At 52.5% G+C, this 57671-nt stretch carries 52 protein-coding genes and 1 pseudogene (2 of these 53 running past the window's edge); 17 read left to right on the top strand and 36 right to left on the bottom strand.

From position 1 onward, the window contains the following. A protein-coding gene (locus HV261_RS14385; protein WP_202038614.1) for a LysR family transcriptional regulator crosses the window boundary here: on the bottom strand, positions 1–795 show its 5' portion. It extends 120 nt beyond the left edge of the window; the window shows 795 of its 915 coding nt (coding positions 1–795); it begins with the start codon at positions 793–795; its stop codon lies off the left edge, out of view. Between the two features lie 348 nt (positions 796–1143). Here HV261_RS14385 and HV261_RS14390 point away from each other — a divergent pair, with 348 nt between their 5' ends. From HV261_RS14390 to pptA, 5 genes are all read left to right on the top strand, one after another. After that, positions 1144–2109, top strand: a complete 966-nt coding sequence (locus HV261_RS14390; RefSeq protein WP_137381837.1) for a hydroxyacid dehydrogenase — start codon at positions 1144–1146, stop codon at positions 2107–2109. Positions 2110–2134: 25 nt separating this feature from the next. Further along, positions 2135–2833: an RraA family protein gene (locus tag HV261_RS14395; RefSeq protein WP_202038615.1), complete on the top strand. Its 699-nt coding sequence runs from the start codon at positions 2135–2137 to the stop codon at positions 2831–2833. A gap of 54 nt (positions 2834–2887) precedes the next feature. Next, positions 2888–4309 (top strand): SLC13 family permease, encoded by a 1422-nt coding sequence (locus HV261_RS14400; RefSeq protein WP_137381839.1) that lies wholly within the window; start codon positions 2888–2890, stop codon positions 4307–4309. A gap of 109 nt (positions 4310–4418) precedes the next feature. After that, the gene (gene mdh, locus HV261_RS14405; RefSeq protein ID WP_202038616.1) at positions 4419–5360 is read left to right on the top strand and encodes a malate dehydrogenase; all 942 of its coding nucleotides are present in this window, start codon (positions 4419–4421) and stop codon (positions 5358–5360) included. A 169-nt stretch (positions 5361–5529) separates the two neighbouring features. Beyond that, positions 5530–5757 carry a tautomerase PptA gene (pptA, locus tag HV261_RS14410; protein ID WP_137381841.1) on the top strand — a complete coding sequence of 76 codons (228 nt, stop codon included), beginning with the start codon at positions 5530–5532 and terminating at the stop codon, positions 5755–5757. A 38-nt stretch (positions 5758–5795) separates the two neighbouring features. Here pptA and HV261_RS14415 read toward each other — a convergent pair whose 3' ends face one another. Both HV261_RS14415 and HV261_RS14420 read right to left on the bottom strand, forming a co-directional pair. Then, positions 5796–7772, bottom strand: coding sequence for an alkyl/aryl-sulfatase (locus HV261_RS14415; protein ID WP_202038617.1), 1977 nt, complete (start codon positions 7770–7772; stop codon positions 5796–5798). A 216-nt stretch (positions 7773–7988) separates the two neighbouring features. Beyond that, positions 7989–8561 (bottom strand): flavin reductase family protein, encoded by a 573-nt coding sequence (locus tag HV261_RS14420; RefSeq protein WP_202038618.1) that lies wholly within the window; start codon positions 8559–8561, stop codon positions 7989–7991. A gap of 158 nt (positions 8562–8719) precedes the next feature. Between HV261_RS14420 and nhoA the strand changes: the two genes are divergently transcribed. Beyond that, on the top strand, positions 8720–9565 hold the full coding sequence (gene nhoA / locus HV261_RS14425) for an N-hydroxyarylamine O-acetyltransferase (protein ID WP_202038619.1): 846 nt from the start codon (positions 8720–8722) through the stop codon (positions 9563–9565). 58 nt (positions 9566–9623) lie between these two features. On the opposite strand, the gene HV261_RS14430 is transcribed toward nhoA, so the two are convergent. The 7 genes from HV261_RS14430 to HV261_RS14460 all read right to left on the bottom strand — a co-directional run bounded on the left by HV261_RS14430 (position 9624) and on the right by HV261_RS14460 (position 19494). Then, positions 9624–10517 (bottom strand): PhzF family isomerase, encoded by an 894-nt coding sequence (locus HV261_RS14430; RefSeq protein ID WP_202038620.1) that lies wholly within the window; start codon positions 10515–10517, stop codon positions 9624–9626. 96 nt (positions 10518–10613) lie between these two features. Beyond that, positions 10614–11294, bottom strand: a complete 681-nt coding sequence (gene narI / locus HV261_RS14435) for a respiratory nitrate reductase subunit gamma (protein ID WP_137381846.1) — start codon at positions 11292–11294, stop codon at positions 10614–10616. Continuing rightward, the gene (narW, locus tag HV261_RS14440; RefSeq protein ID WP_202038621.1) at positions 11291–11986 is read right to left on the bottom strand and encodes a nitrate reductase molybdenum cofactor assembly chaperone; all 696 of its coding nucleotides are present in this window, start codon (positions 11984–11986) and stop codon (positions 11291–11293) included. The genes narI and narW overlap by 4 nt, the downstream gene beginning before the upstream one ends. After that, positions 11986–13530: a nitrate reductase subunit beta gene (gene narH, locus HV261_RS14445; protein WP_202038622.1), complete on the bottom strand. Its 1545-nt coding sequence runs from the start codon at positions 13528–13530 to the stop codon at positions 11986–11988. Before narH ends, narW begins: the two co-directional genes overlap by 1 nt. Next, positions 13527–17267, bottom strand: a complete 3741-nt coding sequence (locus HV261_RS14450) for a nitrate reductase subunit alpha (RefSeq protein WP_202038623.1) — start codon at positions 17265–17267, stop codon at positions 13527–13529. The genes narH and HV261_RS14450 overlap by 4 nt, the downstream gene beginning before the upstream one ends. A gap of 55 nt (positions 17268–17322) precedes the next feature. Beyond that, on the bottom strand, positions 17323–18708 hold the full coding sequence (locus HV261_RS14455; protein WP_202038624.1) for a NarK family nitrate/nitrite MFS transporter: 1386 nt from the start codon (positions 18706–18708) through the stop codon (positions 17323–17325). Between the two features lie 207 nt (positions 18709–18915). Beyond that, positions 18916–19494 carry a TetR family transcriptional regulator gene (locus tag HV261_RS14460; RefSeq protein ID WP_137381850.1) on the bottom strand — a complete coding sequence of 193 codons (579 nt, stop codon included), beginning with the start codon at positions 19492–19494 and terminating at the stop codon, positions 18916–18918. Positions 19495–19611: 117 nt separating this feature from the next. Here HV261_RS14460 and HV261_RS14465 point away from each other — a divergent pair, with 117 nt between their 5' ends. Continuing rightward, complete coding sequence (locus HV261_RS14465; protein WP_202038625.1) at positions 19612–21099, top strand: MFS transporter; 1488 nt, start codon at positions 19612–19614, stop codon at positions 21097–21099. Here the strand turns inward: HV261_RS14465 and HV261_RS14470 are convergent, their stop codons facing one another. From HV261_RS14470 to yddG, 3 genes are all read right to left on the bottom strand, one after another. Next, complete coding sequence (locus HV261_RS14470) at positions 21100–21540, bottom strand: GFA family protein (protein WP_005126795.1); 441 nt, start codon at positions 21538–21540, stop codon at positions 21100–21102. An 83-nt stretch (positions 21541–21623) separates the two neighbouring features. Continuing rightward, on the bottom strand, positions 21624–22712 hold the full coding sequence (locus HV261_RS14475) for a porin OmpC (RefSeq protein WP_202038626.1): 1089 nt from the start codon (positions 22710–22712) through the stop codon (positions 21624–21626). Positions 22713–23170: 458 nt separating this feature from the next. Further along, a complete protein-coding gene (gene yddG, locus HV261_RS14480) occupies positions 23171–24052 on the bottom strand; it encodes an aromatic amino acid efflux DMT transporter YddG (protein ID WP_202038627.1) in 882 nt (293 codons plus the stop codon). A 286-nt stretch (positions 24053–24338) separates the two neighbouring features. Between yddG and fdnG the strand changes: the two genes are divergently transcribed. The 4 genes from fdnG (at position 24339) to HV261_RS14500 (ending at position 29663) form a co-directional block, all read left to right on the top strand. Next, positions 24339–27386 carry a formate dehydrogenase-N subunit alpha gene (gene fdnG / locus HV261_RS14485; protein ID WP_202038628.1) on the top strand — a complete coding sequence of 1016 codons (3048 nt, stop codon included), beginning with the start codon at positions 24339–24341 and terminating at the stop codon, positions 27384–27386. A gap of 12 nt (positions 27387–27398) precedes the next feature. Further along, positions 27399–28283, top strand: a complete 885-nt coding sequence (gene fdnH / locus HV261_RS14490; RefSeq protein ID WP_003833024.1) for a formate dehydrogenase N subunit beta — start codon at positions 27399–27401, stop codon at positions 28281–28283. Further along, entirely contained in the window at positions 28276–28932 is a 657-nt protein-coding gene (fdnI, locus tag HV261_RS14495; RefSeq protein ID WP_202038629.1) for a formate dehydrogenase-N subunit gamma, read from the top strand. The genes fdnH and fdnI overlap by 8 nt, the downstream gene beginning before the upstream one ends. A gap of 128 nt (positions 28933–29060) precedes the next feature. Beyond that, entirely contained in the window at positions 29061–29663 is a 603-nt protein-coding gene (locus tag HV261_RS14500; RefSeq protein WP_202038630.1) for an inorganic diphosphatase, read from the top strand. Positions 29664–29707: 44 nt separating this feature from the next. On the opposite strand, the gene HV261_RS14505 is transcribed toward HV261_RS14500, so the two are convergent. The 5 genes from HV261_RS14505 to sra all read right to left on the bottom strand — a co-directional run bounded on the left by HV261_RS14505 (position 29708) and on the right by sra (position 34536). Then, a complete protein-coding gene (locus HV261_RS14505; protein WP_048211649.1) occupies positions 29708–29992 on the bottom strand; it encodes a HigA family addiction module antitoxin in 285 nt (94 codons plus the stop codon). Next, entirely contained in the window at positions 29992–30270 is a 279-nt protein-coding gene (locus HV261_RS14510; protein WP_202039701.1) for a type II toxin-antitoxin system RelE/ParE family toxin, read from the bottom strand. Before HV261_RS14510 ends, HV261_RS14505 begins: the two co-directional genes overlap by 1 nt. Positions 30271–30491: 221 nt before the next feature. Continuing rightward, complete coding sequence (locus tag HV261_RS14515; RefSeq protein ID WP_202038631.1) at positions 30492–32207, bottom strand: ABC-F family ATP-binding cassette domain-containing protein; 1716 nt, start codon at positions 32205–32207, stop codon at positions 30492–30494. Between the two features lie 311 nt (positions 32208–32518). After that, a complete protein-coding gene (gene maeA / locus HV261_RS14520) occupies positions 32519–34216 on the bottom strand; it encodes a malate dehydrogenase (RefSeq protein WP_137383051.1) in 1698 nt (565 codons plus the stop codon). Between the two features lie 179 nt (positions 34217–34395). Continuing rightward, on the bottom strand, positions 34396–34536 hold the full coding sequence (gene sra, locus HV261_RS14525; protein WP_005126806.1) for a stationary-phase-induced ribosome-associated protein: 141 nt from the start codon (positions 34534–34536) through the stop codon (positions 34396–34398). 228 nt (positions 34537–34764) lie between these two features. On the opposite strand from sra, the gene HV261_RS14530 reads away from it, so the two are divergent. Next, positions 34765–35196, top strand: a complete 432-nt coding sequence (locus tag HV261_RS14530; RefSeq protein ID WP_202038632.1) for an OsmC family protein — start codon at positions 34765–34767, stop codon at positions 35194–35196. A gap of 84 nt (positions 35197–35280) precedes the next feature. On the opposite strand, the gene HV261_RS14535 is transcribed toward HV261_RS14530, so the two are convergent. The 6 genes from HV261_RS14535 to HV261_RS14560 are packed head-to-tail and all read right to left on the bottom strand — an operon-like array spanning position 35281 to position 40990. Next, positions 35281–36051 carry a 3-hydroxybutyrate dehydrogenase gene (locus HV261_RS14535; protein WP_202038633.1) on the bottom strand — a complete coding sequence of 257 codons (771 nt, stop codon included), beginning with the start codon at positions 36049–36051 and terminating at the stop codon, positions 35281–35283. An 11-nt stretch (positions 36052–36062) separates the two neighbouring features. After that, a complete protein-coding gene (locus tag HV261_RS14540; protein WP_199951110.1) occupies positions 36063–37457 on the bottom strand; it encodes a GntP family permease in 1395 nt (464 codons plus the stop codon). A gap of 37 nt (positions 37458–37494) precedes the next feature. Further along, positions 37495–38418: a 3-hydroxyacyl-CoA dehydrogenase family protein gene (locus tag HV261_RS14545; protein ID WP_202038634.1), complete on the bottom strand. Its 924-nt coding sequence runs from the start codon at positions 38416–38418 to the stop codon at positions 37495–37497. After that, positions 38408–39613: an acetyl-CoA C-acetyltransferase gene (locus HV261_RS14550; RefSeq protein ID WP_202038635.1), complete on the bottom strand. Its 1206-nt coding sequence runs from the start codon at positions 39611–39613 to the stop codon at positions 38408–38410. The genes HV261_RS14545 and HV261_RS14550 overlap by 11 nt, the downstream gene beginning before the upstream one ends. A gap of 10 nt (positions 39614–39623) precedes the next feature. Beyond that, entirely contained in the window at positions 39624–40280 is a 657-nt protein-coding gene (locus HV261_RS14555; protein WP_137383055.1) for a CoA transferase subunit B, read from the bottom strand. Positions 40281–40282: 2 nt separating this feature from the next. After that, entirely contained in the window at positions 40283–40990 is a 708-nt protein-coding gene (locus HV261_RS14560; protein ID WP_048211658.1) for a CoA transferase subunit A, read from the bottom strand. Between the two features lie 142 nt (positions 40991–41132). Here HV261_RS14560 and HV261_RS14565 point away from each other — a divergent pair, with 142 nt between their 5' ends. After that, positions 41133–42023 (top strand): LysR family transcriptional regulator, encoded by an 891-nt coding sequence (locus tag HV261_RS14565; protein ID WP_061067901.1) that lies wholly within the window; start codon positions 41133–41135, stop codon positions 42021–42023. Positions 42024–42033: 10 nt separating this feature from the next. Here HV261_RS14565 and HV261_RS14570 read toward each other — a convergent pair whose 3' ends face one another. The 7 genes and pseudogenes from HV261_RS14570 to HV261_RS14600 form a co-directional block, all read right to left on the bottom strand. Continuing rightward, on the bottom strand, positions 42034–42975 hold the full coding sequence (locus tag HV261_RS14570) for an ABC transporter ATP-binding protein (protein WP_202038636.1): 942 nt from the start codon (positions 42973–42975) through the stop codon (positions 42034–42036). Beyond that, positions 42968–43954: an ABC transporter ATP-binding protein gene (locus tag HV261_RS14575; protein ID WP_202038637.1), complete on the bottom strand. Its 987-nt coding sequence runs from the start codon at positions 43952–43954 to the stop codon at positions 42968–42970. Before HV261_RS14575 ends, HV261_RS14570 begins: the two co-directional genes overlap by 8 nt. Further along, positions 43951–44847 (bottom strand): D,D-dipeptide ABC transporter permease, encoded by an 897-nt coding sequence (ddpC, locus tag HV261_RS14580; RefSeq protein WP_202038638.1) that lies wholly within the window; start codon positions 44845–44847, stop codon positions 43951–43953. Before ddpC ends, HV261_RS14575 begins: the two co-directional genes overlap by 4 nt. Further along, positions 44844–45865: pseudogene (locus HV261_RS14585) on the bottom strand (ABC transporter permease). The gene ddpC and the pseudogene HV261_RS14585 overlap by 4 nt, the downstream one beginning before the upstream one ends. 44 nt (positions 45866–45909) lie before the next feature. Then, positions 45910–47472, bottom strand: coding sequence for an ABC transporter substrate-binding protein (locus HV261_RS14590; protein ID WP_202038639.1), 1563 nt, complete (start codon positions 47470–47472; stop codon positions 45910–45912). Positions 47473–47487: 15 nt separating this feature from the next. Next, positions 47488–48075 (bottom strand): D-alanyl-D-alanine dipeptidase, encoded by a 588-nt coding sequence (ddpX, locus tag HV261_RS14595; RefSeq protein ID WP_202038640.1) that lies wholly within the window; start codon positions 48073–48075, stop codon positions 47488–47490. Between the two features lie 14 nt (positions 48076–48089). Beyond that, the gene (locus HV261_RS14600) at positions 48090–48956 is read right to left on the bottom strand and encodes a MurR/RpiR family transcriptional regulator (RefSeq protein WP_202038641.1); all 867 of its coding nucleotides are present in this window, start codon (positions 48954–48956) and stop codon (positions 48090–48092) included. A 399-nt stretch (positions 48957–49355) separates the two neighbouring features. On the opposite strand from HV261_RS14600, the gene hdeB reads away from it, so the two are divergent. From hdeB to HV261_RS27720, 4 genes are all read left to right on the top strand, one after another. Then, positions 49356–49685 carry an acid-activated periplasmic chaperone HdeB gene (gene hdeB / locus HV261_RS14605; protein WP_202038642.1) on the top strand — a complete coding sequence of 110 codons (330 nt, stop codon included), beginning with the start codon at positions 49356–49358 and terminating at the stop codon, positions 49683–49685. A 155-nt stretch (positions 49686–49840) separates the two neighbouring features. Beyond that, positions 49841–51784 (top strand): methyl-accepting chemotaxis protein, encoded by a 1944-nt coding sequence (locus HV261_RS14610; RefSeq protein WP_202038643.1) that lies wholly within the window; start codon positions 49841–49843, stop codon positions 51782–51784. A gap of 82 nt (positions 51785–51866) precedes the next feature. Then, positions 51867–52094: a hypothetical protein gene (locus HV261_RS27715; protein ID WP_326929150.1), complete on the top strand. Its 228-nt coding sequence runs from the start codon at positions 51867–51869 to the stop codon at positions 52092–52094. After that, complete coding sequence (locus HV261_RS27720) at positions 52078–52386, top strand: hypothetical protein (RefSeq protein ID WP_326929151.1); 309 nt, start codon at positions 52078–52080, stop codon at positions 52384–52386. Before HV261_RS27715 ends, HV261_RS27720 begins: the two co-directional genes overlap by 17 nt. Here HV261_RS27720 and HV261_RS14620 read toward each other — a convergent pair. The 5 genes from HV261_RS14620 to HV261_RS14640 form a co-directional block, all read right to left on the bottom strand. After that, a complete protein-coding gene (locus HV261_RS14620) occupies positions 52383–53750 on the bottom strand; it encodes a glycoside hydrolase family 10-like protein (protein WP_202038644.1) in 1368 nt (455 codons plus the stop codon). The two genes, HV261_RS27720 and HV261_RS14620, sit on opposite strands and share 4 nt — an antisense overlap. A 12-nt stretch (positions 53751–53762) precedes the next feature. Next, positions 53763–54047: a VF530 family protein gene (locus tag HV261_RS14625; RefSeq protein ID WP_202038645.1), complete on the bottom strand. Its 285-nt coding sequence runs from the start codon at positions 54045–54047 to the stop codon at positions 53763–53765. 129 nt (positions 54048–54176) lie between these two features. Next, entirely contained in the window at positions 54177–55502 is a 1326-nt protein-coding gene (locus HV261_RS14630) for an HlyD family type I secretion periplasmic adaptor subunit (protein ID WP_202038646.1), read from the bottom strand. A gap of 2 nt (positions 55503–55504) precedes the next feature. Next, a complete protein-coding gene (locus HV261_RS14635; RefSeq protein WP_202038647.1) occupies positions 55505–57244 on the bottom strand; it encodes a type I secretion system permease/ATPase in 1740 nt (579 codons plus the stop codon). Positions 57245–57254: 10 nt separating this feature from the next. Continuing rightward, a protein-coding gene (locus tag HV261_RS14640) for a peroxidase family protein (RefSeq protein ID WP_202038648.1) crosses the window boundary here: on the bottom strand, positions 57255–57671 show its 3' end. 4908 nt of this gene lie beyond the right edge of the window; the window shows 417 of its 5325 coding nt (coding positions 4909–5325); its start codon lies off the right edge, out of view; its stop codon occupies positions 57255–57257.

The following is a 57671-nucleotide window of genomic DNA, read 5'->3' on the forward strand; positions in this document are numbered from 1 at the left end:
CGGGATTTCCTTCAATTGTTTATATACCACACCGCCCTTGGTCAAATTACGCCGGGGTATGAAGCCCAGTAATTCTTTATTTGCCGCAAGGATTTTGGGCATAAGATGAAACGATGATGTTTCTATCTGGGCTCGAGGTGGCGGAAGCCCTCGGCTAATAAAAAACTGATCGATCCAGCGTCGGGAGGCCGTATTTTTCCCCGATAACAACCATTTGTATTCGACAAGATCTTGAGGCGTAATTGACTTCAACTCTTTTGTGAAAATAGGATGCTCGCAGCTGCCGACTAAAACCACAGCATCCTCCATTATCGGGTAGATAATGGCGTTTTCATAGCTGATCGTTTTAGTAACAATAATGATATCTAACTGATAATTCTGCAGGTTATCCCAAAGATAATTATTCACTCCGGGAACAATTTCGAGCATAGCGAGGGGGTTTTCTGTCAGAAAAGCCTGACACAGTTTAGGTATGAGATATTCAGCGACAGTCGGTACACAGCCTATACGTATTTTCCCTGACACCCCGCGAACATAGTTTTCGAGGTCCTGTTCCGTTTGCTCCATAAAAAAACAGAGCTTTCTGGCCCGTTCACGCATTAACTCGCCCGCGGCGGTAAGCGTTATACCGTGCCCGCTGCGGGTCAATAATTGTGTACCCACTTCCTCTTCCAGACGCTGGATGCATTTTGACAACGCAGGTTGCGAGCGCCCAAGGCGTTCTGAGGCTTGAGCGAGGCTACCCACTTCTGCAATAACATAAAAAAACGTCAAATCGCGAATATTGAGATTCATGACTCTACAGCACCTTTTCCCATCCGCCCGGTATTATCGTCACAGCATGGTAGAGAATGACGCGCCATTATTTTTTGACCTGACAGCAAAAAGATGACGTTTTCTCTTGCATAAAAAGTAAGAAAATACGGCGAAATGTGTGAACCATGCCGCCTGTCAGTTCCGAATTATTACGCAATGACATCCTGATGAATTAATGCAACCAACTGTATTTTATGATGTTTATAAGCGCATTTTGTTTTTACGCTATTTAACGAAAAGTTATTGCCGCTATCAATATTATTGCCTGTTGCGTCGCCTTGTCCTGGGGTAAAAATCTCCCATCCCGACTATGGCAAGGAGAAGAGGATGCGTTTTACCGTATTAATGACGGCACCAAAACTGGCGCCGAAGGGTGTTAAAAAACTAATAGATGCTGACTGTAAAATAATCTATGTAAATGATTCAACAGATCCGCAGGCGATCCTGTCGATTTTATCCACTGAGCCTGTTGATGCTGTCATTTCACGCACGATGACGCTAACGGGCGAAGCTATCCGTGCTTGTCCAACGCTGAAAGTCATCACCAAACATGGCGTAGGCGTAAGTAACATTGATGTCGATGCGGCGACGGAACGTAATATTCCCGTCCTCGTGACGCCGGGAACAAACTCACAATCGGTTGCCGAACTGGCATTAGGGCTTATGCTGGCGGCCGCCAGGCGCATTGCATCCTATGACCGGGATTTACGCACAGGGAACTGGAGTCGCGCCGGAAACGGCCAACAATTAAGTGGACGCACTTTGGGATTGGTGGGTTTTGGCCAAATAGGACAAACGCTGGCGCAATTCTGTATAGCGCTGGGCATGAAGGTCGTCGCTTACGATCCCATGCTCAAGGCCAGCCCAATCGAACAGGTCACACTTGTCAACGATTTACCGGCGTTGCTTCGCCAAAGCCAGGTGCTCAGCCTGCATTGTCCGCTGGTTCCCGCTACCCGAAATCTGATTAACGAAGAGGCGCTTTCACTACTGCCTGATGGTGCAATTCTGGTTAATACCGCCAGAGGGCCGCTGATTGATGAAAATGCGCTGGTAGCTGCTTTGCAGAGTGGAAAACTTGCAGGCGCAGGTCTGGACACTTTCGTTAATGAACCACTGCCCCTCAGCGATGCTATTGCCTCACAACCCACCGTTGTTATGACCCCGCATGTTGGCGGGTCCACGCCTGATGCGTTAGACGCGATGGCTGCGCATGCCGCTGACAACGTGATTAATTTCCTTAACGGAAAACCGTTATCCCCGAGTCTGTGTGTTAACCACCTGATTAAATAATATTTACGACGTACTGGAGAATAAAATGTCTATTGGATTCAGAGTCTTTACTCAACGTGAACTGCCTACAACTGATGTTATCGAAGGTTTCAAAACCATACCAGCAGCAAATATTGCCGACTGTATGGGGCGCCTGAGCGCGATGAATTGCCGCATCCGACGCATGACGGCACCTGCGGAACAAAATATGGTTGGTGTCGCGCTGACGGTAAAAGCGCGTCCTGGCGACAACCTGATGATGCACAAAGCGCTGAACATGATTAAACCTGGCGACATTCTGATCGTCTCCAATGAAGGGGATAGCAGCCAGTCGCTGATGGGCGAGATCATGGTCGCCTATGCCAAATCTCAAGGCATTGCGGGCATCGTGCTGGACGGACCAATGCGTGATCTTGATACCATCTATGCAATGGGGGTTCCAGTTTATGCGACAGGTCATACCCCAGGCGGCCCATTCAAAGAAGGTCCAGGCGAAGTCAATGTTCCTGTCGCTTGCGGCAATATTCACGTTACGCCGGGCGATATTATCGTCGGAGACAGTGATGGCGTCATTGTGATCCCTAAACATGATGCGGCAAAATTGCTGGAAGAAGCTCGCAAGTTTTCTGCCAACGACCATGCAAAACTGGTTGCGGCGCAGACCGGAAAAGCCGATCGCAGTTGGGTGGATAAAGCGCTCGCGGCGAAAGGCTGCGAAACGATTGACGCTGTTTATCCGGGTTAACTCTACAGATGCCAGCCACGTTTGTGGCTGGCTTGCTCAAATAGGCTAATAATAATGGCAGAAAATATAAAAACGTTGTCGTTTAAGAAACGGTGGGGAATTCCGTTAGCGATCCTGGCGATGGCGATTACCTATACCTTTCCCATGGCAGGACTCTCCATGGAGGGGAAGCATGCGCTGGTATTGTTTGCGGGTGTTTTTATCCTGTTCTTATCCGAACCCATCCCCATTGTTGTTTCAAGCTTACTGATTGTTCCTGCTGCTGTATTATTAAAAGTATGCAGCTTAAAAATGGCACTGTCGGGATTTTCTTCATCTTCCTCTTATCTTCTGGTTGGCGCATTTATTATGGCTGTGGCGCTAACCAAAACACGCTTAGCTGAACGGATTACTTTTTTAATTCTTAAAGTTACCGGCAGTAGCGTGCGTAATTTAACACTGGGGGTGACCATTGCGAATATTGTGCTGGCATTCTTTATTCCGTCGTCAACCCCAAGGGTCGCGATCCTGCTACCCATTTGTCTGAATTTAATTGCCTTATTTAAAGAAGAAGGGCGAACAAAATTTGCAGTAAATTTACTGCTCACCATGTCGTTTACTAATTCCACGATCAGCGGCGGTATTTTGACAGCCAATTTACCGAACCCCATTACCGTTGAATTTATTCATAATGCCGGTGGGCCAATGATCTCCTATCTGGATTTTTTGATAGTCGGATTCCCGCCAGCATTACTGATGACGTTTATTACCTGGATCTACCTGCAGTTTGCTTATCCGCCTGAGCAATCGCATATCCCCGGTGGAGAGCAGTTGATTAAAGACAGTCTGGACGGGATGGGAAAAATGTCTGCGGCTGAGTGGAAAACGTTATGGATTTTCCTCGGCGTGGTCTTCCTGTGGGTCACCGGCGATTGGATAGGTGTCGATTCTACCACGGCCTGTATGCTGGGGGCTTGTCTGCTCTTCTTCCCTAAAATTGGCGTGATTAATTGGTCGGAAGCCAATAAAGGCGTGTCGTGGCAAGTGCTGTTCATTTGCGGCGGCGGTGTCAGTATGGGGGCTATTTTGATGAAAACCGGTGCGGCAGAGTGGATATCGATGCTGATCTTTAACCATCTGGGTTTATCCACGCTGAGTACCATCGCCTTGTTGATTGTCGTGCTTATCGTCGTGCAATACATGCATATTTTCTTTGTGGGCACTACGGCGATGGCGGCAGCAATGTTGCCTGTACTGATTGGTATTGCCCATGCGGCAGGTCTGCCACCGGCAATGCTGGCGTTACCGGGTGGGATGATTATTGGCGCTTATCCATTATTGATGTTTTATAACACCATTCCGGGTGTGTTGGTCTTTGGTACCGGGAAGGTTGCTATCAATGATTATCCGCGAGTCGGTATTGTTCTGTGTGCGATTGCTTGTCTGATTTATGCATTATGCGCATTGTATTATTGGCCAATGCTTGGCGTTTTTTAATTTTCAGGAATAATTACTTATTTGTTGTTAGCGATTATTTTACCGTGGTGTTTATCTGAAGTATCGCGTGGTTGATTATATCTGTCGATAACCTTGTAAAGGATATTATATGAAAGTTACGCTTCTTGGCGCGGCCGGAGGAATAGGGCAGGCGTTGTCGTTACTCCTTAAATTACACATGCCAGAGGGGTCTGAACTCGCCCTCTACGATATATCAACAGCAACCCCAGGGATTGCTGTTGATTTAAGCCATATTCCAACCGATGTGCATATTCACGGATATTGTGGCACGCAGATTCAACATGCGTTAGAAGGTGCAACAATTGTTATTGTCTGTGCCGGTATTGCCCGTAAACCGGGAATGGATCGTTCTGACCTCTTCAGTATTAATGCCAATATTATTCATCAGCTTATTGGTGATGTCGCAAAAATATGCCCGGATGCCTGTATTGGTATTATTACTAACCCGATTAATACCACAGTGGCGATTGCCGCTAATGTCCTGCAAAAGGCTGGCGTCTACGATAAAAGCAAGCTCTTTGGCATCACCACATTGGATGTTATTCGCGCAAATACGTTTGTTGCACAAATCAAAGGCTGCAGCGTGCGGGACGTTGAGGTTCCGGTCATCGGCGGACATTCGGGCGTCACGATCCTGCCGTTGTTCTCGCAGCTTACGGAGATAAAATTATCCGATGACGAGATCCGTGCGCTGACAGACCAGGTCCAAAATGCCGGGACTCGGGTTGTCGAAGCTAAAGCGGGAGCCGGGTCGGCCACATTATCAATGGGGCAGGCAGCCGCACGTTTTTGTTTGTCGTTACTCCGTGCACTGAGTGGGGAACAAGGCATTGTGGAATGCGCATATGTAGAAAGCGGCAGCCAATACGCCCGTTTTTTTGCCCAGCCCGTTGAATTGGGCGTCAACGGTGTATCTCGCGTTATTGCGCTTACTGACCTGAGCCGCATTGAGCAGGATGCACTCGAGGCAATGCAAAGCGAACTGCGTAAAGATATTGCGTTTGGTGAGCGGTTTGTTTGTAAGAATTAACGCGGGTAGTTTTGAAAAAGCCGATCGTCGAAATCGGCTTTCAACGTTTACCAGCCCGGTAACGTTGTGCATCTGAGCATCATGGTAGACCAAAGACGTCTGGAGGAATTTTGCTAACTGGCGCATATTAGGTGATAGTTTTTTTGCCCAAAACAATAAGGAACCTGCAATGCCGCACATCGATATTAAATGTTTTCCTCGCGCCCTTACCAACGAACAAAAAACCGCGCTGGCGGCGGATATTACAGATGTCATTATTCGTCATTTGCAAAGCAAAGACAGCTCGGTCAGCGTGGCGCTGAATGAGATTGAACCTGACGCGTGGCAAGCGGTATGGGATGCGGAAATCGTGCCGCAGATGGACACGTTGATTAAAAAACCCGGTTACAGCATGTGAAAAAAAACGGGCGAGTTATTCGCCCGTTTTTGATGCCGTTATGGTGTGACAATATTGAACCAGAATTCAAATTTGTCCATGTAACCGAGCATGGCGTCGAGCCTGGCGCCGTCACCGGTAATTTTCACATCACCGCTGTCTTGCGCCTGTTTTAGCGTCACTTCCTTGAGGATGATTTTGTTCAGCGTATCGCGATTGAGCGCGATAGTGGCATCCGCATCTTTCGCTTCGGAATTAGCGGTATGGTTCAGAACACCGTTTTCCAGCTCCAGTTTGTATTTACCACCATCGCTACCAAGGTCGATATTGAATACTGATTTCGCATCGCCCGCTTTCTGCCCGTTAATATGTACCGCCAGGTAGTCGAAGAACATTTCTGGCGTCATGGCGCGAACGGTATCCGGACTGGCCGTATTCGGCGTTGGGCCTTTCACCACGCCGTTGCGCAGTTCTTGTGCGCCCGTCAGGTAGAAGTTACGCCACGGTCCAGACTCTGCCTGATAGCCTAATTGTTCCAGCGCATCGGCTTCGAGGTTTCGCGCGGCCTGGTTGTTCGGATCGGCAAATACGACTTTGCTCACCACCTGTGCAACCCAGCGATAGTTACCCTGGTCGTAGTCAGCTTTCGCTTTTTGCAGAATGGCATCCGCACCGCCCATATAGTCGACGAATTTCTTCGCTGCTTCTTCTGGCGGCAGTTCATCCAGCGTTGCCGGGTTGCCGTCAAACCAGCCGAGGTACAGCACGTAGGTGGCTTTCACATCGTGGCTTACGGAGCCATAGTACCCGCGGTTCGCCCAAGTGTGTGCCAGTGAATCCGGCAACTTAAAGTTCGCCGCGATTTCATCACGGGTCAGACCTTCATTGGCCATACGCAGCGTCTGGTCGTTAATATAACGGTACAGATCGCGCTGGCTTTTCAGTAGGCTTACCACCTTGTCATTGCCCCAGGTCGGCCAATGGTGCTGTGCCATCAGAATTTCCGCCTTATCACCCCAGCGTACAATCGCTTCGTTGATATATTTGGACCATGGCAACGGTTCGCGGATTTTTGCACCGCGCAGAGAGTAGGTGTTGTGCAGGGTATGGGTGACATCTTCAGCCGATTCGATGAGTTTTTTCTCTTCGATGTACCACAACATTTCTGAAGGCGCTTCGGAGCCCGGGGCCAGCATGAAGTCATAGGTCAGGCCATCGATAACCTCTTTTTGCCCATCTTTCTCGATGATATTCGTTGGCGCAATCAGCGTAACCGTTCCTGCGGAAGTGGTGGTTCCCAGCCCGGCGCCGACCTGACCTTTAGCATCAGGTTTTAGCAGGTTACCGTACATGTAGCTGGCGCGGCGGCTCATGACGTTACCGGCCATGATGTTTTCAGCAACCGCTGCTTCCATAAAGCCGGCAGGCGCATAGACCTTCACTTTGCCTGCTTTAACATCGGCTTCATCAATAACGCCGCGCACACCACCGTAATGGTCGACGTGGCTGTGGGTATAAATCACCGCGACAACCGGTTTTTTGCCACGGTTTTTAAAGTAGAGATCCATCCCGACTTTGGCCGTTTCTGCCGAGACCAGCGGGTCAACCACGGTGATGCCTTCTTTACCTTCGATGATGGTCATATTCGACAAATCGAGGTTACGGATCTGATAGACACCCTCCGTGACTTCAAACAACCCGCTGATATTGATCAACTGAGACTGGCGCCACAAGCTCGGGTTTACCGTATCCGGCGCCTTATCGCCTTCCTTAATAAACGCGTACTGTTGCGGATTCCAGATAACGTTGCCTTGTTCACCTTTGATCACGTCCTGAGGAATCGGGGCGATAAAGCCTTTGTGCGCGTCGGTAAAGTCGGTGTTATCGGAGAAGGGCAGTTGATTGTAGAGTGCATTGTTGGCTTGTTGCGTGGCCGCCGTCGCCTCTTTCGGAGCTTCAGCAGACATGACGGGAACAGTAAAAGACGTTAATAACCCAGTAAGTATAAAGCTTTGTGCGATTCTATTAAGTTGCATCGTAAAACCTCTCTGACACTTCGTAAGTCCAGTTCTGGGGAGATGCTGCTTTAACGGATTGCGTTTTGAATCAATATTTGACGTAGTGCACGATTAAATATAATTCACATGTATGATTCAGCAAGGTAAGAGAAACGATTTATCTGACTGGTTTTTCGGAAGTTTTGAGAAGGCTGATGGGGATGACAGGCGGATCTGCCATCCGTTTGTCTGTGATTATCTACCGGCAGTAACCTGTTTCCCGCTGGTGACAAATGTTCCGGCACCAAGGTGATGCAGTGTATTGAGTTTGCCATCATCAAACTGCCAACGACCTTCAACGAAGACTCGCTCATCAGCGGCAGCCGAGACCACTTCGCCAAACAGGGTGTCATATTTGTCCTGAGCCGCTGTGGCAGGAAGCAGGCGGCATTCCATCCAGGCGAGACACTTGGCTTCTATTAGCGGTAGTCCCAATACCGGGCCGTTGACCACCGGAATGCCGTAGCAGTTGAACTTATCTTCTATTCGACCGGAAACACTCCCCACGGCATAGGTCCAGTTCATCGCGGCAACCCCTGGAATAACAATACCAAATTGACCGCTACGCTCGATCAGTTCGCGCGACCAGGCAGTCTTGTCGACAACAATGGCTACCCGCGGCGGATCAAATTCCACGGGCATTGACCACGCGGCCGCCATCACATTACGCCGTTCTGTATTCTCGTCACGACTGGTTATCAAAATGGTGGGGCCGTGATTAAGCAGTCGGCTGGCGTGTTGTAATTCAACCGGACGAAAATGACTCATAGCGACTCCTCGGCAGAATAAAAATGACATCACAATAAACATAGATAGTAACGGGATTAGCGATTTTGTCGCCTCACCGGGGTGAACAGCGCACAAAAGCGACAGCGTAAAATTAAAAATGCGTTATAAGTACAACATTCAACAAACAGGAATCCCGTATGACGCCTTTTTTACACGCTTATTTTGCCCGTATTGGCTGGTCTGATGTGCCCAACGTCGACATTGAAACGTTGAGAGCGCTGCACTTACTGCATAACGGTGCCATACCCTTTGAAAATCTTGATGTGCTGCTGCCGCGTGAAATGCAGCTTGACGATGTGTCCCTTGAAGAGAAGTTGGTCACGGCCCGCCGCGGGGGCTATTGTTTTGAACAAAATGGTGTATTTGAACGGGCGCTACGCGACATCGGCTTTACCGTACGCAGTTTGCTGGGACGCGTGGTATTGGCGAATCCGTCAAGTCTGCCGCCGCGGACACATCGCCTGTTACTGGTTGAATTACAGGGTGAACAGTGGATCGCTGACGTTGGCTTTGGCGGACAAACGCTGACGGCGCCCATTCGTCTGCAGGCTAACATTGAGCAGAAGACGCCACACGGCGAATATCGCCTGATTCAGGAGGGGGAAGACTGGATATTGCAGTTCCGCCATCATGATCACTGGCAGTCAATGTACCGATTCGATCTGGTGGTGCAACATCACAGCGATTATCTGATGGGGAACTTCTGGTCTGCACACTGGCCGCAGTCGCATTTCCGCCACCATCTGCTGATGTGTCGCCATTTACCCGACGGCGGCAAGCTGACGTTGACCAATTTCCACTTTACTCATTATCAGGATGGTCATGCGGTAGAGCAGATTAATCTGCCTGACGTCGCCAGCCTGTATACGCTGTTGCAGGAGCGCTTCGGCCTGGGCGTTGACGATGTCAAACACGGCTTTAGCGAGGAGGAACTGGCGACGGTCATGGCGGCGTTTGATACGCATCCGGAGGCGGGGAAATAGGGGCATCAGAATTAATGCCGGATGCGGCGTAATCGCCTTATCCGGTCTATATGAAGATTTAAAAATCGATCGCCCATTCGGCGTGAAACAGGATCACTGCCGAGCCGGAAATCGTCACTTTTTCTGGCTGGTTATCACGGATAGTCACCGTCACATCAACAATGCCGTCGCGTCCCAGCGCACGCCCCTGGTGCCCCTGAACATGCAACGTTTCGCCATCATGAGCCATCAGGTTATGGTGTACCAGCCAGGCGCCCATTGGACCATTCGCGTTGCCGGTGACCGGATCTTCCACAATTCCGATAGCCGGTGAAAACATGCGGCCATCGGTTGCGTTTTCGCCCGGACGGAGTTGAAACGGGAAGAAGCCGTTACAGCCAATCTCTTTGCTAATTGCCGTCAGCGCAGGCAGGTCAGGGGAAAGGGCGTCAATATTCACCTCGGGCTTCAGTGGGATCATCACTTTTGAATGCCCGGTAGATGCCACCTGAATCGGCAACCCAGGCAGCATATCGTCTTCAGTTAGGTGCAGCGCGTTAATAATCGCACGGCGAATTGCCCCATCTAGCGGCGCCTCAAAAACAGGTTTCCCTTGCTCCAGGCTGATGCGGTAGTCAGCGCCGTGCGTACGTACGTCAACCCGGTGGCGACCGGCGAGTGACGTTTGCCAGACGGTTGTATCACCCAGCCCCAGCACGTTGGCGCGAACATAATGCGCGGCGACGGTAGCATGCCCACAGATGGGCACTTCGACCGTTGGCGTGAAGTAGCGAATACGCACATCGCTGTCGTCACTGGTCAGTAGAAAAGCCGTTTCCGAATGGCGCAGCTCACGTGCAATCAGCTGCATCTGGGCGTCACTCAACCCATCCGCATGCAGCACAACTCCCGCTGAATTGCCGCGAAAGGGTTCTGAGGTAAAGGCATCAACGTGGTAAACCTGTGGTTTCATTGGCGTTCTCCTGGAATGGAGAAGCATCATAACGTACAAAAAGTGGGATAGCGATGCTGCCCGGCAAGCGCACGCGCTACCGGACAGCAGAGAAAATTATCGGCGAGAACGTACTATCTGGTAACGGCGAGTGAAATACTCAACCGGCGCGCTCCAGACGTGAACCAGACGGGTGAACGGGAACAGCAGGAAAATCGTCATCCCCAGCACCAGGTGTACCCGGAAGATCAACGCCACGCCATCCAGATGTGCAGACGCACCGCCCTGGAAGGTGACGACCGACTGCGCCCAGCCCACCAGTTTCAGCATTTCACTGCCGTCCGGATGTTGTGCCGAAAACGGGATAGTGGTCAGGCCGAGGATACACTGAATCAACAGGATACACAGGATCAGGATATCTGCGGTTGAGGATGTTGCGCGAATACGCGAGTTCGTCAGACGGCGCACCAGCAGACCCGCGCCGCCTACCAGCGTCAATACGCCACACAGACCGCCGGCAATCATCGCCATCTGTTGTTTCACCGCAATTGGCAGGAACCAGGCATACATCCAGTGTGGGGTTAACATGCCAAACAGGTGTCCAAAGAAGATCCCCAAAATGCCGATATGGAACAAGTTTGACCATAGCACCATACCGCGTTTATCCAGCATCTGACTGGAGGAGGCGCGCCAGGTGTACTGTCCGTAGTCGTAGCGTAACCAACTCCCGAGGATAAATACCGTGCCGCACAGATACGGGTAGATGTCGTAAAAAAAGACGTTCAGATACTGTATCATTTCGGGCCTCCCGCGCTGATGTCGACATATTGTGGTGCCACGTCCTGGCTAAAGCGTCGTTGATAGTTTTGTAACGGTGAACTGTCACAGGCAGTCGCATTATCCTCAATAAACTTCACCTGTTCCTCTTCCCAGACGGCATCCAGCGCCTGACGGGTATCATCGCGGGTTTCAGCGCCAACCTGTTTTGTGACACTGTCACTTGATAGCGGACTTCCGGCAAGCAACAGCAGGGCGTCAAACAGTTGATACCAGGGGGTATCGCGCTGCTTTAACCGCCCGCCGAGCAGCGCCAGTATCGGGGCAACGTTCTGCAATCCCTCTTTGGCTTCTGCTTCAGGCAGCACGCTTAAATATTCCAGATACAGCGGCAGGTGATCCGGCAGTTCGCGACAGTCGAGCTGTAGCCCGACTTTTTCGTACTGGGCCAGCAAGTCGACCATCGCCTGACCGCGGTCGCGGGATTCGGCATGCACATGCTCGAACAACAGCAGTGAAGTGGCGCGTCCACGGTCAAATACTTCACACCATTCAGCTTGCTTATCCAGTAACGGGGCATTGAGCAGCTCGTGGGTAAAGTCGCTTAGCATGGGCGCATCGCTGGCGACCAGCGCGAAGGCGTCATCTTTGCACTCCCAGAGCAGCGCGTCCGGGTATTCCATCAGCAGACCGATAACCTTGAGGATTTGCATTATTGACCCTCCGCTTTATCGCGTACTTCGGTGATATCGATAGCGTCAATGCGGCTACTGTTAAACAGATTGAACTTGGTGTCCGATCCGTGACAGCCGTCGCCGAAGGTGAAGCCGCAACCGTTTTTCTCCGGGAAAGCGTCACGCGCCATTTCACGATGGCTGGTTGGGATCACGAAGCGGTCTTCGTAGTTGGCAATGGCCAAATAGCGGTACATCTCCTCAACCTGTTCAACGGTTAAGCCCACTTCCTCAACTGCACGGGTATCGGTTACACCTTCCACGGTTTGTGAGCGCATGTAGTGACGCATCGCCATCATGCGTTTCAGGGCGCGCAGTACGGGGCCGGTATCACCTGCACTGAGCATGTTGGCGAGGTACTGGACCGGGATTCGCAGTGACTCAACCGCGGGCAGAATGTTGCCATTGTGCGGCAGACCACCGGCATCAGCGTAAGACTGAATCGGTGACAACGGCGGCACGTACCAGACCATCGGCAGAGTGCGGTATTCCGGGTGCAGCGGCAGTGCCAGCTTCCAGTCCATCGCCATTTTGTAAACCGGTGAACGCTGAGCCGCCTCAATCACGTTGTGCGGAATACCCTGTTTCAGCGCTTCTTCAATGACGGCCGGATCGTGCGGGTTAAGGAACACATCGCACTGACGCTCATAAAGATCGGTTTCATGTTCGGTGCTGGCCGCTTCCTCAATGCGATCGGCGTCGTACAGCAGCACGCCAAGATAGCGGATACGTCCGACGCAGGTTTCGGAACACACGGTAGGTTGGCCGGATTCAATACGTGGATAGCAGAAGATGCATTTTTCTGACTTGCCGCTCTTCCAGTTGAAGTAGATTTTTTTATACGGACAACCGCTGATGCACAAACGCCAGCCGCGGCACTTATCCTGGTCGATCAGCACGATGCCATCTTCTTCACGCTTATAGATAGCACCACTCGGGCAGGTGGCGACACAGCTTGGGTTCAGGCAGTGTTCGCACAGGCGTGGCAAATACATCATGAAGGTGTTTTCAAACTGACCGTACATCTCCTTTTGCATCTTCTCGAAGTTACGGTCACGGGCACGTTTTGAGAATTCACCACCCAGCAATTCTTCCCAGTTGGGGCCCCAGATAATTTTGTCCATCCGTTTACCATCAATCAGCGAGCGCGGGCGGGCAGTGGGCTGATTTTTGCCTTCCGACGCACTGTGCAGATGCTGGTAATCGTAGGTAAACGGTTCGTAGTAATCATCGATTTGTGGAATGACCGGGTTGGCGAAAATTTTGGTGATGACCCCCATCTTGCCGCCCAGACGCGGTCTGATTTTACCGTTAACATCGCGCACCCAGCCGCCTTGCCACTCTTCCTGGTCCTCCCAGTTTTTCGGGTAACCAATGCCGGGTTTGGTTTCGACGTTGTTAAACCACGCATATTCCATCCCTTCACGCCCGGTCCAGACGTTTTTACAGGTGACGGAGCAGGTGTGGCAGCCGATGCACTTATCCAAATTCAGAACCATGCCTACCTGTGAGCGTATTTTCATTTTTTCGCCTCCTGTACCTGATCGCGACCTTCATCATCCAGCCAGTTAATATTTTTCATTTTCCTAATCATGATGAACTCATCGCGGTTAGAGCCGACCGTTCCGTAATAGTTGAAGCTGTATGCCAACTGCGCATAGCCGCCAATCATGTGGGTCGGTTTCGGACACACACGGGTGACGGAGTTATGAATACCACCGCGCATTCCGGTGACTTCGGAACCGGGTATATTCATGATTCGTTCCTGTGCGTGGTACATCATGGTCATGCCTGGCGGTACACGCTGGCTGACCACCGCGCGTGCGGTCAGTGCCCCGTTTGCATTGAAAGCTTCGATCCAGTCGTTGTCTTCAATACCCAACTCCTTAGCATCAGTTTCACTGATCCAGACAATCGGCCCGCCACGCGACAGCGTCAGCATCAGCAGGTTTTCACTGTAGGTAGAGTGGATGCCCCATTTCTGGTGCGGCGTCAGGAAGTTGAGTGCTTTCTCCGGGAAGCCGTTTGGCGGTATCTCACGCATTTCGCTGACGCTACGGGTATCAATGGGTGGACGATACGCCACCAGACTTTCGCCGAAGGCGCGCATCCACGCGTGATCTTGATACAGTTGCTGACGACCCGACAGGGTGCGCCATGGGATCAGTTCGTGCACGTTGGTATAACCGGCGTTATAGGAGACGTGCTCGCTTTCAAGACCCGACCAGGTCGGGCTGGAGATGATTTTGCGCGGCTGCGCCTGAATGTCGCGAAAACGAATCTTTTCGTCTTCTTTGTTCAACGCCAGATGTGTATGGTCCCGCCCGGTCATTGCCCCCAGCGCTTGCCAGGCTTTCACCGCCACCTGGCCGTTGGTTTCCGGCGCCAGCGCGAGGATCACTTCCGAGGCATCCAGCGCGGTGTCGATCAGCGGGCGGCCTTTCGCCGGACCTTCGCGCTTGGTGTAATTCAACTTGCCGAGGAAATCGACCTCCGCCTGGGTATTCCACGAGATGCCTTTCCCACCGTTGCCGAGCTTGTCCATCAATGGCCCGAGCGAGGTGAAGCGTTCGTAAGTGGCGGGATAATCACGCTCCACAACGGCGATATTGGGCGCGGTCTTACCCGGAATAAGGTCGCATTCGCCTTTACGCCAGTCCAGGATATCAAACGGCTGCGCCAGTTCTGCCGGGGAATCATGCTGCAGCGGTTGCAGTACCACATCGGTTTCTTGCCCCAGATGGCCGACGCAGACCTCCGAGAACACTTTGGCGATGCCTTTATAAATTTCCCAGTCGCTTTTTGACTCCCAGGCAGGATCGACTGCAGCCGACAGCGGGTGAATAAACGGATGCATATCCGAGGTATTCATATCGTCTTTTTCATACCAGGTGGCGGTAGGTAGCACGATATCGGAGAACAGACAGGTGCTGGACATGCGGAAGTCGAGCGTCACCAACAGGTCGAGCTTGCCTTCAATCGCCGCCGACTGCCATTCCACTTCTTCCGGTTTAATGCCATCGGTTTCGCCAAGCGCTTCACCCTGAATCCCGCTTTCAGTACCCAGCAGATATTTGAGCATGTATTCATGCCCTTTACCGGAAGAGCCCAACAGATTAGAACGCCAGACGAAGAGGTTGCGTGGATGGTTTTTACCGCTGTCAGGTTGTTCGCAGGCAAAGCGGATATCTCCGGACTTCAGCGCCTGCGCGGTGTATTCAGCAGGGGATAATCCCGCTTGTTGTGCCTTTGCTTTCACCGTGAGTGGGTTAAGGTTGAGCTGCGGGGCAGACGGTAACCAGCCCATCCGCTCGGCGCGGACGTTGAAGTCGATCAGATGCCCGGTGAACTTCGAGGCATCGGCCAACGGAGAGAGCAGCTCCTGCGCGGTGACTTTCTCATAACGCCACTGGCTGGAGTGGTTGTAGAAAAACGAGGTGCTGTTCATCTGGCGCGGTGGACGGTTCCAGTCCAGCGCAAAGGCCAGTGGCAGCCAGCCGGTTTGCGGACGCAGTTTCTCCTGACCCACATAGTGGGCCCAGCCGCCGCCGCTTTGTCCGACACAGCCGCAGAACACCAGAATGTTGATCATCCCTCGGTAGTTCATGTCCATGTGGTACCAGTGGTTCACACCAGCACCAAGGATGATCATCGAGCGACCGTGGGTTTTGTGTGCGGTATCGGCAAACTCACGGGCGATTTGTTCGATATGACGGCTCGGAACACCCGTAATTTGTTCGCCCCAGGCCGGCGTGTAGGCTTTAACTTCGGTGTAATCTTGTGCGCTGTGGATATCATCCAGTCCACGGTCCAGACCATAATTTGCCAGTACCAGGTCATAGACGCTGACCACCGGACAAACGCTGCCATCCGCGAGGGTGAGACGTTTTACCGGCAATTGTCGAATCAGCACCGGTTCCTGCTTCACGCTGCGAAAATGTGGGTTTTCATTGCCGCCAAAGTAAGGGAAGGCGACACCGGCCACGTCATCGTGCTGTCCGAGCAATGACAACGACAGTTCGGTTTCCGCGCCAGCCGCCAGCGGCTCCAGGTTCCATTTCCCTTTTTCACCCCAACGAAAGCCAATCGAACCGTTCGGCACGACCAGTTCACCGTTGCTGTTAAACGCTACGGTTTTCCACTCCGGGTTGTTGGTTTCACCCAGACCATCAACCAGGTCTGAAGCGCGCATCATTCGACCAGGGACAAAACTACCATCTTCGCGGCCATCCAGCAGGACCAGCATGGGCATATCGGTGTAGCGGCGGCAGTAATTGAGGAAGTAATCGCTGGGGTTGTCGAGGTGGAATTCTTTGAGGATCACGTGCCCCATGGCCATGGCCAGTGCGCTGTCGGTCCCTTGTTTCGGCGCCAGCCACTGGTCGCATAACTTGGCGACCTCTGAGTAGTCCGGCGTAATGGCAATTGTTTTGGTGCCTTTGTAACGCACTTCCGTAAAGAAGTGGGCGTCTGGCGTACGGGTTTGTGGGACGTTTGAGCCCCAGGCAATGATATAGCTGGAGTTATACCAGTCGGCTGACTCCGGAACGTCGGTCTGCTCACCCCAGGTCATGGGTGACGCCGGCGGTAAATCGCAGTACCAGTCATAGAAGCTCAGGCAGGTTCCACCTAGCAGCGAGAGGTAACGCGTACCCGCCGCGTAGGAAACCATCGACATGGCGGGAATGGGTGAGAATCCGGCCACCCGGTCCGGACCATAGGTTTTTACCGTCCAGACGTTGGCGGCGGCAATCAGTTGGTTTAGCTCTTTCCAGTTGGAACGAATAAACCCGCCGCGCCCGCGCACCTGTTTGTAGCTCTGGCATTTTTGCGGGTCGTTCATGATCGATTCCCAGGCCAGCACCGGGTCGGGCTGGCGGGACAGGGCGTCGCGCCACAGTTCGATCAACCGTTTACGTACCAGCGGGTATTTCAGGCGGTTAGCGCTGTAGAGATACCAGGAATAGCTGGCACCGCGCGGGCAGCCGCGTGGCTCATGGTTGGGCAGATCGGGACGGGTTCGCGGGTAGTCAGTTTGTTGTGTTTCCCAGGTCACAAGTCCGTTTTTAACGTAGATTTTCCAGCTGCATGAGCCGGTACAGTTCACGCCGTGGGTAGACCGCACAATTTTGTCGAACTGCCAGCGTTGACGATAGCTGTCTTCCCAGTCCCGGTTGGTGTGCATCACTTGCCCATGCCCCTCGGCAAACGTCTCGCCCTTTTGTTTAAAGTAGCGAAAGCGATCCAACAGTTTACTCATGACATTTCTCCTGCTCCTAATGGACGCTGCCTACGATCTGCAGGCCAAATAGTTGTTATTTTTTTTGCGATTTGCGGCCATAGACCAACCAGGTCACCAGCACGCAGACGATGTAAAACACTAAAAAGATTTTCATTGCCCCTACCGGCGAACCGGTCAGCGCCAGAGAAGAACCAAAGGCTTTTGGAATGAAGAAGCCACCCACGGCGCCGATGGCGGAGATAAAACCCAGTGCCGCTGCGGTATCGGTCACCGCTTCACGCTGGGCTTGTTCTTCCGTTCCACCCTGTAGCTTCACGCGGTAGATGGTGATTTTGCGAAAGATCACCGCAATCATCTGGAAGGTTGAACCGCTGCCCAGCCCCGCGGTCAGGAACAAGCCCATGAACACCAGATAGAAGGCAACAAAATTTCCTTCTCCTGAGCCGGGGAGGGTAAGAAACAGCAGCGCACTAAACAGCGCCATAAAGATGAAGTTGATTAATGTGACCCGTACTCCGCCGAACTTGTCAGAGATAACGCCGCCCGCCGAGCGTGCCAGGGCGCCGATAAACGGCCCAAAGAACGCCAGTTGCAGAATATTAACGTCGGGGAACTGGGTTTTCGCTAGCATGGCAAAACCGGCTGAAAAGCCGATAAACGAACCGAAAGTGGCAAGGTACAACAGGCTTAGCAGCCACAGATGAAAGCGTTTGAGGACCGGTAGCTGAGAGGCGATTGAGGCCTTCGAACTGGCGATGTCATTCATTCCCACGCCCGCAGCCAGCGTTGAGAGCAGCAGCAGCGGAACCCAAATCCATGCGGCGTTTGCCAGTGACAATAAAGAACCGTCAGGCTGCGGTACGCCTTGTACCCCTAAAAAGGTAAATAGGGGCAGGAAAATGACTAACGGCGCGATTAACTGCATCACGCTGACGCCAAGGTTACCGAGACCGCCATTCACGCCCAGCGCACTGCCTTGCTTCGCTTTCGGGAAGAAGAAACTGATATTACCCATACTGGAGGCAAAATTGGCACCGGCAAAACCACACATCAGCGCAATGATGATAAATACACCGAAAGGGGTAGCGGTATTTTGCACAGCGAAACCGAGCCATACACATGGAATAACCAGGATTATCGTACTAAAAACGGTCCAACGGCGGCCGCCAAATATAGGTACCATAAAGGAGTAGGGGACGCGTAATATTGCGCCAGACAGAGAGGGTAATGCCGTTAATAAAAAGAGTTGATCGGTGGTGAAATTAAAACCAATTTTATTTAAATTTACCGCAACCGCACTAAATAACATCCAGACGCAGAACGCGAGTAGCAAGCAACTCACTGATATCCAGAGGTTTCTTCGCGCAATGTGTTTGCCTTTATTTTCCCAAAAAGCGGGATTTTCTGGTTTCCAGTCAGTCAAAAGATAACGATTATTCTTCTCATTTGGTGATGACATATTTTCCTCACATGCGCACGTCGTTCAATAAATAAACGCCTGGGGTTCCGCACTGGTGCTAATTAGAAATTATTGAAAAGTTTTAGGAATATTGACTGAAAGGATAGATAAAAAAGCGCAATAACGCGGCGTGTCAGAGGAATAACACGTTGCTTAAGTGTTACTAATTGTAAATTGAAAAGATGTATTGTTAATTCATGTATAACATCAAATAAATAACTCTAGCGTTATCATGCGATCCAGGTGGCGATCGAAAGCCGGATCGGCCATTTCTGCAAAGCCCAGCATATACATCCCATCCAGTCCGCAAACCAGCGCAATTAAACGCCAGGCGACGTCGGCGGCATCAGGCGCTGAAGAGAACTCGCCGGCTTTCTGCCCGTGGGTAATGATCGCGGCGGTTTCTTCATGCCACATACGCATTGTGAGCAGGTAAGCGCTTTTGATTTCCGGGTCCTTATCGGCGAGGATCTGCGCTTCGCGCCACAGCTTGATATACGGCTCGAACCCACCGTCTTCACTTCCCAACATGGCATGAAGTCGTTCACGGTAAGTTGCGTTTTCACTGACCAGTTCGGCATCAAGAAGGGTGCGGATCAGGCGGACAAAGGCCTGGGATTTGAGCTCACCGGCAGAGGTAAAATGATGATGCAGTTGCCCGGTCGCTACCTGAGCCTCTGCGGCAATACGTCTAACGGTCATGGCGGAAAATCCTTCTTCAAGCGCCACGCGCATTGCCGCCTGCAGGATCAATTCCCGACGTTCATCCCGATTCATATAGCTCATACTACCTCCCTATATTCACATTATTGGCAGTTTAACAAAAAGTTGGACATACGTTCAATTTTCCGTAGGATCGCTAAAGCTGGACATGTGTCCAGTTTCAGTTTTGTAGGGAATTTTATGTTTCGTCAGTGGTTAACGTTAGTGATTATTGTGCTGGTCTACATCCCTGTTGCGATTGATGCAACGGTGCTGCACGTTGCCGCGCCCACGCTGAGTATGACGCTGGGTGCCAGTGGTAACGAGCTGCTGTGGATCATTGATATCTATTCTCTGGTGATGGCCGGTATGGTGTTACCGATGGGGGCGTTGGGCGATCGCATCGGCTTTAAACGTTTGCTGATGCTGGGTGGTGGGCTATTTGGTCTGGCTTCGCTGGCTGCCGCGTTTGCGCACAGTGCCGGCTGGCTAATCGCAACCCGGGCCGTGTTGGCCATTGGTGCAGCGATGATCGTTCCGGCGACGCTGGCAGGTATTCGTGCCACCTTTGCCGAACAACGTCATCGCAATATGGCGCTTGGCGTCTGGGCTGCTGTCGGTTCCGGCGGCGCGGCATTTGGTCCCTTAGTCGGTGGTATGTTGCTGGAGCATTTCTACTGGGGCTCTGTGTTCTTAATCAATGTGCCCATTGTACTGGTGGTGATGACCTTGACCGCACGTTACGTGCCACGCCAGACCGGACGTCGGGATCAGTCGTTAAATTTTGGCCATGCGATTATGTTGATCGTGGCGATTTTACTGCTGGTTTACAGTGCTAAAACGGCGCTAAAAGGGCATATAGCGACCGGGGTTATCGTATTGACGCTGTTAACCGGAGCAGTACTGTTGTGGAAATTTGTGCGTATTCAGCTCGCGGCCTCACGTCCGATGATTGATATGCGATTGTTCACCCATCGCATTATCTTAAGCGGCGTGGTCATGGCGATGACTGCGATGATCACCCTGGTGGGGTTTGAGCTGCTGATGGCCCAGGAATTACAGTTTGTTCACGGTTTAACGCCGTATCAGGCGGGGCTGTTTATGCTACCGGTCATGCTGGCGAGTGGCTTCAGCGGCCCAATTGCCGGTATGTTGGTTTCACGGCTGGGATTGCGCTGCGTGGCAACGGCAGGTATGGCGTTGAGTGCAGTCAGTTTCTACGGTCTGGCAATGACGGATTTCAGCACTCAGCAAATCCAGGCCTGGATATTAATGGCGTTACTGGGGTTCAGTGCCGCCAGCGCGCTACTGGCCTCAACGGCAGCCATTATGGCGGCAGCCCCGGCTGAAAAAGCCGCTGCTGCGGGGGCTATCGAAACCATGGCCTATGAACTGGGGGCCGGTCTTGGGATCGCGATTTTTGGTCTCTTGCTAAGCCGTAGTTTTTCCGCGTCGATTCTACCGCCTGGCGGCCTCAATGCGCAGGAGCTGGAACGTGCTTCATCGTCAATGGGCGAGGCGGTGCAATTAGCTCATTCGCTTTCGCCGTCTCTTAGCGACGCGTTGCTTGCAGCTGCCAGAGAAGCATTTACCTGGTCGCACAGCGTGGCATTGAGCAGCGCTGGCAGCATGCTTATCGTATTAGCGGTAGGGATGTGGTTCAGCCTGGCAAAAGTGAACCGTCAATAACTAGTGAGCTAAATGACAGGGGTAATCCATCGCTTCGACTTCTTTTCCACTCAGGCGAGCGTATTGCCCCGTCAACCGCCAGAAAGCAGGCTGTGTTTCGGTATAGATTTCAGCCGCCAGAATCAGACGGCGGCGATCCACCTCATTCAGCTCCAGCAATGTCCACGGAATAAAGTAGCGATCGCTATCGGTCAGCGTAAACCACAAGGGGCATCCACAGCCGGAACAGAAGAAACGTTCTCCGCGCGTTGATGAGGGAAAGTGCGAAGGTTCTGCTGAATCAGGGGACAGTAGTGGATGACCGCTGGCTTCCAGATACATGGCGACACCACCGGACCATTTCTGGCACAGCGTGCAGTGGCAGGCATAGACATCAAGCATTTCGACGTTTACGGTAAAATGACTCTGTCCGCAAAGACAACGACCAGTGAACGTCTGCACGGCATACTCCTTATGACCGAGTCTACATCAAGAGAAAAAGCCAGCCCTGGATGGACTGGCTTTGTATTCAACTTACAACAAAATTAGAACTGGTAGTTCAGACCAACTGCCACGATGTTGTCAGTGCTAACACGGGCGTCAGAAGTGAATTTGTTGTCGTCCAGCAGGTTGATTTTGTAATCAACGAAGGTAGACATGTTTTTGTTGAAGTAGTAGGTCGCACCCAGATCTACGTATTCAACCAGATCCTGGTCGCCGTAAACACCCAGATCTTTACCTTTGGATTTCAGGTAAGCGATGGACGGACGCAGACCGAAGTCGAACTGGTACTGAGCAACAACTTCAAAGTTCTGCGCTTTGTTTGCGATACCGTTAACTTTACCGAAGGTGGTCATGTTGCGGGTTTCAGAGTAGGTGGTTGCCAGGTAGATGTTGTTCGCATCATATTTCAGGCCAGCAGCCCATACTTCTGCGTTTTTACCGGAAGCGTAGAATTCGTTGTTACCATTACGCATCTGGTCATCAGTACGGTCAGATTTCGCATAGGTTGCACCGATGCCGAAGCCTTCGTATTCATAAGTAGAAGACAGACCGAAACCGTCGCCGTTCGCTTCATGTAATTCATCTTCGTTGGTACGGTCGTTTTTGCCCTGATACTGAGCAGCAAAGTTCAGACCTTCAACCAGACCGAAGAAGTCAGTGTTACGGTAAGTTGCAACGCCGGTAGCACGCTGAGTCATGAAGACGTCAGTCTGGGTCCAGGTATCACCGCCGAATTCTGGCAGGACGTCAGTCCATGCGCCGATGTCGTAAGCTACGCCGTAGTTACGACCGTAGTCGAAAGAACCGTATTCAGCGAATTTCAGGCCAGCGAATGCCAGACGGGTTTTGTCTGCTTCGGAACCTTGATCTTCAGAACGGTTGCCTTTGAATTCATATTCCCACTGGCCGAAACCAACCAGCTGGTCGTTGATCTGAGTTTCGCCTTTGAAGCCCAGACGCGCGTAAGTTTTGTCACCATCGCTGCTGGTATCGTCAGAGAAGTAATGCTGAGCGTGAACTTTACCGTACAGATCCAGTTTGTTACCGTCTTTGTTATAAATCTCAGCTGCGTTTACCGCACCCGCTGCCAACAGGGTAGTCACTGCCACTGCAACTAATTTAAGTTTCATTCTAAATAATCCTTATAATTTTTTCTTGGTGTGTTTCCTAAACCATTGCTAAACGAGGCCGTTCATCAATGACGAACTATTTTTAAATGACGATGTGGTATTAGTTCAATAATAAGTTTCATAATATTGCGGAATATTTGAATTTGTGTGATCCAGATCTACATAATACAGCTGATTATATTAATATTAATATGTGATCTTTTGTTGGGATATATTTTCAACGGGGACTATTGTGCTGATTATGGTTTACTAATCGTTAGTAACCTATGTAAAATATATACAACCGGAGGGTTATAGGTAAACATACAATATTTTCGGGCGTTGATTAATTACCAGTCATTTAACATTTAATTAAACAAATAAAAACATAAAACACAAGCGGAATGTACAATTATTATCCGTTAACTGACCAGAGTGTAACCGGGTTCTATCTCTATGCCATAAACCCGGCCTGATTTCTATGCCCGACGTGTTGCCAGCCAGCACAGTAGCGAGCCAGCACAGACCATCAGTGCGCCTTGCCAGAACGAGAACGACAGCGGGGCGCTGAGCAATACGGCAGCCAGTGCAGAGGAAAGCACTGGAGTGAAATAAGACCCTACCGCCATGACAGTGACATTACCGTGTAAAATTCCGATATTCCAGGCCGCATAGGCAAATCCTAGCGTTAATGCAGCCGTGAACATCTTAATGGTCACCGGCGTGCTAAAAACCATTTCTGGTTGTGGCGTCATAAAATAGTAGACCCACAAACTTGTCGCCGTCAGTAAAACAAAAACGGTGATACCGTTAAACCCTTTCGCAAATTTATTAGTGACAGTGCAATACGTTGCCCAGATAAAAGCACCCAAAAATGCGAGGAAATAACTCAGCGGACTACTGGCAATGTTGCTGATAATTTCACCTGGATTTAGACCATTATCACCACCTAAAACCCAGCAGACTCCGGTCAATGCGAGAATTAATCCTGGAATTATCATCCAGTTTGTTTTTTGACCATTAAATAATATAGCAAACAAAATCGTCAGACTTGGCCAGAGATAATTGACCATTCCTACTTCTATTGCCTGGTGTCGGGTAGCGGCATAACCTAATGCCAGAGCCAGGCACATTTCATAGCTGACAAAAAGCACGCTACCGGCGATTAAATAACGAACAGGTATTTTTCTAATATTGGGGAATCCGACGGTAAATATCAGCAACAGGCCGCTTAGCGAGAAGATCATCGCTGCGCCCCCCGCTGGCCCGAGCCCTTCGCTTACCCCACGAATCAACCCCACCATTGTGCTCCACAGCACGATGGCGATGAGCCCGATTAACGTTGCTTTTTGTTTTGTCATGCTGTTTGTCTGTCCGTCGTCCTGGCAAAAATGAAGCTGAAATTTATAGCACTTTTACCTCAGTGCGGGCTAACTAATTAGCTTTTAGCTAACTCCTTGTGGGTACGCAGGTTACACAAACTGCACTATTTAGTAGCGGAACCGTTTCGTTATTGATTTGACGCAAAAAAAATATGGATATAGCTGTTAGTTTCGTCGCGAAGTTGTACATGTCATCTTTCAGACTGCCGCGCTGGCGCAAGGTGAAAGATGTCTTGTACGAACCCCTGTAAAAAAGAGGAAAGCAATGGACGTCAGCCGCAGACAATTCTTTAAAATCTGCGCGGGCGGTATGGCGGGGACAACAGTGGCCGCACTGGGTTTTGCACCCAAAATGGCACTGGCTCAGGCGCGAAACTACAAACTGTTACGCGCAAAAGAGATCCGAAACACCTGCACATACTGTTCCGTAGGTTGCGGGCTATTAATGTATAGCCTGGGTGATGGAGCAAAAAACGCCAAAGAGTCGATTTATCATATCGAAGGGGATCCGGATCATCCGGTGAGCCGTGGGGCACTTTGTCCTAAGGGCGCAGGATTACTGGATTACGTGCACAGCGAAAGCCGTTTGCGTTACCCGGAATATCGCGCTCCCGGCTCCGACAAATGGCAACGCATCAGTTGGGATGAAGCGTTCTCCCGCATCGCAAAACTGATGAAAGCAGACCGTGACGCCAACTTTATTGAGAAGAATGAGCAGGGCGTTACGGTCAACCGCTGGCTTTCAACCGGGATGCTGTGTGCATCTGCGGCGAGTAATGAAACCGGCATGCTGACGCAAAAATTCGTGCGCTCACTCGGCATGCTGGCGGTAGACAACCAGGCACGCGTCTGACACGGACCAACGGTAGCAAGTCTTGCTCCAACATTTGGTCGCGGTGCGATGACCAACCACTGGGTTGATATCAAAAACGCTAACGTCGTGATGGTGATGGGCGGTAACGCCGCTGAAGCACATCCAGTCGGATTCCGCTGGGCGATGGAAGCTAAAAACAACAATGATGCTACGCTGATTGTTGTCGATCCCCGTTTTACACGTACAGCGTCGGTTGCGGATATCTATGCGCCGATTCGTTCCGGTACGGACATTACGTTCCTTTCCGGTGTGCTGCTGTACCTGATTGAAAACAACAAAATTAACGCTGAATACGTTAAGCACTACACCAACGCCAGCCTGCTGGTGCGGGATGATTTTGCTTTTGAAGACGGTCTGTTCAGCGGCTACGACGCAGAAAAACGTCAGTACGATAAGTCGTCCTGGAACTACCAGTTCGATGAAAATGGCTACGCAAAACGCGATGAAACCTTAAGTCATCCCCGTTGTGTCTGGAACCTGCTCAAACAGCACGTTTCCCGCTATACGCCGGATGTGGTGGAAAACATCTGCGGTACGCCGAAAGCCGACTTCCTGAAAGTGTGTGAAGTGCTGGCCTCCACCAGTGCGGCCGACCGTACCACCACCTTCCTGTACGCGCTGGGCTGGACGCAGCATACCGTTGGGGCGCAGAACATTCGCACCATGGCGATGATCCAGTTGCTGCTCGGTAACATGGGGATGGCCGGTGGCGGCGTAAACGCATTACGCGGTCACTCCAACATTCAGGGCTTAACCGACTTGGGTCTGTTATCGACCAGCCTGCCCGGTTATCTGACGCTGCCGTCAGAAAAGCAGACTGATCTGCAAACCTATCTGGCCGCCAATACCCCCAAAGCGACGCTGGCCTCCCAGGTTAACTATTGGGGCAACTATCCGAAGTTCTTCGTCAGCTTGATGAAATCTTTCTACGGCGATGCGGCACAGAAAGAAAACGACTGGGGCTTTGAATGGCTGCCGAAGTGGGATCAGTCCTACGACGTCATCAAATATTTCAACATGATGGATAGCGGGAAAGTCACCGGCTACATCTGTCAGGGCTTTAACCCGGTGGCGTCCTTCCCGGACAAAAACAAAGTAGTACAGAGCCTCAGCAAACTGAAGTATCTGGTGGTTATCGATCCGCTGGTCACAGAAACGTCCACATTCTGGCAAAACCACGGCGAATCCAACGATGTCGATCCGGCGTCGATTCAGACTGAAGTTTTCCGTCTGCCATCCACCTGCTTTGCAGAAGAAGACGGCTCGATTGCTAACTCTGGCCGTTGGCTGCAGTGGCACTGGAAAGGTCAGGATGCACCAGGTGAAGCGCGTAATGACGGCGAAATTCTGGCGGGTATTTACCATCGTCTGCGCGAAATGTATCGCACCGAGGGCGGTAAAGCAGTAGAGCCTGTGCTGAAAATGAGCTGGAACTATAAGCAACCGGACGAACCGCATTCCGAGGAAGTGGCCAAAGAGAACAACGGCTATGCGCTGGAAGATCTCTATGATGCCAATGGCGTGCTGGTGGCGAAAAAAGGTCAGTTGCTCAACAGCTTTGCGCTCCTGCGTGATGACGGTACAACGTCATCCTCCTGCTGGATTTATACCGGTAGCTGGACCGAGCAGGGCAACCAGATGGCCAACCGCGATAACGCCGACCCATCAGGTCTTGGTAATACGCTGGGTTGGGCATGGGCATGGCCACTGAACCGCCGTGTACTGTACAACCGCGCTTCGGCAGATCCACAGGGTAAACCGTGGGATCCGAAACGAATGTTGATCCAGTGGAACGGGACTAAGTGGACCGGTAATGATATCCCTGACTTCAACAACGCTGCGCCGGGCAGTGGCACCAATCCGTTTATCATGCAGCCGGAAGGGCTGGGGCGTCTGTTTGCCATCGATAAGCTGGCGGAAGGGCCGTTCCCGGAACACTACGAGCCGATGGAAACGCCGCTGGGTACTAACCCGCTGCACCCGAACGTGATCTCCAACCCGGCAGCGCGTCTGTACGAGGCGGATGCATTGCGCATGGGGACGAAGCAGGACTTCCCATACGTCGGGACCACCTATCGTCTGACCGAACATTTCCACACCTGGACCAAACACGCATTGTTGAATGCGATTGCCCAGCCAGAGCAGTTTGTGGAAATCAGCGAAACGTTGGCGTCAGCAAAAGGTATCGGCAACGGCGACTACGTGAAAGTCAGCAGCAAACGCGGATTTATTCGTGCGGTTGCGGTGGTCACCCGTCGCCTGCAAACCCTGAACGTCAACGGTCAGAAGGTCGAAACCGTAGGGATCCCGATCCACTGGGGCTTTGAAGGAGTCGCGCGTAAAGGCTTTATCGCCAACACCCTGACGCCGAACGTCGGTGATGCAAACTCGCAAACGCCGGAATACAAAGCGTTTTTAGTTAACATCGAGAAGGCGTAAGGGGGCGAATATATGTCTATGGAAACGCAGGACATCATCAAAAGGTCCGCAACAAACTCCATCACGCCGCCACCTCAGGCCCGTGATTACAAAGCCGAAGTCGCGAAACTGATCGACGTTTCCACCTGTATAGGCTGTAAAGCCTGTCAGGTGGCCTGCTCAGAGTGGAACGATATCCGCGATGAAGTGGGTCATTGCGTCGGGGTGTATGACAACCCGGCCGATCTCAGCGCCAAGTCCTGGACGGTCATGCGGTTTACCGAAACCGAACAGAACGGCAAGCTGGAATGGCTGATTCGTAAAGACGGCTGTATGCACTGTGAAGATCCGGGCTGCCTGAAGGCATGCCCGTCTGCCGGGGCCATCATCCAGTACGCGAACGGGATTGTTGATTTCCAGTCAGAGCATTGCATTGGTTGCGGGTACTGTATTGCCGGGTGTCCATTTAATATTCCGCGCCTCAATAAAGAGGATAACCGCGTGTATAAATGTACGCTGTGTGTGGATCGCGTCAGCGTTGGGCAAGAACCTGCCTGCGTGAAAACGTGTCCGACCGGGGCGATACATTTCGGCACCAAGCAGGAAATGTTGGAAATGGGCGAACAGCGTGTGGCGAAACTAAAAGCACGCGGTTTCGAACATGCCGGACTCTACAACCCAGAGGGGGTGGGGGGGACGCACGTCATGTACGTTCTGCATCATGCCAACCAGCCGGAGCTGTACCACGGTTTGCCGAAAGATCCGCAGATAGATACCTCTATCAATCTGTGGAAAGGGGCACTGAAACCGTTGGCCGCCGCCGGATTTATCGCCACCTTCGCCGGACTGATTTACCACTACATTGGCATCGGCCCGAATAAGGAAGTGGACGACGACGAGGAGGATCATCATGAGTAAGTCGAAAATGATTGTGCGCACGAAATTTATCGATCGCGCCTGTCACTGGACGGTGGTGATCTGCTTCTTCCTGGTGGCGCTGTCGGGGATTTCATTTTTCTTCCCGACTCTGCAATGGCTGACGCAAACTTTCGGTACGCCGCAGATGGGACGTATTCTGCACCCCTTCTTTGGTCTGCTGATTTTCGTTGCGCTGATGTTCATGTTTGTGCGCTTTGTCCACCACAACATCCCGGATAAGAAAGACCTCCCGTGGCTGAAAAACATTGTGGAAGTGCTGAAGGGCAATGAACACAAAGTGGCGGATGTGGGCAAATACAACGCCGGACAGAAAATGATGTTCTGGTCGATCATGAGCATGATTTTTGTGCTGCTGGTCACGGGCGTTATTATCTGGCGTCCATACTTTGCGCAGTATTTCCCGATGCAGGTAGTGCGTTACAGCCTGCTGATCCACGCTGCGGCGGGCATTATTCTGATGCACGCTATCCTCATCCATATGTATATGGCATTTTGGGTGAAAGGATCAATTAAAGGCATGGTTGAAGGGAAAGTGAGCCGTCGCTGGGCGAAGAAACACCACCCACGCTGGTATCGCGATGTTGAAAAGCTGGAAGCAAAGAAAGAGAGTGAAGAAGGGGTTAAGTAAACCTGACGCTTTCTGACAACAATGGCGCTGCGGATGTAGCGCCATTTTTTTGCCAAAAAAACGTCATGTTTCTGTCATCTGGCATACGTAAGGTGTTGTCTTTCCAATAAGAGAAGAGTTAAAAGACAATGCATCTGGTGAAAAAATTACTCGCAGTCAGCGTATTTCTCTGTGCGTCCGCACAGGCGCAGAATATCCTCGAATTTCCGCAGCCGGAGAATAACCCGGAAGAGTTTTATGCCGTGACCGAAATCCCGGCAGGCGGGATCATCAAATATGAAACCGATGCGAAAACCGGTTTTATCGTGGCCGATCGCTTCCAGTCGATGCCGGTTGCCTATCCGGCAAACTACGGCTCATTGACCCAGTCCCTGGCAGGCGACGGTGACCCGCTGGATGTGATTTTCTATACCCGGGCGCCGCTGGCCCCGGGAACGCTGATCAAGTTGCGTGCGATTGGCGTGCTGAAGATGATCGACGGCGGGGAAAAGGACGACAAGATTGTGGCGGTACCGGCCAGCAAAATTGACCCCACCTATGATGACATCAAAGAGTTGAGCGATTTGCCAAAGATCGAAGTGCAACGACTGGAGTCGTTTTTCCGCGTGTACAAAGAATTGCCGGAAGGGCGTAAGAAAGTAGAGTTAAATGGCTTTAACGATGCGGCCACCGCGAAACAAGAGATCAAGCAGGCATGGGATGCCTGGAAGGCGAAATCACCGCAGAAATAATAAAAGTGCCGGATGGCGCAAGCTTATCCGGCCTACAATACCCGTTACTGTGCTGCCAGCTTACGCAGGCGTGAAATATCCACGTTTTTTTTGGCCTCTGCCAGGCTCCAGGCATTTTGCAGGTTTAACCACATTTCGGGGGAACTGCCAATCACCACGGAGAGTTTAATTGCCATCTCAGGCGTCAGGGCCGCTTTCCCGGTTAATAGCCGGCTTGCCGTTGAAGGTGCAATCTCCATCGCTCTGGCAAACTCGCGCAGGCTGACAGTGAGTTCGTCCAGCGCTTCCTGAATGATATCCCCAGGACGGGGATGATTTGCCATCTTCATCAATGATAGTCCTCGTAGTCCAGTATGTACGCGTCGCCATTGACGAATTCAAACGTAATACGCCAGTTACCTGAAACAGAAATTGCCCATCTGCCGTCACGCTCGCCCGCCAGAGGATGTAGCTGATAACCGGGCATATTGATATCTGTAACCTTGCTTGCCGCATCAATAACGGCAAGTCTGTGTCGTAATCGTCGGACATGTTTCGCCATAACGCCTGATGTTCGTCCATGAAGAAACAAATCGCGCAATCCCTTGTGCCTGAAGTTCATGATCATCCGTAACATCCTTGTTCCTTCAAGAGGAACACTACCATTAATGTTCCTTTAAGCGCAACACCAGGATTGCGATATTTAAAATTGTGCGGCGAATGCACAAAAAGGAAAAGGGAGAAGGGGCATATCTGGAAAGCACCACGCAAGAATCGCCGGATGGCAGGCCTACACGCGCATTTTGCCTGATGTAGGCCGGACAGGCTTGCGCCATCCGGCAATAGAGATTACTCCAGTTGTGAGTTCAGACGCTCAATCTCCTTACGCCATTGCGCCTGCAACAGCGGCTTTTGATGTTTCGGCTTGCGGGCGAGATCGTCGGCCAGACGTTGCTCCAGCTCGAGAAGCTGTTCCAGTAATTCATCGCTGTCACCGCGTATTTCGGCTCTCGCTTCGACCACCGTTTTGGGAACGCTCATCTCCTCAGACGTTTCCCGAATACGATCGTTGATCGCGTCCAGATCGTGCCATTCGCTAAGTTCGCCATTATCGATAAACCAGAACCGATTACAGCTTTGGCTGATAAGCTGACGGTCATGGCTGACCAGCAGCACGCCGCCGCTGAAACTTTGTAGCGTCTGCGCCAGCGCTTCTTTACCTTCCATGTCCAGATGGTTGGTGGGTTCATCGAGCATTAGCAGGCTATAACGCGCCAGCGTAAGCCCGACAAACAGTAGCCGCGAGCGCTCTCCACCGCTTAAGGTATTGACCCGCTGCTGATGGCGGACCCACGGGAAGCCCGCGCTAATCAGCGCCATCTTGCGAACATCAGGCTGCGGAGCAAACGGTTCGAGGGCATCAAACAACGTGTCGTCATCGGCGAGCTGGTGTAGCGTCTGATCGTAATACCCCAGTGTGACGCGAGGGTGCAGCACCAGTGAACGCGATGCCATTTGCGACTGATACTGCTGCCAGATAAGCCGTAGCAGCGATGATTTCCCGCAGCCGTTACGCCCAACAATTGCCACCCGGTCACCACTTTTTATCCTGATCCCGGCGATGGAAAATAACGTCGCTGCGTCAGGGGCTGGCGCGACAGACAGGTTTGTCATTTCCAGCAGACGGTCGGCACGCAGGGCATCACCCTGCAATGTTAGTGTCCACTGACTTCCAGCAGTCACTTCCGTCTGAACATCCTTCAGGCGCTGCACCTGCTTTTCCATCTGCTTCGCTTTGCGGGACAAATCTTCGTTGTCGTAGACACGCCCCCAGGTTGCCAGTCGTTTGGCACTGGCGGTAACGCGGTCAATTTCCTTTTGTTCCGCCTTATAGCGCAGTGCATCGCTGGCATCTCTCTCAACCAGAGCCTGACGAGCGGCGCTGCAGGGAAGATCAAAAGCGTGCAGTGTGCGATCGCGCAGGATCCATGTTCCCTGCGTAACGGCATCAAGCAGTTGTGGATCATGGGACACCACCACGAAGCTGCCAGACCAGTTCTGTAAGAACTGCTCCAGCCACAGCAATGTCGGCAAATCCAGGTGGTTGCCAGGTTCGTCCAGTAGCATCAGGTCAGGGTTTCGCATTAGCGCACGCGCCAGCAGCAGGCGAGTATGCTGTCCACCGCTCAGCGTTTGTGCAGTGAGATGCAAATTTTCCGGCGTAAAGCCCATTTCGGCGAGTAACGCTTCAACACGCCACTGCTGGCTGGCGCGCTCATGTTCGGGAAGCTGAGCAAGTACAGCCTCCTGCAACGTAAGTGGCAGTATATCGTCCGGCAAGTGCTGCTCCACGCGGGCGAGGTGGCAGTGATTCGCCTGCGCAATGGTTCCACTGGTGGGGGCGATTGTGCCATCAAGCAGTTTTAACAGCGTGCTTTTTCCACAGCCGTTGTAGCCGATTAGCCCAATACGGTCGCCTTTTTTCAGGGTAAAAGAGAGATCGTCGAACAGGGTGCCGAATGCCGTATCAACGTGTAAGGATTGTGCGGTTAGTAATGTGCTCATTGTTGCTTACTCAAGAGTTACAGGCGTGAAAACGCCTCGTCAAACATCGCTGACGATAACCCGGTAAGCCCGAGAGAAGGGAATTGAGAAGTTAGCTTCGCTCAAGCAGAAGTTATCGCAGCACGATACCGATAACGCTTGAGCACTGGCGATCGCCAAAAGCATGTGAAACGATAAAACGTTCACAGTACAGCATAAGTATCCTCCTTTTATTTTTTCCGAATGTTAATCGATGGTGAAAGTGTAAACGCAACTTACACCGTTGTGCAAGCGTTGAGCGCCCGACGACAGGATCGCCGCCGGGCAAACCGTCAGATAGAAGTACGACGGTAGTCGCGGTATTCCGCCTGCCAGAAATTCTCGTCGATTGCCTGTTGCAGGGCTTCGGCGGAGGTTTTCACCGCCACACCTTGCTGCTGGGCCATTTTACCGACGGCAAAGGCAATAGCGCGAGAGACGGTCTGAATATCTTTCAGCTCCGGTAACACCAGCCCTTCGCCGTTGAGTACCAGCGGTGAATACTGCGCCAGCGTTTCGCTGGCCGACATCAGCATTTCATCGGTGATGCGTTTGGCGCCTGAGGCAATGACGCCAAGGCCGATACCCGGGAAGATATAGGCATTATTACACTGGGCAATCGGGTAGATTTTATCTTTCCAGGCGACCGGGGCGAACGGGCTACCGGTGGCAACCAGCGCATTACCTTCGGTCCATGCAATGATATCCTGCGGCGTGGCTTCAACGCGCGAGGTCGGGTTAGACAACGGCATGACGATCGGACGCGGACAGTGCTTGTGCATCTCACGAATAATTTCTTCGGTAAACAGCCCCGTCTGGCCGGAAACGCCGATCAGGATGTCTGGCTTGACGTTGCGAACGACATCGAGCAGTGACAGCACATCTTCCTGCGTATCCCAGTGTTGCAGGTTCTCGCGCTTTTGCACCAGCTTAGTCTGGAAGGAGAGCAGGTTTGGCATTTTATCGGTTAACAGGCCAAAGCGGTCGACCATAAACACGCGTTGACGCGCGGCTTCTTCACTTAAACCTTCACGCTGGATTTGCGCGATGATCTGCTCGGCGATCCCGCAACCTGCAGAACCGGCCCCAAGGAAAACAATGTTCTGCTCGCTCAACTGGCTGCCGGCCGCACGGCTGGCTGCAATCAGCGTTCCCACAGTGACCGCCGCGGTACCCTGAATATCATCGTTGAAAGAGCAAATTTCGTCGCGATAGCGGTTGAGCAGCGGCATCGCGTTTTTCTGCGCGAAGTCTTCGAATTGCAGCAGTACGTCCGGCCAGCGATGCTTCACGGCCTGGATGAACTCATCGACGAATTGGTAGTACTCATCATCAGTAATGCGCGGGTTACGCCAACCCATATACAGAGGGTCGTTGAGCAATTGCTGGTTGTTGGTCCCCACATCCAGCACCACAGGCAACGTGTAAGCCGGACTAATTCCACCGCAGGCGGTGTACAGAGACAGCTTACCGATCGGAATACCCATGCCGCCGATACCCTGATCGCCAAGACCAAGGATGCGTTCACCGTCGGTGACAACGATGACTTTGATATTGTGGTTCGGAACGTTTTGCAGAATATCGTCCATGTTGTGACGGTTCTGATACGAGATAAACACACCGCGTGCACGACGGTAGATCTCGGAGAAACGCTCACAAGCCGCACCCACCGTTGGGGTGTAGATAACCGGCATCATCTCATCAAGGTGATTATGTACCAGTCGATAGAACAGGGTTTCGTTGGTGTCCTGGATGTTGCGCAGGTAGATATGTTTGTCGATTTCTGTTTTGAATCCCTGATATTGGATCCAGGCACGTTCAGCCTGTTCTTCAATCGACTCGACAACTTCCGGCAGTAACCCCAGCAGGTTGAAGTTACGGCGTTCTTCGATGCTGAAGGCACTCCCTTTGTTCAGTAGGGGAAACTCAAGCAGTACCGGGCCAGCGTAAGGGATGTAAAGGGAACGCAGTTTTTTAGTTTCGTTTTCCATGTCACTCACTCTTTTTTGAATAACCGTCCCTGGCACTCTTTATGATCGTATGTGGCCTGTCTGCCAGGGAAACGGGCGAAGTATAAAGCATTGTGAATGGGTTAAGGGGTTTTATAAGCAAAAACACCACTGCGGTTGCAATGGTGTTTATCTCGTGAATCAGTATGTCGTGCGGGAAACTACTTGCTGTCAGCGCGGCGTTTTCTTCCGGTAGGATTGTTGACCACGCTGGATTTGTCGCCTTCGGTCACGACTTTACGTTGATTGGAGATTTTGTGGTCCAGTCCAAGAATATGACGGGCCTGACGGTTCGATTTCATTCTAACTCCTTAATCCTGTTACTGGTTTCAAGGGCGAGCCCGCGTAAGAACGGACGAAATACAACCTGACAAAAAGCCGATGAGTGAATCAACGGCTCTTTGGATGGTCGGTCATTTTATCTGAAAGGTCAATGCTTAAGCAGGAAATGCAGAACTTTCCATTATGAGTCATGCATTTTCCCATGAGGCCTATACTTGTTACTCCGATGACAACACAGGAGAGCGGTAATGACTATCCATAAGAAAGGTCAGGCCCACTGGGAAGGCGACATTAAACGCGGCAAAGGGACCGTGTCGACAGAAAGTGGCGTACTTAACCAGCAACCGTATGGATTTAATACGCGTTTTGAAGGCGTCAAAGGCACTAACCCTGAAGAGTTGATTGGCGCAGCACATGCTGCCTGCTTCTCGATGGCACTGTCGTTGATGTTGGGCGAAGCCGGTTTTACACCCGATGCTATTGATACGACTGCCGATGTTTCTCTGGATAAGGTGGATGCCAGTTTTGCGATCACCAAAGTGGCGTTACACAGCCAGGTGAGCGTGCCGGGGATAGACGCCGCTACGTTTGACGGGATTATTCAGAAAGCGAAAGCCGGATGCCCGGTATCGCAGGTACTGAACGCGGAAATTACGCTGGATTATCAGCTGAAGTCTTAATCGTGGCGTGCCGGATGCGACTGCGTCTTATCCGGCCTACGACAGTGCCGGATGTAAGTCGGTCTTATCCGGCACCAGATGATGTTATTGCGCTACCCAGCCGCCATCCATATTCCACGCAACGCCGCGCACTTGCGCCGCGCCGTCTGAGCACAGAAATAGCGCCAGCTCACCCAACTGTTCCGGCGTGACAAATTCGCGCGACGGCTGCTTTTCTGCCAGTAAGGCATCGCGTGCCGCAGCGGGCTCAGCACCATCAGCAATACGCTTGTCAATCTGCTGCTGGACCAGCGGGGTCAACACCCAGCCTGGGCACAGTGCATTACAGGTGACACCGGTCTGTGCGGTTTCCAACGCAATCGTCTTGGTTAAACCCACCACGCCATGCTTGGCTGCAACATACGCCGATTTCTCTTTTGACGCGACCAGCCCGTGCACCGAAGCGATATTAATAATGCGTCCCCAGTTACGCTCGCGCATACCGGGCAGGGCCAGGCGCGCAGTGTGAAAAACGGAAGAGAGATTAATGGCGATAATCGCGTTCCATTTATCAACCGGGAAGGTTTCCACCGGGGATACATGCTGAATCCCGGCGTTGTTAACCAGAATATCCACACCGCCAAACTCACTTTCAGCGTAATGCATCATATCGGCGATTTGCGCTTCATCGCTCAGATCCGCACCATGGAAACCTGGCGTTTTGCCGTACTGCGCAACCGCGTCTTTCGCGGCCTCCACATCACCGAAACCGTTAAGAATCAGGGTGGCACCTGCTTGTGCCAGTACCTGGGCGATACCTAAACCGATACCGCTGGTCGATCCGGTAACCAGAGCGGTTTTACCCGTTAAATTCATGATGATTCTCCTTAGACGATTCCGGTGGTGTAGAAGACGCCGATAACAAACAGCACGGCCAGGCTTTTGATGACGGTGATGGCAAAAATTCCGCCGTACGCCTGACGGTGGCTGAGGCCGGTAATCGCCAGCAGGGTAATGACCGCGCCGTTATGTGGCAGGGTGTCCATGCCGCCGCTCGCCATCGATGCGACGCGGTGGAAGACTTCAAGCGGAATATTGGCGGCATGTGCGGCAGCAATAAACGTATCGGACATTGCCGCAAGCGCAATACTCATCCCGCCGGATGCCGAGCCGGTTATCCCGGCCAGGGTGGTAATGCTGATCGCTTCATTGAGCAACGGATCGGGAATGGCCGCCAGTGCTTTTGATAACACCAGGAATCCCGGCAGGGCGGCGATTACCGCGCCAAAACCGTATTCTGATGCGGTATTCATCGCCGCGAGGATAGCGCCGCCAACCGCCGTTCTGCTGCCTTCAGCCAGGCGACCTTTGATGTTGCGGTAGCCGAATAGCACCACCAGCAGTATCCCCGATATCAATGCTGCTTCTACGGCCCAAATAGCCGTAATTTTCCCCACTTCAGTGGTAATCGGTTTGGCAAGTCCCGGGAGCTCCAATTGGTGCGTCGCGCCATACCACTGCGGGATCCAGCGGGTAAACAGCAGGTTAAACACCCCCACCAGGATCAACGGAGAAATAGCGATAATCGGGTTTGGCAGGTTAATGTTATCCGGCGTTTCCGGCTCATTTAACAGTTCAGTGCCATAGCCCTCATTTTTAGCCTGCGCTTTCCGACGCTGGCGCTCGAGATACACCAGGCCAACAAAGATAATAAATAGCGAACCAATTAGCCCCAGCCACGGCGCGGCCCAGGCGTTAGTCCCAAAGAAACTGGTTGGAATGATGTTCTGGATCTGCGGCGTCCCCGGCAGGGCATCCATCGTGAAAGAGAATGCCCCCAGCGCGACGGTTGCCGGGATCAAACGTTTGGGAATATTACTTTGGCGGAACAGTTCAGCCGCGAACGGATACACCGCAAAGGCGACCACGAACAATGACACGCCGCCGTAGGTCAGGAGCGCACATACCAGCACAATGACCGGGATTGCATGGCGTCGCCCGAGAATATTAATGGCAGCCGCTACGATTGAACGGGAAAAACCGGATAACTCGATTAACTTGCCAAACACCGCTCCCAGCAAGAACACCGGGAAGTAAAGCTTTACAAAACCGACCATTTTTTCCATAAACAGGCCGGTGAAGGCGGGGCCGACGGCGCTCGGTTCCGTAAGCAGAACAGCACCTAATGCCGCGATGGGGGCAAACAGGATAACGCTGTATCCGCGATAGGCTGCCAGCATCAGCAAGCCCAGCGCTGCCAGGGCGATTAATACACTCATCATGACTCCTTATTATTATAGTGGGGTACAGAAAGAGACGTTATGGCTTCAGGGCAAAGCGCAGTTGATGTTCACGGCGTTGCTGGATGTATTCCTTGCGCGAATCATCCCAGCGATAAAAGCCCTGACCACTGCGCAAGCCGGTGTCGCCGTTGGCAACCTTGTCAGCAACAAGCGACATCATGTCGCTGCCGGTGGCGAGTGTTGGGAGCAGATGGCGGCAAATGTCCTGCACGGTGGACAGTCCGGTCATATCTGCCGCTTCCAGCGGGCCGACCATGGCATAGCGACGCCCGAGGGAGGCGCGCATCACCTGATCCACCACTTCCGCGCTGGCGATCCCGCTTTTGACGATATGCAGCGCCTCACGCAGCAGGGCGAACTGCAGGCGGTTGCCGACAAACCCGGGTGCGGCACGATCGAGCACCACCGCTTCCAGTTGCATCGCGACCAGCAATTGCTGCAATTCGCTGAGATATTCAGGTTTGGTTGCCGTGCCCGGCACGATTTCAACCAGCGGAATAAAGTGGGGTGGATGCCAGAAATGGGCGATCAGCAACCGTTCGGGGTGGGTGAGTTTTTCTGCCAGCGCATCCGGCGGCAGACCGCTGGTATTACTGGCAATCACCGCATCTGGGGCGATTAATGCTTCCAGTTGTGCATACAGTGCGTGCTTAAGCTCGAGTCGTTCCGGGATCGCTTCAATCAGTAATCCCGATGCGGCGATATCCGCCAGCGAGGTTGTGCCGTGTAGTCGCGCGAGAACCGATGCTTTTTCCTCTGCATGAAACTGGTCCGTCGCGATCAGCTCATTGAGAATACTCCCGGCAACGGCGGTAATTTCAGCTATCCGGTCGCTATCGGTATCAAATAGCCAGATATTGTGGCCAAAACGGGCAAAATGGGTGGCAATGCCGACGCCCATTAAACCCGCGCCGAGGACGCTAAAGTGATTATTTTGCATGCTGTTCTCCTGTTGAACGCTCAACCGCCAGTGCGACACCCTGACCACCCCCGACACACAATGTGGCCAGTCCTTTGGTGACGTTGCGGCGCGCCATTTCATGTAACAGGGTCACCAGAATGCGGCAGCCAGAGGCACCAATAGGATGACCCAGCGCAATCGCACCGCCGTTGACGTTAACGTTGTTGCTGTCCCAATTCAGGGCTTCACCCACCGCCAGCGCCTGTGCGGCAAATGCTTCGTTAGCTTCGATAAGATCAACGTCATTGAGAGTCCACCCGGCGCGTTTCAGACACTGGAGCGAGGCTTCTACCGGGCCAATCCCCATGAAAGCCGGGTCGACACCGGAAACGGCGTAACTCGCGACACGGGCCAGTACCGGCAGGTTGAGCGTTGCGGCTTTGGTGGCGCTCATCAGCATCACCGCCGCCGCGCCGTCGTTGATTGATGAGGCATTCCCTGCGGTGACCGTGCCATTACCAGGGCGAAATGCCGGTTTCAGTTGTGCCAGTTTCTCAGCCTGAGTATCCGGGCGTGGCTGTTCATCACGCTCAACCAAACGTGGTGGTTTTTTCCCTTGTGGAACGCTGACCGGCGTGATTTCCGCATTGAATCGACCGGATTCAATTGCCGCTGCGGCTTTCTGCTGAGACTGCAGCGCAAAGGCATCCTGTTGTTCGCGGCTGATAACAAACTTATCTGCCAGATTTTCAGCAGTAATGCCCATGTGGTAGTCGTTAAACGCATCCCACAGTCCGTCGTGTACCACGCTGTCTTTCAGACTGGCATGCCCCAAACGCAGGCCCGAACGTGCGCCGTCGAGAAAATAGGGCGCATTGCTCATGCTTTCCTGGCCTCCGGCAATGACGATGTCCGCATCACCACAGCGGATAGCCTGCACCGCCTGTTGCACCGCTTTCAGGCCTGAACCACATACCAGGTTGATGGTTAGCGCAGGGACCGTCACCGGCAAACCTGCCCGTAATGCTGTCTGTCTGGCCGGATTCTGGCCGCTGCCCGCCGTCAGAACCTGTCCCAGGATCACCTCGTCAATGTGCTCCGGCGCGACGGCGGTTTTTTCCAACAAAGAGCGGATCACTACCGCCCCCAGCTCCACGGCACTGAGCGGTGCCAGGGCCCCGTGAAAACTGCCAATGGGTGTGCGCGTTGCCGCGACAATAACAACATCATGCATGGTCAGCTCCTCAGTTGAATTGCATTTCGGGCACGGTGTCGGGAACGATCAGTTTTCCAGCGGTCCTGGCAACAATCTCCTCGACGCTGATGCCCGGCGCACGTTCGCGCAGGATGAATGCGCCGTTGGCGATCTCCAGTAGCGCCAGGTCGGTAAGCACGCGTTTAATGCAGGCCACGCCGGTTAATGGCAGGGTGCAGGCGGGGAGCAACTTGGACTCACCGTTTTTGGAGGCATGCGTCATCACCACAATGATGTTTTCAGCCCCGGCCACCAGGTCCATTGCGCCGCCCATGCCTTTCACCATTTTTCCGGGGATCATCCACGACGCAATGTTGCCATTGGTGTCCACCTCAAATGCGCCAAGCACCGTCAGGTCAACGTGACCACCACGGATCATGGCGAAAGACTGGGCTGAATCGAAAATTGCCGCGCCTTTACGTGCCGTCACGGTCTGTTTCCCGGCGTTGATCATGTCGGCATCCAGTTCGTCTTCGGTCGGAAATGGGCCCATCCCCAGCAGACCGTTCTCCGACTGCAGCATCACGTCCATACCCTCGGGGATATAGTTGGCCACTAAGGTTGGAATACCGATCCCGAGGTTGACGTAATAACCGTCGCGCAGTTCCCTGGCGACACGCATCGCCATTTGTTCACGTGTTAACATGGTCAGGCTCCTTTCTGGCGCAGGGTGCGTTGTTCAATGCGTTTTTCAAACTGTCCCTGAATGATGCGGTTTACGAAAATTCCTGGGGTATGAATCGCCGCAGGGTCCAGTTCACCGGGAGGAACAATTTCTTCAACTTCCACGACGGTAATGCGCCCGGCGGCGGCCATCAGCGGATTAAAGTTCTGGGCAGTGTGGCGGTAGATAACGTTGCCGTACCAGTCGGCTTTCCAGCCTTTGACCAACGCAAAATCACCCGTAATAGCCTGTTCCATGATGTAAGGCCGGCCGTCAAATTCACGTACCTCTTTGCCTTCAGCGACGGGTGTACCGTATCCCGTGGCGGTGAAAAACGCCGGGATCCCCGCGCCGCCGGCACGTAACTGCTCAGCCAGCGTGCCCTGCGGGGTCAGAATGGCTTCCAGTTCGCCGCTCAATACCTGCTTTTCAAACAGCGCATTTTCGCCAACATAGGACGCCACCACTTTACGTACCTGACGTGTTTCGAGCAGCACACCGAGGCCAAAACCATCCACGCCGCAGTTGTTTGAAACGACGGTCAGTCCCTGAACCTCCCGACGGCGTACTTCGGCAATCAGGTTTTCAGGAATGCCGCATAAGCCAAAACCGCCCGCCAGTAGCGTCATGTTGTCGGTCAGCCCAGCCAGCGCCTCTTGGTACGTGGCGACACGTTTATCCAGTCCAGCCATACACTTGTCCCTCCAGTTGTCCTTGCCGACATCATTGGGGGTGAAAAATGATTTGTTAATTTTAAATTTGTGACTCACTCATTGGGTTTTTTTATCAATTTAATGTTAATTAAAGGTATTCAATAGGTTAAAGGAATGAGAAATGGGAATGAGCATCAAACAGTTACGCGCGTTTTTAGCGGTAGCTCACACTCTGAATTTTGCTCATGCCAGTGAACGACTGAATATGTCGCAACCTGCGTTAAGTCTGGCGATTAAAGGGCTTGAGGACTCGTTGGGCGGGGCCTTACTGCTGCGCACGACGCGCAAAGTCACCCTGACACAGGAGGGCGAAACGCTGCTGAATATGGGGAGGCAACTGCTTGCTGACTGGGAGAATACTGAAGAAGCGATGCGTCAGCGCTTTACGTTGCAACGCGGTAAAATCTCCATTGCTGCCATGCCTTCGTTTGCGGCAAACGTCTTGCCACAGGTACTGAAAACCTTTCGGGATTGCTATTCTGGTATTAACGTGACGGTTCACGATGTCATAAACGAACAGGTCATTGAAATGGTGAGTGAAGGGCGGGTGGAGATGGGGATCGCCTTCGAGCCTGATTATTCAGGACAACTGCACTTCACGCCGCTCGGTGTCGATCGTTTTGTGGCGATCGTCCCGCCAACGTCCAGGCTGGCGGGGCGAGAGCGTATTGCATGGCGCGAATTGCTGACGCTGGATTTTATTACGCTGCAACGTCCATCTGCCGTGCGCCTGATGCTGGAAGAACAACTGGTGCAAAGCGGACATACGCTGGACGTAGCGCTGGAAAGCCATCAACTGGTGACCGTTGGCCGTATGGTGGCAAACGGATTGGGCGGCAGCGCAGTTCCCGCACTGTGTCGAACACAAATGACGGAACTTGGCGCAACCTGTATAGAGCTTGACGGTCCCGTGATCCAGCGGCGGATCGGGGTGCTGCGTTCGGCACACCATAAATTATCAACCGCGTCAGGAATGCTGGTGGATGCGCTGAAAAAGGCGTATCTCGCCTGAAAATGCGCAGTCAACAGATATCAATGGCGCGCCAACAGCGAACTTCCCGTCCGGCTTCATTTTTCAGTAATGTCTGTTTTTTTTCACATCCGTGGGTTGCCAGAGGGCATCTGTCGCGGAAAAAACAGCCTTGTGGTAGCGTCCTGTTGCCGGGGAGTTCGGTTTTACGCAGGACCAAATCTTCAGCCAGTGGCGTACCCGTTTTAGGCACCGAATCCAGCAACAGACGGGTGTAAGGATGCGCCGGATGCGAGAGAACCTGCTGCGCATCGCCCAGCTCGACAATTTGCCCAAGATACATCACCGCCACACGGTCGCTCATATGCCGGACGACCGATACGTTATGCGATATCAGCACAAACGTCAGATTCCGCCGAGCCTGCAATGCAACCAGTAGATTGAGGATTTGCGCCTGTACCGAAATATCCAGTGCCGACGTCGGCTCATCAAGAACGATCACATCCGGCTCCGATGACAGCGCACGGGCGATGGCAATACGCTGACGCTGTCCGCCGGAAAAGGCGTGCGGCAGGCGATCGAGGTATTCCGGACGAATCCCTACCTGTCGAGCCAAACCCTCGGCCAGGGCGCGGCGTTCGCGTTCAGGGCTATGCTTTTGGATCCATACCGGCTCAGTGATTATTCGCCATACCGGCAAGCGCGGGTCCAGGGACGAAAGCGGGTCCTGAAAGACCATCTGCATACCGTTGTGCTGTTTGCCACCGCCGCAAGAATAGCGCCCCTGGCTCGGTTTGAGCATCCCCATCAGCAGTTGTGCCAGCGTACTTTTACCGCAGCCAGATTCGCCAACAATCCCCAGCGTTTCCCCCTTGCGGATTTGTAAATCCAGACCGTTGAGTGCATGCACCCGCTCTGTTACTTTGCCGAGCCAGTTTTTTCGCGCGGGGAAGTTGATATGAACATCCTGCAGGTCCAGTAAAATATCAGACATGTGTTGTCTCCAGTTGTGGATACCAGCAGGCGGATTGTTGATCCGCACCGCCCTGGCTGCATAAATCAGGTGTTTCTTCACAGCGAGGCCCCGCGGCAAAGCAGCGCTCGCGGAATGCGCATCCGATAGGTAAACAGGTTAAATTCGGTACGGTACCCGGAATCGCGGGGAGCAAAGCACGCGGTTCACCGTGCTCAGGCGCACATTTCAGGAGGCCAATAGAGTAGGGATGCGTGGGGTGCTGAATAACGGTTTGCGTCGGGCCGCTTTCAATCACGCTCCCGGCATACATAACGTATAACCGGTCACATAATTGCGAGACAACGGCCATATCATGGCTGATAAACAACACGGCGGTACCGCTGGCCCGTGCTTTAAGCTTCAGTAATCGCAGTACCTGAAGCTGTACCGTGACATCCAGCGCGGTAGTGGGTTCATCGGCAATGATCAGGTCTGGCTCGCAGGAAAACGCGAGCGCAATCATCACGCGCTGACGCATCCCCCCAGAAAGCTCAAACGGGAAGCGGGACATCACTTCCGGGGCATCCGGGATTTGCATTTCTTCCAGTAACGCAATGGCTTTCTGCCGGGCATCCGTGCGGTTCAATGCCTGATGATGACGAATGACCTCCACCATTTGTTGGCCGATTCGTCGTGTTGGATTCAACGCCGTCATCGGCTCCTGGAAAATCATCGCCACGCGCTGGCCGCGCCACTGGCGCATTTGTTTTTCGCTGGCAGTTAAAACATCTTCACCCAACAGCGTAACGCGCCCCTGATGGATACGATAGCTTCCTTCGGGTAACAGACGCATGGCGAGCATGGCCGTGACGGATTTCCCTGAGCCAGACTCACCGACCACGCCGACAATTTCACCCCGGTTGATATGCAGCGACACATGATTCAGCGCATGCACATCCGCTTTATAACCGGGGAAGCTCAGGTGTAAATTCTCGATCTCCAGGACAGGTTGTGTCATGACTGTTTTCCTCCGGCTTTCGGGTCCAGCAGATCGCGAATACCATCACCAAAGAGATTAAAGCCCACGGCGGTAATCAGAATGGCGGCACCAGGAAATGCGCAATACCACCACTGGTCAAGCACGTAGTTTCTACCAATCGCCACCATTGCGCCCCATTCAGCGCTGGGTTGTTGGGCGCCGAGCCCAATAAATCCGAGCGTGGCGGCCATCAGGATCGCACTGCCAATATCCAGTGATGCCTGCACAATCAGCGGGGGAAGTGAATTGCGTAAAATATGCCAGCTGATCAGATGCCAGCGTGATGCGCCATAGGTTCGTGCGGCCTGTACATAAGTAAACTGACGAACGACCAACGTTTGACCGCGCGCGAGGCGTACATAGAAAGGAATACGCACAATCGCAATCGCCAGCATGGCATTGAACAGGCTTGGCCCTAATGCGGCGGCCAGTGCCATTGTCAGTACCAGCGAAGGAATGGACAGCATAACATCCATCAAACGCATGATGATCGCATCGGCACGTCCGCCCATCACGCCAGACAGGCATCCCAACAGCGAGCCCAGCCCGCCAGCGATACCGACCACCACCAGACCGGCGACAATTGACTGCTGACTTCCGACCAGGACGCGACTGAACAGATCACGACCCACTTCATCGGTGCCAAACCAGTGGGTGGCTGACGGTGGCAACAGGCGTGCGGTCAGATCGATAGCGTTAGGATCGTAAGGGGTGATCCACGGAGAGAGCACCATTAACAGTAGCATCAGTACAATAATGACGCCGCCAATCAGCGTCAGCGGACTGCTCTTCATCATCCAGAATAGCTTTGCCCAGTCAACACGGCGGCGGGTCGCTGGTGATGGGGCGGGTGTTTCTTGTGTGAGCATCACTGTGCACCTCCACGTCCGATTCGCGGGTCAATCCACAGGTAAAGGAGATCCACCACCAGGTTGACCAGCACATACGCAAAAGAGACCACCACGGCAAATCCCATGACTGCCGGGAAATCGAGCGCCTGAATGGAGGTCACGACCCAGGCGCCCATGCCTGGCCAGGCAAAGACCGTTTCGGTCAGTACCGCGCCATAGAGCAGATCGCCCAGGGCCAGGCCCAGCACGGTTATTGACGGAATCAACGCATTCGGCAGCGCATAACACAAAATGATGTACCAACCCGGTAAACCACTGGCCCGTGCGGTGCGGATATAATCTTCGCTCAGTTGTTCCAGCATGGCGGAGCGAATCTGTCGGGCAACGATCCCTAAGTGCACAAAGGCCAGTGTCAGCGACGGCAGGATCAGGTGCTGCAGGGCATTGAAAAAGACCTCGGCGTTGCCTTCCAGCAGCGCATCAACCAGATAGAAACCGGTGACGTGCGTGGGGGGATCGAGCCAGTCATCAAGCCGCCCGCCGCCGGGTAAAATCTGCAAATGTCCATAAAACAGCACGATAACCCCGAGGCCCAACCAGATGCCGGGGTCGAAATACCGGTAATAGCCATCAGGCGGACAAGGTGGTCGAGCCAACGGTTGCGCCAGACAGCAGACAGAATACCCAGCGGGATACCGATGATCAGCGCCAGCAGCAGAGAGCAGAAGGCCAATTCAAGCGTGGCAGGGAAGAATACGCGCAGTTCATCCAGCACCGGACGTCCGGTGCGAATGGAGGTGCCTAAATCACCCTGAAAAATATCGCTGACGTAACGGAAAAACTGAATATACAGCGGCTGATTCAATCCCAGCTGTTGGCGAATATTTTCGACAATTTCATCGCTGGCGCGATCGCCGGCCAGCAGCCGTGCGGGGTCGCCCGGGATCAGGTGCGAAATAATAAAAGTGATTACACAGACACCGGCAACCACCAGGATAAGTCCCCAGCATCGCTGGCGTAAAATGCTCCAGAACGTCATTGGCTTCCCCTTGCGGAGCCAAATCGGCTCCGCATTAACGTGGCTTATTTACTCATGGTGGCGATGTTGAAGACCTGTTCCAGCATGGGGTTGAAGACAAAACCTTTGACGTCTTTATTCATCGCCAGCTGGTAGTTTTTCTGGAATAAATAGACGTAAGCCGCTTCATCAATGACGATGGTTTGCGCCTGCTGGTAATCATTGGTTCTGGCAACCTGGTCGGTGGTGGCCAGCGCGCTGCGCAGCAACTTATCGACCTCACTGTTTTCATAGAATGAACGGTTACCCGGCAAGCCTTTCTTATCCGATTCGAACCAGTAGTTCATGAACATGTACGGGTCTGCAAAGTCCGGGCTCCAGTTACCGATGGCAATGTCATAGTCACCTTTACCGACGCGATCGCGCATGGTGGCATTCGCCAGTTTTTCCAGTTTCACCTTAATACCTAACTTGCCGAGGCTGGCCTGAGTGGAGAGAGCAATCGGCTCCCAGTTCGGATCGTTATCGGAATACAGGAAGCTCAGGGTTTCGGGTTTGTTGGCAACGTTACCTAATGCTTCTTTTGCTTTTGCTTCATCAAAGCTGTACTGCATGGCTTTGTCATCAAAACCCCACATTCCCTCAGGAATAGGACCACGCATCTGCTTGCCGTTACCGCTCAGTATCCCTTTCACCATCCCCTTATAATCCGTGGCCCATGAGATGGCGCGGCGCAAATCCACCTGATTGAGCGGCGCTTTGCTGTTGTTCAGGTATAAATAGGTCACACGCAAGGATGGGTAATCCGCCACGTTGACTTTACCTTCCTGTTTGAGGGCAGCAAGCTGGTCAACAGGGAGTGCATCGGCGATATCAATATCGCCCCGGGACAGTTGCAAACGACGGGAAGCGCTTTCTCCGATGATTTTGACCGATACGCGTTTAAACGTGGGTTTAGGGCCGGAATAATGTGGGTTGGGCACCAGCACCAGTTGTTGTCCTTTTTGCCAGCTCTTCAACATAAAGGGACCAGACCCGGCCGTATTTTGTGCCAGGAATCCACGGGCATCATCCGCAGCATGCTCTTTTAAGATAGCCGGGTTTATAATTGAGGCACCGTCATTGGCCAGCGTATATAAGAACGGCGCGAATGGTTGGCTAAGGGTAAATTTCACCGTGTTGTTGTCGATGGCATCAATCTTCAGGTCTTTCGGGAATGCCTCAGCTGGCCCTTGACCGATCTTGAGCAGACGCTCAAAAGAGTGTTTTACTGCATCAGCGGTCACTGGCGTGCCGTCGGCGAATTTAGCATCGCTTTTCAGGGTAAAGGTCCATTCTTTTTGGTCATCAGACGCTTTCCAGCCGCTGGCCAAATCACCTTCAACTTCCGTGGAGCCTTTGCCGCCCTCAGTTTTGTACTGAACCAAACGCTGATATGAGGGGTAGGTCACCGTCCAGTCGTTGTTATCGATTGTTACAGCGGGGTCGAGCGTTTGTGGATCGGCGGCTTTACCGATAACCAGCATATCTTTAGGGACAGCGGCCTGCGCGGCAGGCAAGGCGACCGCCAGCGCAACGGCTAACAGAGCGGGGCGAAAAAACGAGGTTAACGCAGGTGTAGTCTTCATAACCAGGCTCCAGAATTAAAGGGGATGTTGTGTTGTTATAGACGTGACACTGTAACAAGCTATTTGATCGTTAAGCAGCGGGTAACGCGCGGCATTCGGCAGTTCGAAATGCCACCACTCGCTGTTGATGCCGACAAAACCGCCGCCGAACATGATGGCATTGAGCAGCAGTCGATTACGCTGCGCAGCCGGAGGAACTGAAGGGTGCCAGGCATGGGAACGGTCATGCATTTCATCAAAACCGGCCCCCATATCGAGCACATTACCGCGAGCGTCCATCAGCGTGACGTCAATGGCCGTACCCCGGCTGTGATTCGAACCGATCGCCACATCTACCACATACTGCGGGTCCGGACAGGCATTCCACAGTATCGCCTGCGCCTGCTGTGGGCGGTACGCGTCATACACCACCAATGACAAACCCGCCAGCTGCGCGATGCTGATGCTTTTGGCCAGCGCAGTGACGGCCTCGGAATGCAGCAGGCAGCGCGCTTCCTGGTAGATAGGCGCGCCGGTAATGTTATCGGCTGTAGCGTATTTCAGATCGATATGCAGTGACGGGAATATCACCGACAAATCGACCAGTACTGGGGTATCTGACATAGCACGTTTCCTGTTTATTGTTCGAATTGACCAAATTGTTGTTGTAACTGGCGGTTAGTTTGCAGGCGTCCCGCGAGGGAGTCGCCCAGTTGCGCGACCACCGCGGAGAGTAATAGGTTGAACAGGCAACTTACCGGCGCAAGCGAATCCCAGAAGTGCCCGGTGTCCGTTTTCACCTGAAGTAAATCAATGGCATAGTCTCTGGCCCAGGGGCACCAGACATCCGTGATTAACGCGAGAGGAATGCCGCGCTCACTGGCAACGCGGCAATATTGTCGGGATGTCGCCGAGTAAGCGCGCGTATCGGTGATCACGACATAAGGTTGATTAAATCCCGAGTTCAGCGACTCAACCCAGCTACCGGAAAGCCCTTCGGAGTAACTCACTTTCGGGCGCAGATATTCCAGATGGCTAAAAAAGGCGTTGGCGATCCCGCGGGTGGACTGGATACCAAGAATATAAACAGCTTCTGCCTGCGCTAATTGCTGCGCAATACGTAAAAATGTCTCGCTTTGCGCCAGTTGGTAGACGTGGGTGATAGCGTCAATTTCCAGCAGCAGCGACTGTTGTACGCGGTCAGGTAGATTTTGCTGCTGGTGCCAGGAGTCCAGGCGCTCGTTCATTCCCCAGGGCTGATAGGGAATTGCGGGTATTTCACGCAGGCTGGCTTTCGCATCTTCCAGGTTACGAAACCCGAGTTTACGCAGGTAACGCCCGACGGTAATGCCACTGGTTCCTGCTGCTTTTGCGATGCCGTCTGCCGTTTCAAAAGGGATCTGTGCAACGTGCGCTAACAACCAACCGGCAACGCGCTTCTCGCTGGGCGTTAGCTGGATAAAGGTCTGTTCTATGCGGGCAAATAACTCAGGTTTTGATGTCATTACCATCTCGCTGTTAGTTGTTTGTCAGATACCGCTTCACTGTTACCGGATTAACAATGCAGGACGCGTGCCAGGTCGGCGACAACGCTACGTCGACGTTCTTTGTTAAAAAACATCAATTTTCATTAACTAATGATCAACATTTGTGCAGCGTAGTTCAGTTTTGGTGCAACGGTAGGGGAAGTGAGGGATGAATCTGCTGATTTCGTCGTAACGATCACATTGTGTGCAACATTTCTTATCAGACATCAGAATCAGTAATGTGAAATATAAATTTCAGCCATATCGATGGCCGTAATCTTTATTCTTCTGATGGTGGGAGTATTATTTTTTGCGAACTACATTAACGGTTTAAAGCGCAAGTGTAGATATTATCTGGATTATAAATGGAGTACTACAATGAATAAATTCTCCCTTTCTACAGCAGGCATCCTGGTCGCAGCGCTGTTAACCAGTGTAAGCGTCAATGCAGCAACTGATAACGCTAAAACTGAAGTCACTCCGAAAAGCATGAGCTGCCAGGAGTTTATTGATTTGAATCCGCAAACTATGGCTCCGGTTGCTTTCTGGGTGCTGAATGAAGACGAAGACTTCAAAGGCGGTGACTTCGTTGACTATAACGAAACCATCACTACAGCTGTGCCTCTGACCGTTGAACTTTGCAAAAAACATCCGCAAAGTGAATTAAGCAAAATAAAAGAAGAAATCAAAAAAGAATTATCTAAATAAGATTAACTGTGTATTAAAACCCAGCCAGAGTGCTGGGTTTTGCTATTCGTGACAACGTCACTTATTTATTTCGTAATACTTAAGAAAACGTTATAAAGATATAAACTCCTGTGCCGATACTGGGTAAAAGTTAGCCTTTTGCAGAAGGAGTTTGTATGGCCTGGTATCCTACTCGTATTTCAACGCGGTTAACCATTGGCGGCATCCTGCTGCTTGCGGTGACCACCCTTGTTATTGTTGCAATTATGCTCTGGCGTGGTCAGCCACGCGTCGTTGAAATCAATACCGCCCTGATAGAAGAGACAGGGCAAGGTTTAACCCGTCAACTGAGTACGGTGCTCTCTCGTATCGAGGGCGAAACCGTCAGTCTGTCACGACTGGCCGAAGTACTGCCTAATGATGAGTCTTTGTATCAAAGCGTGGTTCCACACCTGATTGGCGAAGACAGCCACTCAATTATTACCGGCGGCGGGATCTGGCCAGAGCCAAACGCGTTCACCCCGGGAGTAGAGAAACGTAGCTTTTTCTGGGCGCGCAATGCTGAGGGTAAGCTTGATTTTTCGAATGATTATAATGCCGAAGGATCTGCCGGTTATCACAATGAAAGTTGGTATCAGCATGCGAAAGGTCACTCACAAAACAGTTGTCTGTGGTCTGATGTTTACCAGGATGCCAGTTCCGGCGTGAACATGGTGACGTGCAGTATTCCGTATCAATTAGCCGGCAAGTTTGCCGGTGTGGCCACCACCGATATTCGTCTGGATAACGTTGCGACCTTTATGCAGCAGCAGGGCAACAGCACCGGCGGCTACGCATTTGTGGTTGATAAACAGGGGCAGATCCTCTATTTCCCCCAGGCCGATCAGACAAAATACAAAACCTTTAGCGATCTGGTGCAAAGCGCACACTGGCTGGCCCCGGTAGAAGCCGGGCTGAAATCGCTTCGTGCGACTGATGGCGTGAAAACCATCACGCTGGAAAGCGACAACGTACTGAATGCCCCGTCACGCGTCATGCTGTTCCCGATGGCGGATACTGGCTGGGTCGTAGGACTGGTGACACCGGAAACGCGCATCGTTGGCCTCGCCAAAGTCATGATGCAGGATGTGCTGGAAGTGCTGATCCCGATTATGACCGTGTTGCTGGTAGGGTCATGGCTGGTGGTGCGTCGCTTGATCTCTCGTCTCGATGATACACGTCGCGCACTCGATGATATCGCGCAGGGTGAAGGCGATCTTACCCGGCGTCTGGATGTTCGCGGTAAAGATGAGATTTCAGATATTGCGGAAGCCTTTAACCTGTTCGTCGATAAAATTTCCGCCATTCTGATCACCGTCAGAAGCAGTAGCGTGGTGGTAGCTAATAACGCCGTCAGTCTGGCCGACAGTAACATGGAGCTTTCTTCACGGGTGACTCAGCAGGCGGCCGCGCTGGAAGAGAGCTCGGCGGCGATGGAACAGTTAAATGCGACCGTTCATCAAAATGCGAGCAACACGCAACTGGCAGATGAACTGTCCGACAACACTGCGCAAACGGCGAATCGCTGTGGCGACGTGATGCAGGGTGTGATTTCGACAATGGATAACGTCAGTGCCTCGTCAGGTAGAATGGTGGAAATTGTCGCCGTCATCGACAGCATTGCCTTCCAGACCAATATTCTGGCGTTGAATGCCGCCGTTGAAGCCGCCAGAGCGGGGGATGCAGGCAGAGGATTTGCGGTTGTCGCATCAGAAGTTCGTACCCTGGCACAGCGCAGTGCCACTGCGGCCCAGGAAATCAAAGCGTTGATCGATGAGTCCGTTTCACATGTTGGCAGCAGCAGCCAGCAAATCCACAATGCCGGTGAGCGCCTGGAAGAGCTGGTCAACAACGTGCGTCAGGTTAGCCAACTGATGGGGGAAATCCGTGTCGCGGGTGACGAGCAGCGCAAGGGCGTTTCCGAAGTCACCCTCGCCGTCACCGAAATGGACAGCACCGTGCAGCAAAACGCATCGTTGATTGATGATGCCGCCACACGAACCCAGGTGCTGAAAGAAGAGGCGGAACAACTAGCGTTACTGGTTTCCTCATTCAAATTGCCGGAGCCTTCAGCGGCCTGATCCTAAAGTATCCGGGTGCATCATCTGCGCCCGGACAACACCAGGCTACACTTAACGTGGTTAACACGTCGGGAGCCAGAATATGGCTGAGTTTGTCGTAGCGATGCTGGTGCACACCCCGGTGTGGGTATATGTCTTGTTGGTCTTCCTGTTATTTCGGGGGATTAAAGCCAGGATACCCGCTACCGTTACGCTGGAAAAGCTGGCCCTGATCCCGGCGCTTTTTCTTTTTTTGGGATATTTACGATCTGGTCACTTACCGCGATCGGTCCATCAGCACGTATCTACAGTGGATGGTTGGTATTATTAGCGGCGTGATTGTGGGCTATATGTTGATAAACCCCAGCCGTCTGGCACGCAGTACCGCACCACGCAGCATTCATCGCCCGGCAGATTACTCTGCATTACCGTTCATGATGTTGGCCTTTGGCATCAAATATGTACAAGGTGTATTGAATGCTATCGCTCCCGATATTTTACGCCAGCCGGTCATAAGCGCGTTGGCGATCATGACCGGTGGCGTGTTTGCCGGGGTGTTTATCGGGAAATTTATCCGTTACGTCAGCGTTTATCTCCGATCACCAGCTCCCGGCAACACTTAGCGTCCCCAACGCTCACGAATATAGGTCACGGCTTCCTGGGTTTGCGGTTGGTTTAGATAGTCCTCCCGAAACAAGATAGTGCCATTAATATTCGGTTCGGACTCGTTTAGATCGAGTTGCTTTTTCAGCTCCGGCACACCGCCTTGTACCGTCCAGTCCGGTTCTTTTCGTGACGGCTCACCCACTTTATACAGCGCAACACCTATATACAGGCGGGTATGGGTGGATTTCACCACGCCAGCCCACCACTTTGCCAGTACATCATAACGTGCCGCATCACGGGCGAAAGGCCAGTACAGTTGTGGTGCGATGTAATCCAACAGACCTAATTGCACCCAGCGGCGGGTATCGGCATACGATTCATCATACGCGGCCGCCCCTCGGGTGTCGGAGCCTGCCGGATCGTGGGAGCGATTACGCCACACGCCTGCAGGACTGACGCCAAACTCCACGTCAGGCTTAAGCTTTTTGATGGTCTGTGAAACCTGTTCGATCAGCCGTTGCGTGTTATGACGTCGCCAGTCTGCTTTTGAATCAAAACCCTGACCATATTTTCTGAAAGTCTGGCTGTCGTTTAGCGTCGAACCCGGCGATTCGGTGTAGAAGTAGTCGTCAAACTGCACGCCATCCACCGGATAATTCTCAACGACTTCCGCCACAATGCTGGTTATCCAGTCGCGCACATCAGGAATACCCGGGTCCAGTACAAAACGTTCACCCGATGTCCGAATCCAGTCCCGATGCAGGACATAAACACTGGACGGATTCTGCGACAACGTGCGATTTAATTCTGCAACCGTTGACGGTTTCGTATTGACGGAGACGCGGTAGGGGTTAAACCAGGCATGAACTTTCATCCCGCGTTTGTGCGCCTCATCGAGCATAAATTGCAACGGATCGTAACCAGGATGCTGGCCGATGGTGCCGGTCAGAGTGTCTGACCAGGGAAGAATTTTGGATTGCCACAGCGCAGTGCCGTCCGGTTTTACCTGGAAAAAGACGGTATTGATCCCTAGACGTTGCAGATTATCCAGCTTATCCGTCAGCGCTTTTTGCTGCTGGCTGATGCGGGTGGCGGGCGAACTGATGTTTACGGATGAGATCGGCGGCCAGTCCAGACGGGAAACCGTTGCCAGCCAGATACCACGAACCGGCTCTTTGCTCTGTTGCGGGGTTGTGACCGGGGGATGAGGGGTAACCTTCGGCCCTGGCGGTTGTGAAGAGCAACTGCCAAGTAACAGCATACTGCCAACCAGTACAGCAAACCATTTCACATTGGTTAGCGGTAGCGTGTTGCGGGAACGGGCGAGGAGAGTCGCCAGTTTTTTCTGATAATGACCTGAAAAAAAACCGGATGCTGACATCGGATTTTGCTCTTATTTTTTCTTGTTGCGGCTGTTAGCCCAGGGATCAACGGCAGGAGCGGTGGGTTCTGGTGCAACGTCATGCAGAGAATCAAGATACAGTGCTTCAACTTCTGCCCGCGCCCACGGCGTACGACGCAGAAACTTCAAACTGGATTTAACGCTCGGTTCATTTTTAAAACAGTTGATGTTTATCTGTTGGCCAAGTTCAGCCCAACCATAACGATCAACCAGGGCATTGACCTGCATTTCGAGCGTCACGCCATGTAAGGGGTCTTTAGAAATATGAGCATTCATATGAAGTCCAGTTCGGTGGTTCCAGATTTTGTCAGTCGCGCGAGCGAAAGGTTACAAGAAAGCAAGGCGACCAGCAATGGTATAAACCGGCATAGCACGGTGAATGAGCACCATGCCAGCAATGTGCGCTCAGTACTCCTTAAAGGCGAGTTCCAGACGGGCGATCAGCGGTTTAAACAGGTAGCTTAAAAAAGTTCGCTCGCCGGTCTTGATGGTCACGCTCGCGGGCATACCCGCTTTAATCTTGTAATCGCCCAGCAAACGCGCTCCTTCTGCGGAAACTTGCACTTCGGCGAGATAATAGGGCTGTTGCGTCGCTTCATCAATTAAACGATCTGCTGAGATGGTCAGAACTCGGGCTGGTACGGAAGGTAACAGCGCATGGTTCAGGGCAGGAAACAGCACGTCAACGATTAAACCTGGGGCCAGTTTATCAATGGCGTGCACCGGTATCCTGGCGTCGATTTGCATCGGCTGTCCAGCGGCAACGATATCCATGAGATGCTCACCGGGCTGAATCACACCGCCGACGGTACTCACTTTGACATCCAGAACGACACCGTTGATTGGGGAACGAATCTCCGTGTTATCCAGTTCATGGCGGGTAGAAACCAGTTCATCCTCCAGCATCGCCACTTCTTTTTGGTTTTCAGTTAGTTCGGACTCAACTTCGCGTAAATACTGATGCCGTACCTGATACGCTTTGATTTTTAATTCGTTTTGCTGGGATTTGAGTTTAGCAATGTTCAAAATATCTTCGGACACACTGCCGGATATTTCGGCCGCCTCGCGCTCCAGCACCAGTAATTGTGCCTTGGGGTAATAGTTTTTTTCACTCAGCGCCCGAATCGCGCCCAACTCCCGATTGATCAGGTTGAACTGGTGATCGCGGTACCCTTTTATTTTATTAAGATTATCCGTTTGCCCGACCAGGCCATCGAGCGTTTCCTGAATCATGGACAATTCATCCTGAATCGTTTTGCGTCGCGTATCGAACAGTTTGGCCTGTAGATTCCTGACTTCTGCCAGCCGTTTATTACCGGAAAACTGCTGCGTCAGCATGGGATTAAATACGATTGCCTCCAGGCCATCTCTTTCTGCTAACAGACGATCTTCAATGCTTTTGGCGGAAATATACTGTGCGTTTAACGCGCTGTAGCGCATGTCGAGTTGCATCTTATCCAGGCGGACAAGCACCTGATTTCGCTTAACCAGGTCACCCTCTTTAATAAAAATATCCGTCACTCTACCGCCGCTCAGATGCTGAATAGTTTTTCGGTTACTGGATACGGTTACCGTACCGTCAGCAACGACGCCCGCATCTAAAGGGGCTTGCACTGCCCAAAATAAGAAACCACCCACCCCCAGCACAATGACAACGACGCCGCGAATAATGGGGGACCAGATGTTGGTATCCACACCGGTGACGTCCGCGTTACTTGGATTCTTTTTCATCTTCATGCCTCGCGCTGCTGTTCATTGGTGGATGAAGAGGGTGTTGCCACTGGTTTCAGCACGTTAGCCTGGCGCAGATGGGCGAAGACCTGATCGCGTGTGCCGAACTCCTGAATAGCGCCGTCATTGAGCAGTAAAACTTTATTGACCACACCGAGCAGAGTAGGACGGTGCGATATAATCACGGTCGTTTGTCCCTGTGTTCGCAGCGTGTTGATGGCTTTAATGAGAGCAAATTCCCCGGCATCATCAAGATTGGCATTCGGTTCATCAAGGACGATAAATGCGGGGTTGTTGTAGACAGCACGCGCCAGCCCAATACGCTGGCGCTGCCCGCCGGACAACTGGTATCCACCTGCGCCGAGCGGTGTATCGTACCCCTGCGGCAGGCGCAGGATCATCTCGTGTACACCCGCCAGAAGTGCGGCCGCCACGATCAGTTCGCTGTCATTTTTCGTAAAACGCGCAATGTTCTGTGCGATAGTGCCGTCAAACAGTTCAACATCCTGTGGCAGATAGCCTATCGAGGGCCCCAGCAGGGCTTTATCCCACTGGCAAATATCTGCACCGTCTAACCTGACTTTTCCTGATAACGTCTTCCAGACACCGACCAGTACTTTCGCCAGTGATGTTTTTCCGGATGCAGAAGGACCGATAATCCCCAGCACTTCGCCTTGTTCGAGTTGAAAGGAGATATTACGCAGCAACGGGGCGTGTTGTCCGGGAGCTGTCGCAAACACGCCTTCAACGCTGATGTTGCCTTGCGGACGCGGCAGGGTCAGCACGTCTTGCGGGGCCGGATGCTCCTTTAGCAGCTCCGATAACTGATGCCACGCGCTACGAAACTGTACAAACTGCCTCCAACTGCCAATGACTTGTTCCACCGGGTTCAGGACGCGTCCAAGTATAATCGAGGCCGCGATCATCAGACCTGGGGTAATATGCCCACCAATTACCAGCAACGCCCCGGCGCCCAACGCGACAGATTGCAGCAACACACGAACAAACCGGCTCAGGCTGCTTAACCCCGCCGTTTTATCGGCGATCTGTGTTTGCAGTACCAGCACTTTGTTATGCTGTTCCTGCCAGTATGCTTTTAGGGTGGAAAGCATGCCCATCGCCTCGATAGCATCGGCGTTTTGCAGCTGTTTATTCAGCCTGCTGGCATTATTAATGGTTAAGGCATGGGCTTGTTGAATAGGGCGCTTAGTGGAGAACTCTGAAACCAGTGTCAGAATGAACAATAGTGTGATTCCGCCCAGAGACAGGTACCCCAACAGGGGATGCACCAGAAAGGCAATAAACAGATAAATCGGCGTCCATGGAATATCCAGCAATGAAAACAAGCTGTTCCCGGAGAGAAACTGGCGGATCTGATCGAGCTCGGCTAAAGATTGTGCCGGGTTGTTATCACCGGTGGACATTTTTCTTCTAAATGCCGCATTAAAAACTAATTGACTGAGCTTTATATCCAGCCGATTTCCCAGTCTTACCATGACCTGTGCACGAGCGGATTCAATCATGGCAATAATGATGTACAAACCGACAATTAATAAGGTGAGCATTAGCAGCGTCGTGGTGTTTTTACTCACCAGTACGCGATCGTAAACCTGCAACATATAGATTGCCGGCGCCAGCATAAGCATATTAATCACACAACTAAAAAACAGCAGCATCAGAAAAGTGGGTTTCGTTCCTTTTAATGCATCATTCAGTTCTGTTGGCGTATGCTGGCGCGACATAGTCTTCTCCTTATACGATCAATGAACTATTGCCATTGTTGCTGGCAAGGGTAGTTGGCATTTCCAGATAAAAATCACCCATATTAACGGTGGTCGAATTGACGCCCACTAACGTAATGGTGTCAGTGCCGATGGTCACGATGGTGTTGCCGTTATTTCCGGTGATAGAGACGCTGCTGGCAAAGTTCTCCGCGTTAATGCCGAGCAAAACGAGGTCAAGGAAGTCCTGTCCGCCATTGGGGTTACTGTCAAAACCCGTGATACGGTCCTGTCCAAAGTTGGCTCCGAAGGCGAAAATATCACTTCCGGTTCCGCCATCCAGAATATCGTTTCCTTCCTGACCATTGAGAATATCGTCGCCATTACCGCCAGAGAGGGTATCGGCACCCGCGCCGCCAATCATGACGTCGTTACCGTTCCCACCCTG

The organism is Citrobacter sp. RHBSTW-00671 (assembly GCF_014103415.1).
Classification (GTDB): Bacteria; Pseudomonadota; Gammaproteobacteria; order Enterobacterales; family Enterobacteriaceae; genus Citrobacter.

Coding starts and splice junctions, on each gene's coding strand:
- sra (WP_005126806.1), bottom strand. CDS start 34,536: ATGAAATCGAACCGTCAGGCCCGTCATATTCTTGGACTGGACCACAAA.
- HV261_RS14625 (WP_202038645.1), bottom strand. CDS start 54,047: ATGAATGCTCATATTTCTAAAGACCCCTTACATGGCGTGACGCTCGAA.
- HV261_RS27715 (WP_326929150.1), top strand. CDS start 51,867: ATGGCTGAGTTTGTCGTAGCGATGCTGGTGCACACCCCGGTGTGGGTA.
- HV261_RS14535 (WP_202038633.1), bottom strand. CDS start 36,051: ATGAATTTAACGGGTAAAACCGCTCTGGTTACCGGATCGACCAGCGGT.
- fdnI (WP_202038629.1), top strand. CDS start 28,276: ATGAGTAAGTCGAAAATGATTGTGCGCACGAAATTTATCGATCGCGCC.
- HV261_RS14610 (WP_202038643.1), top strand. CDS start 49,841: ATGGCCTGGTATCCTACTCGTATTTCAACGCGGTTAACCATTGGCGGC.
- HV261_RS14460 (WP_137381850.1), bottom strand. CDS start 19,494: ATGAGCTATATGAATCGGGATGAACGTCGGGAATTGATCCTGCAGGCG.
- HV261_RS14570 (WP_202038636.1), bottom strand. CDS start 42,975: ATGTCTGATATTTTACTGGACCTGCAGGATGTTCATATCAACTTCCCC.
- nhoA (WP_202038619.1), top strand. CDS start 8,720: ATGACGCCTTTTTTACACGCTTATTTTGCCCGTATTGGCTGGTCTGAT.
- maeA (WP_137383051.1), bottom strand. CDS start 34,216: ATGGAAAACGAAACTAAAAAACTGCGTTCCCTTTACATCCCTTACGCT.
- hdeB (WP_202038642.1), top strand. CDS start 49,356: ATGAATAAATTCTCCCTTTCTACAGCAGGCATCCTGGTCGCAGCGCTG.
- HV261_RS14465 (WP_202038625.1), top strand. CDS start 19,612: ATGTTTCGTCAGTGGTTAACGTTAGTGATTATTGTGCTGGTCTACATC.
- HV261_RS14415 (WP_202038617.1), bottom strand. CDS start 7,772: ATGCAACTTAATAGAATCGCACAAAGCTTTATACTTACTGGGTTATTA.
- HV261_RS14510 (WP_202039701.1), bottom strand. CDS start 30,270: ATGATCATGAACTTCAGGCACAAGGGATTGCGCGATTTGTTTCTTCAT.
- HV261_RS14545 (WP_202038634.1), bottom strand. CDS start 38,418: ATGCAAAATAATCACTTTAGCGTCCTCGGCGCGGGTTTAATGGGCGTC.
- fdnH (WP_003833024.1), top strand. CDS start 27,399: ATGTCTATGGAAACGCAGGACATCATCAAAAGGTCCGCAACAAACTCC.
- HV261_RS14455 (WP_202038624.1), bottom strand. CDS start 18,708: ATGTCATCACCAAATGAGAAGAATAATCGTTATCTTTTGACTGACTGG.
- HV261_RS14475 (WP_202038626.1), bottom strand. CDS start 22,712: ATGAAACTTAAATTAGTTGCAGTGGCAGTGACTACCCTGTTGGCAGCG.
- HV261_RS14430 (WP_202038620.1), bottom strand. CDS start 10,517: ATGAAACCACAGGTTTACCACGTTGATGCCTTTACCTCAGAACCCTTT.
- HV261_RS14550 (WP_202038635.1), bottom strand. CDS start 39,613: ATGCATGATGTTGTTATTGTCGCGGCAACGCGCACACCCATTGGCAGT.
- HV261_RS14505 (WP_048211649.1), bottom strand. CDS start 29,992: ATGAAGATGGCAAATCATCCCCGTCCTGGGGATATCATTCAGGAAGCG.
- narI (WP_137381846.1), bottom strand. CDS start 11,294: ATGATACAGTATCTGAACGTCTTTTTTTACGACATCTACCCGTATCTG.
- HV261_RS14635 (WP_202038647.1), bottom strand. CDS start 57,244: ATGTCGCGCCAGCATACGCCAACAGAACTGAATGATGCATTAAAAGGA.
- HV261_RS14630 (WP_202038646.1), bottom strand. CDS start 55,502: ATGAAAAAGAATCCAAGTAACGCGGACGTCACCGGTGTGGATACCAAC.
- narH (WP_202038622.1), bottom strand. CDS start 13,530: ATGAAAATACGCTCACAGGTAGGCATGGTTCTGAATTTGGATAAGTGC.
- HV261_RS14575 (WP_202038637.1), bottom strand. CDS start 43,954: ATGACACAACCTGTCCTGGAGATCGAGAATTTACACCTGAGCTTCCCC.
- HV261_RS27720 (WP_326929151.1), top strand. CDS start 52,078: ATGGTTGGTATTATTAGCGGCGTGATTGTGGGCTATATGTTGATAAAC.
- HV261_RS14530 (WP_202038632.1), top strand. CDS start 34,765: ATGACTATCCATAAGAAAGGTCAGGCCCACTGGGAAGGCGACATTAAA.
- HV261_RS14620 (WP_202038644.1), bottom strand. CDS start 53,750: ATGTCAGCATCCGGTTTTTTTTCAGGTCATTATCAGAAAAAACTGGCG.
- HV261_RS14395 (WP_202038615.1), top strand. CDS start 2,135: ATGTCTATTGGATTCAGAGTCTTTACTCAACGTGAACTGCCTACAACT.
- mdh (WP_202038616.1), top strand. CDS start 4,419: ATGAAAGTTACGCTTCTTGGCGCGGCCGGAGGAATAGGGCAGGCGTTG.
- pptA (WP_137381841.1), top strand. CDS start 5,530: ATGCCGCACATCGATATTAAATGTTTTCCTCGCGCCCTTACCAACGAA.
- HV261_RS14555 (WP_137383055.1), bottom strand. CDS start 40,280: ATGTTAACACGTGAACAAATGGCGATGCGTGTCGCCAGGGAACTGCGC.
- HV261_RS14450 (WP_202038623.1), bottom strand. CDS start 17,267: ATGAGTAAACTGTTGGATCGCTTTCGCTACTTTAAACAAAAGGGCGAG.
- HV261_RS14400 (WP_137381839.1), top strand. CDS start 2,888: ATGGCAGAAAATATAAAAACGTTGTCGTTTAAGAAACGGTGGGGAATT.
- HV261_RS14390 (WP_137381837.1), top strand. CDS start 1,144: ATGCGTTTTACCGTATTAATGACGGCACCAAAACTGGCGCCGAAGGGT.
- HV261_RS14515 (WP_202038631.1), bottom strand. CDS start 32,207: ATGAGCACATTACTAACCGCACAATCCTTACACGTTGATACGGCATTC.
- HV261_RS14540 (WP_199951110.1), bottom strand. CDS start 37,457: ATGATGAGTGTATTAATCGCCCTGGCAGCGCTGGGCTTGCTGATGCTG.
- HV261_RS14420 (WP_202038618.1), bottom strand. CDS start 8,561: ATGAGTCATTTTCGTCCGGTTGAATTACAACACGCCAGCCGACTGCTT.
- ddpX (WP_202038640.1), bottom strand. CDS start 48,075: ATGTCAGATACCCCAGTACTGGTCGATTTGTCGGTGATATTCCCGTCA.
- HV261_RS14590 (WP_202038639.1), bottom strand. CDS start 47,472: ATGAAGACTACACCTGCGTTAACCTCGTTTTTTCGCCCCGCTCTGTTA.
- narW (WP_202038621.1), bottom strand. CDS start 11,986: ATGCAAATCCTCAAGGTTATCGGTCTGCTGATGGAATACCCGGACGCG.
- HV261_RS14500 (WP_202038630.1), top strand. CDS start 29,061: ATGCATCTGGTGAAAAAATTACTCGCAGTCAGCGTATTTCTCTGTGCG.
- HV261_RS14565 (WP_061067901.1), top strand. CDS start 41,133: ATGGGAATGAGCATCAAACAGTTACGCGCGTTTTTAGCGGTAGCTCAC.
- HV261_RS14560 (WP_048211658.1), bottom strand. CDS start 40,990: ATGGCTGGACTGGATAAACGTGTCGCCACGTACCAAGAGGCGCTGGCT.
- HV261_RS14600 (WP_202038641.1), bottom strand. CDS start 48,956: ATGACATCAAAACCTGAGTTATTTGCCCGCATAGAACAGACCTTTATC.
- yddG (WP_202038627.1), bottom strand. CDS start 24,052: ATGACAAAACAAAAAGCAACGTTAATCGGGCTCATCGCCATCGTGCTG.